Origin of the sequence: Bacillus sp. RHFS10 (assembly GCF_016757475.1) — a bacterium.
GTDB classification, from domain to species: domain Bacteria; phylum Bacillota; class Bacilli; order Bacillales; family Bacillaceae; genus Bacillus; species Bacillus subtilis_G.
Genome location: NZ_JAESPO010000009.1, coordinates 1 through 55,347 on the forward strand (window position 1 = coordinate 1; position 55,347 = coordinate 55,347).

General features: G+C 42.6%; 71 protein-coding genes, 1 rRNA gene and 2 other annotated features (1 of these 74 only partly in view). Of the genes, 71 read left to right on the top strand and 1 reads right to left on the bottom strand.

Going from position 1 to position 55,347, the window contains the following annotated elements; translation table 11 throughout:
- Positions 1–43 precede the first annotated feature (43 nt).
- From rrf to rpsI, 70 genes are all read left to right on the top strand, one after another.
- Positions 44–159, top strand: a 5S ribosomal RNA gene (gene rrf, locus JMN17_RS19930).
- Positions 160–404: 245 nt separating this feature from the next.
- On the top strand, positions 405–869 hold the full coding sequence (ctsR, locus tag JMN17_RS19935; RefSeq protein ID WP_087991669.1) for a transcriptional regulator CtsR: 465 nt from the start codon (positions 405–407) through the stop codon (positions 867–869).
- A 13-nt stretch (positions 870–882) separates the two neighbouring features.
- Positions 883–1,440, top strand: coding sequence for a protein-arginine kinase activator protein McsA (gene mcsA / locus JMN17_RS19940; protein ID WP_087991670.1), 558 nt, complete (start codon positions 883–885; stop codon positions 1,438–1,440).
- Complete coding sequence (locus JMN17_RS19945; protein ID WP_087991671.1) at positions 1,440–2,531, top strand: protein arginine kinase; 1,092 nt, start codon at positions 1,440–1,442, stop codon at positions 2,529–2,531. The genes mcsA and JMN17_RS19945 overlap by 1 nt, the downstream gene beginning before the upstream one ends.
- Complete coding sequence (gene clpC / locus JMN17_RS19950; RefSeq protein WP_087991672.1) at positions 2,528–4,960, top strand: ATP-dependent protease ATP-binding subunit ClpC; 2,433 nt, start codon at positions 2,528–2,530, stop codon at positions 4,958–4,960. The genes JMN17_RS19945 and clpC overlap by 4 nt, the downstream gene beginning before the upstream one ends.
- 91 nt (positions 4,961–5,051) lie before the next feature.
- Entirely contained in the window at positions 5,052–6,428 is a 1,377-nt protein-coding gene (gene radA, locus JMN17_RS19955) for a DNA repair protein RadA (protein ID WP_087991673.1), read from the top strand.
- 3 nt (positions 6,429–6,431) lie between these two features.
- The gene (gene disA / locus JMN17_RS19960) at positions 6,432–7,514 is read left to right on the top strand and encodes a DNA integrity scanning diadenylate cyclase DisA (RefSeq protein WP_087991674.1); all 1,083 of its coding nucleotides are present in this window, start codon (positions 6,432–6,434) and stop codon (positions 7,512–7,514) included.
- 116 nt (positions 7,515–7,630) lie between these two features.
- Positions 7,631–8,731, top strand: a complete 1,101-nt coding sequence (locus JMN17_RS19965) for a PIN/TRAM domain-containing protein (protein WP_087991675.1) — start codon at positions 7,631–7,633, stop codon at positions 8,729–8,731.
- Positions 8,732–8,745: 14 nt separating this feature from the next.
- Positions 8,746–9,444 (top strand): 2-C-methyl-D-erythritol 4-phosphate cytidylyltransferase, encoded by a 699-nt coding sequence (gene ispD, locus JMN17_RS19970; protein ID WP_087991676.1) that lies wholly within the window; start codon positions 8,746–8,748, stop codon positions 9,442–9,444.
- Positions 9,437–9,913 (top strand): 2-C-methyl-D-erythritol 2,4-cyclodiphosphate synthase, encoded by a 477-nt coding sequence (ispF, locus tag JMN17_RS19975; RefSeq protein WP_087991677.1) that lies wholly within the window; start codon positions 9,437–9,439, stop codon positions 9,911–9,913. The genes ispD and ispF overlap by 8 nt, the downstream gene beginning before the upstream one ends.
- A gap of 90 nt (positions 9,914–10,003) precedes the next feature.
- Positions 10,004–11,458 carry a glutamate--tRNA ligase gene (gene gltX / locus JMN17_RS19980; RefSeq protein WP_087991678.1) on the top strand — a complete coding sequence of 485 codons (1,455 nt, stop codon included), beginning with the start codon at positions 10,004–10,006 and terminating at the stop codon, positions 11,456–11,458.
- Positions 11,457–11,687: a binding site (T-box leader), on the top strand. Its footprint overlaps the gene before it by 2 nt.
- A 70-nt stretch (positions 11,688–11,757) precedes the next feature.
- The gene (gene cysE, locus JMN17_RS19985; protein ID WP_087991715.1) at positions 11,758–12,411 is read left to right on the top strand and encodes a serine O-acetyltransferase; all 654 of its coding nucleotides are present in this window, start codon (positions 11,758–11,760) and stop codon (positions 12,409–12,411) included.
- Positions 12,408–13,808: a cysteine--tRNA ligase gene (cysS, locus tag JMN17_RS19990; RefSeq protein WP_202329112.1), complete on the top strand. Its 1,401-nt coding sequence runs from the start codon at positions 12,408–12,410 to the stop codon at positions 13,806–13,808. Before cysE ends, cysS begins: the two co-directional genes overlap by 4 nt.
- Positions 13,809–13,811: 3 nt before the next feature.
- Positions 13,812–14,243 (top strand): mini-ribonuclease 3, encoded by a 432-nt coding sequence (locus tag JMN17_RS19995; protein WP_087991680.1) that lies wholly within the window; start codon positions 13,812–13,814, stop codon positions 14,241–14,243.
- Complete coding sequence (gene rlmB, locus JMN17_RS20000; protein WP_064814479.1) at positions 14,227–14,976, top strand: 23S rRNA (guanosine(2251)-2'-O)-methyltransferase RlmB; 750 nt, start codon at positions 14,227–14,229, stop codon at positions 14,974–14,976. Before JMN17_RS19995 ends, rlmB begins: the two co-directional genes overlap by 17 nt.
- Before the next feature lie 6 nt (positions 14,977–14,982).
- Positions 14,983–15,495: a ribosome-dependent mRNA decay endonuclease Rae1/YacP gene (gene rae1 / locus JMN17_RS20005; RefSeq protein WP_003225756.1), complete on the top strand. Its 513-nt coding sequence runs from the start codon at positions 14,983–14,985 to the stop codon at positions 15,493–15,495.
- Between the two features lie 62 nt (positions 15,496–15,557).
- Positions 15,558–16,214, top strand: coding sequence for an RNA polymerase sporulation sigma factor SigH (gene sigH, locus JMN17_RS20010; RefSeq protein ID WP_087991681.1), 657 nt, complete (start codon positions 15,558–15,560; stop codon positions 16,212–16,214).
- Positions 16,215–16,306: 92 nt separating this feature from the next.
- Positions 16,307–16,456, top strand: coding sequence for a 50S ribosomal protein L33 (rpmG, locus tag JMN17_RS20015; protein ID WP_003156421.1), 150 nt, complete (start codon positions 16,307–16,309; stop codon positions 16,454–16,456).
- A 33-nt stretch (positions 16,457–16,489) separates the two neighbouring features.
- On the top strand, positions 16,490–16,669 hold the full coding sequence (gene secE, locus JMN17_RS20020; RefSeq protein WP_010327716.1) for a preprotein translocase subunit SecE: 180 nt from the start codon (positions 16,490–16,492) through the stop codon (positions 16,667–16,669).
- A 177-nt stretch (positions 16,670–16,846) separates the two neighbouring features.
- Positions 16,847–17,380, top strand: coding sequence for a transcription termination/antitermination protein NusG (nusG, locus tag JMN17_RS20025; protein ID WP_010332761.1), 534 nt, complete (start codon positions 16,847–16,849; stop codon positions 17,378–17,380).
- A 167-nt stretch (positions 17,381–17,547) separates the two neighbouring features.
- Positions 17,548–17,973 (top strand): 50S ribosomal protein L11, encoded by a 426-nt coding sequence (rplK, locus tag JMN17_RS20030; RefSeq protein WP_003156430.1) that lies wholly within the window; start codon positions 17,548–17,550, stop codon positions 17,971–17,973.
- A gap of 94 nt (positions 17,974–18,067) precedes the next feature.
- The gene (rplA, locus tag JMN17_RS20035) at positions 18,068–18,766 is read left to right on the top strand and encodes a 50S ribosomal protein L1 (protein ID WP_010327718.1); all 699 of its coding nucleotides are present in this window, start codon (positions 18,068–18,070) and stop codon (positions 18,764–18,766) included.
- Positions 18,767–18,811: 45 nt separating this feature from the next.
- Positions 18,812–18,952 (top strand) — a sequence feature (ribosomal protein L10 leader region).
- Between the two features lie 65 nt (positions 18,953–19,017).
- Complete coding sequence (rplJ, locus tag JMN17_RS20040) at positions 19,018–19,518, top strand: 50S ribosomal protein L10 (RefSeq protein ID WP_087991682.1); 501 nt, start codon at positions 19,018–19,020, stop codon at positions 19,516–19,518.
- A 45-nt stretch (positions 19,519–19,563) separates the two neighbouring features.
- Positions 19,564–19,935, top strand: a complete 372-nt coding sequence (rplL, locus tag JMN17_RS20045) for a 50S ribosomal protein L7/L12 (protein WP_003156436.1) — start codon at positions 19,564–19,566, stop codon at positions 19,933–19,935.
- Between the two features lie 89 nt (positions 19,936–20,024).
- The gene (locus JMN17_RS20050; RefSeq protein WP_202329114.1) at positions 20,025–20,630 is read left to right on the top strand and encodes a class I SAM-dependent methyltransferase; all 606 of its coding nucleotides are present in this window, start codon (positions 20,025–20,027) and stop codon (positions 20,628–20,630) included.
- 245 nt (positions 20,631–20,875) lie between these two features.
- On the top strand, positions 20,876–24,457 hold the full coding sequence (gene rpoB / locus JMN17_RS20055) for a DNA-directed RNA polymerase subunit beta (RefSeq protein ID WP_087991684.1): 3,582 nt from the start codon (positions 20,876–20,878) through the stop codon (positions 24,455–24,457).
- A gap of 61 nt (positions 24,458–24,518) precedes the next feature.
- Entirely contained in the window at positions 24,519–28,118 is a 3,600-nt protein-coding gene (rpoC, locus tag JMN17_RS20060; RefSeq protein ID WP_087991685.1) for a DNA-directed RNA polymerase subunit beta', read from the top strand.
- A 177-nt stretch (positions 28,119–28,295) separates the two neighbouring features.
- The gene (locus JMN17_RS20065; RefSeq protein WP_087991686.1) at positions 28,296–28,544 is read left to right on the top strand and encodes a 50S ribosomal protein L7ae-like protein; all 249 of its coding nucleotides are present in this window, start codon (positions 28,296–28,298) and stop codon (positions 28,542–28,544) included.
- 115 nt (positions 28,545–28,659) lie between these two features.
- Entirely contained in the window at positions 28,660–29,076 is a 417-nt protein-coding gene (gene rpsL / locus JMN17_RS20070; protein WP_003156445.1) for a 30S ribosomal protein S12, read from the top strand.
- A 41-nt stretch (positions 29,077–29,117) separates the two neighbouring features.
- Positions 29,118–29,588 (top strand): 30S ribosomal protein S7, encoded by a 471-nt coding sequence (gene rpsG / locus JMN17_RS20075; RefSeq protein WP_003156447.1) that lies wholly within the window; start codon positions 29,118–29,120, stop codon positions 29,586–29,588.
- 55 nt (positions 29,589–29,643) lie between these two features.
- Complete coding sequence (gene fusA, locus JMN17_RS20080) at positions 29,644–31,722, top strand: elongation factor G (protein ID WP_087991687.1); 2,079 nt, start codon at positions 29,644–29,646, stop codon at positions 31,720–31,722.
- Between the two features lie 119 nt (positions 31,723–31,841).
- A complete protein-coding gene (tuf, locus tag JMN17_RS20085) occupies positions 31,842–33,032 on the top strand; it encodes an elongation factor Tu (RefSeq protein WP_087991688.1) in 1,191 nt (396 codons plus the stop codon).
- Positions 33,033–33,131: 99 nt separating this feature from the next.
- The gene (locus JMN17_RS20090; protein WP_202329116.1) at positions 33,132–34,088 is read left to right on the top strand and encodes an alpha/beta fold hydrolase; all 957 of its coding nucleotides are present in this window, start codon (positions 33,132–33,134) and stop codon (positions 34,086–34,088) included.
- Positions 34,089–34,325: 237 nt separating this feature from the next.
- On the top strand, positions 34,326–34,634 hold the full coding sequence (rpsJ, locus tag JMN17_RS20095; RefSeq protein WP_003156464.1) for a 30S ribosomal protein S10: 309 nt from the start codon (positions 34,326–34,328) through the stop codon (positions 34,632–34,634).
- Positions 34,635–34,673: 39 nt separating this feature from the next.
- Positions 34,674–35,303: a 50S ribosomal protein L3 gene (rplC, locus tag JMN17_RS20100; protein WP_039076392.1), complete on the top strand. Its 630-nt coding sequence runs from the start codon at positions 34,674–34,676 to the stop codon at positions 35,301–35,303.
- Between the two features lie 27 nt (positions 35,304–35,330).
- The gene (gene rplD / locus JMN17_RS20105) at positions 35,331–35,954 is read left to right on the top strand and encodes a 50S ribosomal protein L4 (protein ID WP_087991690.1); all 624 of its coding nucleotides are present in this window, start codon (positions 35,331–35,333) and stop codon (positions 35,952–35,954) included.
- On the top strand, positions 35,954–36,241 hold the full coding sequence (gene rplW, locus JMN17_RS20110; RefSeq protein WP_087991691.1) for a 50S ribosomal protein L23: 288 nt from the start codon (positions 35,954–35,956) through the stop codon (positions 36,239–36,241). Before rplD ends, rplW begins: the two co-directional genes overlap by 1 nt.
- Positions 36,242–36,272: 31 nt before the next feature.
- Positions 36,273–37,106, top strand: a complete 834-nt coding sequence (gene rplB, locus JMN17_RS20115) for a 50S ribosomal protein L2 (RefSeq protein WP_024714051.1) — start codon at positions 36,273–36,275, stop codon at positions 37,104–37,106.
- A 57-nt stretch (positions 37,107–37,163) separates the two neighbouring features.
- Positions 37,164–37,442 carry a 30S ribosomal protein S19 gene (gene rpsS, locus JMN17_RS20120; RefSeq protein WP_039076395.1) on the top strand — a complete coding sequence of 93 codons (279 nt, stop codon included), beginning with the start codon at positions 37,164–37,166 and terminating at the stop codon, positions 37,440–37,442.
- A 16-nt stretch (positions 37,443–37,458) separates the two neighbouring features.
- A complete protein-coding gene (gene rplV, locus JMN17_RS20125; protein WP_014662532.1) occupies positions 37,459–37,800 on the top strand; it encodes a 50S ribosomal protein L22 in 342 nt (113 codons plus the stop codon).
- Between the two features lie 3 nt (positions 37,801–37,803).
- Positions 37,804–38,460 carry a 30S ribosomal protein S3 gene (gene rpsC / locus JMN17_RS20130; protein WP_003242001.1) on the top strand — a complete coding sequence of 219 codons (657 nt, stop codon included), beginning with the start codon at positions 37,804–37,806 and terminating at the stop codon, positions 38,458–38,460.
- Position 38,461: 1 nt separating this feature from the next.
- The gene (gene rplP, locus JMN17_RS20135; RefSeq protein WP_003225801.1) at positions 38,462–38,896 is read left to right on the top strand and encodes a 50S ribosomal protein L16; all 435 of its coding nucleotides are present in this window, start codon (positions 38,462–38,464) and stop codon (positions 38,894–38,896) included.
- Entirely contained in the window at positions 38,886–39,086 is a 201-nt protein-coding gene (rpmC, locus tag JMN17_RS20140; RefSeq protein ID WP_003156482.1) for a 50S ribosomal protein L29, read from the top strand. Before rplP ends, rpmC begins: the two co-directional genes overlap by 11 nt.
- Before the next feature lie 22 nt (positions 39,087–39,108).
- Entirely contained in the window at positions 39,109–39,372 is a 264-nt protein-coding gene (gene rpsQ, locus JMN17_RS20145) for a 30S ribosomal protein S17 (protein WP_003225804.1), read from the top strand.
- 40 nt (positions 39,373–39,412) lie between these two features.
- Entirely contained in the window at positions 39,413–39,781 is a 369-nt protein-coding gene (gene rplN / locus JMN17_RS20150) for a 50S ribosomal protein L14 (protein WP_003156485.1), read from the top strand.
- Between the two features lie 36 nt (positions 39,782–39,817).
- Positions 39,818–40,129, top strand: coding sequence for a 50S ribosomal protein L24 (gene rplX, locus JMN17_RS20155; protein WP_003156486.1), 312 nt, complete (start codon positions 39,818–39,820; stop codon positions 40,127–40,129).
- 26 nt (positions 40,130–40,155) lie between these two features.
- Positions 40,156–40,695, top strand: coding sequence for a 50S ribosomal protein L5 (rplE, locus tag JMN17_RS20160; RefSeq protein ID WP_202329117.1), 540 nt, complete (start codon positions 40,156–40,158; stop codon positions 40,693–40,695).
- Between the two features lie 22 nt (positions 40,696–40,717).
- Entirely contained in the window at positions 40,718–40,903 is a 186-nt protein-coding gene (gene rpsN, locus JMN17_RS20165) for a 30S ribosomal protein S14 (RefSeq protein ID WP_003156488.1), read from the top strand.
- A gap of 31 nt (positions 40,904–40,934) precedes the next feature.
- Complete coding sequence (rpsH, locus tag JMN17_RS20170; RefSeq protein ID WP_003241998.1) at positions 40,935–41,333, top strand: 30S ribosomal protein S8; 399 nt, start codon at positions 40,935–40,937, stop codon at positions 41,331–41,333.
- A 29-nt stretch (positions 41,334–41,362) separates the two neighbouring features.
- Positions 41,363–41,902: a 50S ribosomal protein L6 gene (gene rplF, locus JMN17_RS20175; protein WP_087991692.1), complete on the top strand. Its 540-nt coding sequence runs from the start codon at positions 41,363–41,365 to the stop codon at positions 41,900–41,902.
- A gap of 32 nt (positions 41,903–41,934) precedes the next feature.
- Positions 41,935–42,297 (top strand): 50S ribosomal protein L18, encoded by a 363-nt coding sequence (gene rplR / locus JMN17_RS20180; protein WP_087991693.1) that lies wholly within the window; start codon positions 41,935–41,937, stop codon positions 42,295–42,297.
- Between the two features lie 24 nt (positions 42,298–42,321).
- Complete coding sequence (gene rpsE, locus JMN17_RS20185; RefSeq protein ID WP_003328273.1) at positions 42,322–42,822, top strand: 30S ribosomal protein S5; 501 nt, start codon at positions 42,322–42,324, stop codon at positions 42,820–42,822.
- Between the two features lie 13 nt (positions 42,823–42,835).
- Positions 42,836–43,015, top strand: a complete 180-nt coding sequence (gene rpmD / locus JMN17_RS20190) for a 50S ribosomal protein L30 (protein ID WP_003156497.1) — start codon at positions 42,836–42,838, stop codon at positions 43,013–43,015.
- Between the two features lie 30 nt (positions 43,016–43,045).
- Complete coding sequence (gene rplO / locus JMN17_RS20195) at positions 43,046–43,486, top strand: 50S ribosomal protein L15 (protein WP_087991694.1); 441 nt, start codon at positions 43,046–43,048, stop codon at positions 43,484–43,486.
- 1 nt (position 43,487) lies between these two features.
- Complete coding sequence (gene secY, locus JMN17_RS20200; protein WP_087991695.1) at positions 43,488–44,783, top strand: preprotein translocase subunit SecY; 1,296 nt, start codon at positions 43,488–43,490, stop codon at positions 44,781–44,783.
- Between the two features lie 54 nt (positions 44,784–44,837).
- Positions 44,838–45,491 (top strand): adenylate kinase, encoded by a 654-nt coding sequence (locus JMN17_RS20205; RefSeq protein WP_087991696.1) that lies wholly within the window; start codon positions 44,838–44,840, stop codon positions 45,489–45,491.
- Positions 45,488–46,234, top strand: a complete 747-nt coding sequence (gene map, locus JMN17_RS20210; protein WP_087991697.1) for a type I methionyl aminopeptidase — start codon at positions 45,488–45,490, stop codon at positions 46,232–46,234. The genes JMN17_RS20205 and map overlap by 4 nt, the downstream gene beginning before the upstream one ends.
- Positions 46,235–46,237: 3 nt before the next feature.
- The gene (locus JMN17_RS20215; RefSeq protein WP_242519929.1) at positions 46,238–46,585 is read left to right on the top strand and encodes an RNA-binding protein; all 348 of its coding nucleotides are present in this window, start codon (positions 46,238–46,240) and stop codon (positions 46,583–46,585) included.
- Entirely contained in the window at positions 46,563–46,781 is a 219-nt protein-coding gene (infA, locus tag JMN17_RS20220) for a translation initiation factor IF-1 (protein ID WP_003156508.1), read from the top strand. The genes JMN17_RS20215 and infA overlap by 23 nt, the downstream gene beginning before the upstream one ends.
- Before the next feature lie 33 nt (positions 46,782–46,814).
- The gene (gene rpmJ / locus JMN17_RS20225) at positions 46,815–46,928 is read left to right on the top strand and encodes a 50S ribosomal protein L36 (protein ID WP_003156543.1); all 114 of its coding nucleotides are present in this window, start codon (positions 46,815–46,817) and stop codon (positions 46,926–46,928) included.
- A 22-nt stretch (positions 46,929–46,950) separates the two neighbouring features.
- Positions 46,951–47,316 (top strand): 30S ribosomal protein S13, encoded by a 366-nt coding sequence (gene rpsM, locus JMN17_RS20230; protein ID WP_003156545.1) that lies wholly within the window; start codon positions 46,951–46,953, stop codon positions 47,314–47,316.
- Between the two features lie 20 nt (positions 47,317–47,336).
- Positions 47,337–47,732: a 30S ribosomal protein S11 gene (gene rpsK, locus JMN17_RS20235; RefSeq protein WP_010332782.1), complete on the top strand. Its 396-nt coding sequence runs from the start codon at positions 47,337–47,339 to the stop codon at positions 47,730–47,732.
- A 176-nt stretch (positions 47,733–47,908) separates the two neighbouring features.
- Positions 47,909–48,853 (top strand): DNA-directed RNA polymerase subunit alpha, encoded by a 945-nt coding sequence (locus JMN17_RS20240; RefSeq protein ID WP_087991698.1) that lies wholly within the window; start codon positions 47,909–47,911, stop codon positions 48,851–48,853.
- A 76-nt stretch (positions 48,854–48,929) separates the two neighbouring features.
- Positions 48,930–49,292, top strand: a complete 363-nt coding sequence (gene rplQ, locus JMN17_RS20245) for a 50S ribosomal protein L17 (protein ID WP_003225836.1) — start codon at positions 48,930–48,932, stop codon at positions 49,290–49,292.
- Between the two features lie 131 nt (positions 49,293–49,423).
- Positions 49,424–50,269 carry an energy-coupling factor ABC transporter ATP-binding protein gene (locus JMN17_RS20250; protein WP_087991699.1) on the top strand — a complete coding sequence of 282 codons (846 nt, stop codon included), beginning with the start codon at positions 49,424–49,426 and terminating at the stop codon, positions 50,267–50,269.
- A complete protein-coding gene (locus tag JMN17_RS20255) occupies positions 50,245–51,114 on the top strand; it encodes an energy-coupling factor ABC transporter ATP-binding protein (protein ID WP_087991700.1) in 870 nt (289 codons plus the stop codon). The genes JMN17_RS20250 and JMN17_RS20255 overlap by 25 nt, the downstream gene beginning before the upstream one ends.
- Positions 51,111–51,908 carry an energy-coupling factor transporter transmembrane component T family protein gene (locus JMN17_RS20260; RefSeq protein ID WP_202329118.1) on the top strand — a complete coding sequence of 266 codons (798 nt, stop codon included), beginning with the start codon at positions 51,111–51,113 and terminating at the stop codon, positions 51,906–51,908. The genes JMN17_RS20255 and JMN17_RS20260 overlap by 4 nt, the downstream gene beginning before the upstream one ends.
- Before the next feature lie 10 nt (positions 51,909–51,918).
- Entirely contained in the window at positions 51,919–52,662 is a 744-nt protein-coding gene (gene truA, locus JMN17_RS20265) for a tRNA pseudouridine(38-40) synthase TruA (RefSeq protein ID WP_202329119.1), read from the top strand.
- A 162-nt stretch (positions 52,663–52,824) separates the two neighbouring features.
- Complete coding sequence (rplM, locus tag JMN17_RS20270) at positions 52,825–53,262, top strand: 50S ribosomal protein L13 (RefSeq protein ID WP_003225844.1); 438 nt, start codon at positions 52,825–52,827, stop codon at positions 53,260–53,262.
- Positions 53,263–53,282: 20 nt separating this feature from the next.
- Entirely contained in the window at positions 53,283–53,675 is a 393-nt protein-coding gene (gene rpsI, locus JMN17_RS20275) for a 30S ribosomal protein S9 (RefSeq protein WP_003225846.1), read from the top strand.
- A 94-nt stretch (positions 53,676–53,769) separates the two neighbouring features.
- Here rpsI and JMN17_RS20280 read toward each other — a convergent pair whose 3' ends face one another.
- The gene (locus JMN17_RS20280; RefSeq protein WP_087991703.1) at positions 53,770–54,510 is read right to left on the bottom strand and encodes a gamma-glutamyl-gamma-aminobutyrate hydrolase family protein; all 741 of its coding nucleotides are present in this window, start codon (positions 54,508–54,510) and stop codon (positions 53,770–53,772) included.
- A 150-nt stretch (positions 54,511–54,660) separates the two neighbouring features.
- Here JMN17_RS20280 and JMN17_RS20285 point away from each other — a divergent pair, with 150 nt between their 5' ends.
- Positions 54,661–55,347, top strand: the beginning of a protein-coding gene (locus JMN17_RS20285) for a glutathione ABC transporter substrate-binding protein (protein WP_202329120.1). 891 nt of this gene lie beyond the right edge of the window; only the first 687 of its 1,578 coding nucleotides appear in the window; its start codon is at positions 54,661–54,663; its stop codon lies off the right edge, out of view.

Sequence of the window (55,347 nt, forward strand, 5' to 3'; positions counted from 1 at the left end):
ATCCTGTGAGAAACGCCCAGTACCTTCATCCTGAAGGCATTTGTTTGGTGGCGATAGCGAAGAGGTCACACCCGTTCCCATGCCGAACACGGAAGTTAAGCTCTTCAGCGCCGATGGTAGTCGGGGGTTTCCCCCTGTGAGAGTAGGACGCCGCCAAGCAATCGAAAAAAGAGCAGCTCATATGAGCTGCTCTTTTTTGTATTCTGGTTTGTTGGTATCATAAAATTTCATTTAATTGTATAATATAATAACTTTACACTGAATTTTAAATCGGTGATCAGGTTTTATGGGCCGAGAAAGTGGAAATAATAAAGGATAGAGCGAGAAAGTTGAAAATTCTCGAGAAACGCCTTATAGTAAGATTAAAGTCAAATATAGTCAAAGTCAGTAAAGGAGGGGGTTGAGTGGGACATAATATTTCTGACATCATTGAACAATATTTAAAACGAGTGTTAGATCAAAATGGCAAGGAAATTTTAGAGATTAAACGAAGCGAAATTGCAGATAAATTTCAATGCGTTCCTTCCCAAATAAATTATGTCATCAACACCAGATTTACAAGTGAGAGAGGTTATATTGTTGAGAGCAAACGCGGGGGCGGCGGTTACATCAGAATTATTAAAATTAAAATGAACAGTGAAGTTGTCCTGATCAATAATATTATTTCTCAAATTAATACCCATTTGTCTCAAGCAGCCTCTGATGACATTATTATAAGGCTATTAGAAGACAAGGTGATTTCAGAAAGAGAAGCAAAAATGATGGTCAGCGTGATGGACCGCTCGGTTTTATACATTGACTTGCCTGAACGTGATGAATTAAGAGCAAGAATGATGAAGGCTATGCTGACTTCTTTAAAATTAAAATAAGCGGGTGAAAAGATTGATTTGTCAAGAGTGCCACGAGAGACCAGCCACTTTTCACTTTACAAAGGTTGATAACGGAGAGAAAAAAGAAGTTCATATTTGTGAACAATGTGCCAAAGAAAATAGTGATTCATATGGTATAAGTGCAAATCACGGTTTCTCTATTCATAATTTACTTTCGGGTTTGCTGAACATGGATTCTTCATTTCAAAAAGCAGGAACTCAAATGTTCAGTCAATCGGAGCAAATATCTGCTTGTCCGAAATGTGGAATGACCTTTCAGCAATTTAGAAAAATTGGCCGTTTTGGATGTTCTGAATGTTATAAAACATTTCGTAGCAACATTACACCTATCTTACGTAAAGTGCACAGCGGAAACACTGTGCATGCTGGAAAAATACCGAAACGTATAGGTGGCAATCTCCATGTCAGACGGCAGATTGACATGCTTAAAAAAGAATTAGAATCCTTAATTCATCAAGAAGAATTTGAAAACGCAGCTCATGTGAGAGATCAAATTCGTTCATTAGAGCAATCACTCAAAAGTACAGATAGTGAGGAGGAACAGGGGTAATGTCGCTAAAGCATTTTATTCAGGACGCACTAAGCAGTTGGATGAAGCAGAAAGGACCTGAAAGTGACATTGTACTCAGCAGCCGCATACGTTTAGCAAGGAACTTTGAACATATACGGTTCCCTACGCGGTATTCCAATGAAGAAGCCTCATCCATCATACAGCAGTTTGAAGATCAGTTTTCAGGACAAGAAATTCCCGAAATCGGCAAATTCGTTTTGATCAGAATGCATGATGCACAGTCTTTAGAAAAGCGTGTATTAGTGGAAAAACATCTCATCAGTCCGAATCTGACAGAATCCCCTTTTGGAGGTTGTTTGCTTTCTGAAAATGAGGAAGTAAGCGTCATGATAAATGAAGAGGATCATATTAGAATACAGTGTCTTTTTCCTGGATTTCAGCTTTTAGAAGCAATGAAAGCCGCAAACCAGGTCGACGACTGGATTGAAGAAAAAGTTGATTATGCATTCAATGAGCAAAGAGGATACTTAACCAGCTGTCCTACAAATGTAGGTACGGGTTTAAGGGCTTCAGTCATGATGCATCTGCCGGCATTGGTTTTAACTAGGCAAATAAATCGAATTATACCGGCAATTAATCAATTAGGCTTAGTTGTTAGAGGAATTTATGGGGAAGGCAGCGAAGCAGTAGGGAATATCTTTCAAATTTCAAATCAGATTACGCTTGGTAAGCCAGAGCAGGATATTGTGGATGACCTTAACAGTGTTGCTGCCCAGCTGATTGAACAAGAACGATCTGCCCGAGAAGCGCTTTATCAAACCTCTAAGATAGAACTTGAGGATCGGGTGTATCGATCTTACGGGGTCTTGTCCAATTGTCGGATGATAGAGTCGAAAGAGACTGCGAAGTGCCTTTCGGATGTCCGGTTAGGCATAGATCTAGGCATTATTAAAGGACTTTCAAGCAACATACTTAATGAACTAATGATTTTGACACAGCCAGGATTTTTACAGCAGTACTCGGGAGGCGCTTTGCGTCCGAACGAAAGGGACATTCGAAGAGCGGCTCTCATCAGAGAACGGCTTCACTTGGAAATGAATGGGAAAAGACAGGAGGATGAATCGATATGATGTTTGGAAGATTTACAGAACGAGCTCAAAAAGTACTGGCGCTTGCACAGGAAGAAGCACTTCGTTTAGGTCATAATAACATTGGCACTGAGCATATTTTATTAGGACTGGTACGAGAAGGAGAAGGGATTGCCGCTAAAGCTCTACAAGCGCTTGGACTTGGTTCAGATAAAATTCAAAAAGAAGTTGAAAGTTTGATCGGTCGCGGGCAGGAAATGTCTCAAACGATTCATTACACTCCAAGAGCTAAAAAGGTCATTGAGCTTTCAATGGATGAGGCAAGAAAACTAGGTCATTCTTATGTTGGAACAGAACATATTCTTCTTGGTCTGATTCGCGAAGGTGAAGGTGTTGCTGCAAGAGTTCTGAATAACCTCGGCGTCAGCTTAAATAAAGCTAGACAGCAAGTGCTCCAGCTTCTCGGAAGCAATGAAACAGGATCATCAGCGACAGGAACAAACAGCAATGCGAATACGCCTACGCTTGATAGCTTGGCAAGAGACTTAACTGCTATTGCGAAGGAAGACAGCCTAGACCCTGTAATCGGCAGAAGCAAGGAAATTCAGCGTGTAATCGAAGTGTTAAGCCGAAGAACGAAAAACAACCCTGTTCTCATTGGTGAGCCAGGTGTAGGTAAAACTGCAATCGCAGAAGGTTTGGCACAGCAAATTATTAATAACGAAGTTCCCGAGATCTTACGCGATAAACGCGTGATGACATTAGACATGGGAACAGTTGTTGCCGGCACTAAATACCGCGGTGAATTTGAGGATCGCCTGAAAAAAGTCATGGATGAAATTCGCCAGGCAGGAAACATCATTCTATTCATCGATGAGCTCCATACCTTAATCGGAGCGGGCGGAGCAGAAGGTGCCATTGATGCATCTAATATTTTAAAACCTTCACTTGCTCGCGGCGAACTTCAATGTATTGGAGCGACGACTCTTGATGAGTACCGTAAATATATTGAAAAAGATGCAGCATTGGAACGCCGTTTTCAGCCAATCCAGGTTGATCAGCCATCTGCAGATGAAAGCATTCAAATTTTACAAGGCTTGCGTGACAGATACGAAGCCCACCACCGTGTTTCTATCACTGATGATGCCATTGAAGCTGCGGTTAAGCTTTCTGACAGATATATTTCTGACCGTTTCCTTCCGGATAAAGCAATTGACTTGATTGATGAAGCGGGTTCAAAGGTTAGACTGCGCTCTTTTACCACGCCTCCTAACTTAAAAGAGCTTGAACAGAAGCTTGATGAGGTTCGTAAAGAGAAGGATGCGGCGGTGCAGAGCCAAGAGTTTGAAAAAGCGGCCTCCTTGCGCGACACTGAGCAGCGCTTGCGCGAGCAAGTAGAGGATACAAAAAAATCATGGAAAGAGAAGCAAGGGCAGGAAAACTCAGAGGTTACTGTTGATGATATTGCGATGGTTGTATCTAGCTGGACTGGTGTGCCAGTATCTAAAATCGCTCAAACCGAAACAGATAAGCTTCTCAATATGGAGAGCATTCTTCACTCCCGTGTCATCGGCCAGGATGAAGCGGTTGTCGCTGTTGCAAAAGCAGTCAGACGCGCAAGAGCAGGGTTAAAAGATCCTAAACGCCCAATCGGCTCATTCATTTTCTTAGGCCCTACAGGTGTGGGTAAAACAGAGCTGGCGCGAGCACTTGCTGAATCCATTTTCGGCGATGAAGAAGCCATGATCAGAATTGATATGTCTGAATACATGGAAAAACACTCGACTTCAAGACTTGTCGGTTCACCTCCGGGATATGTGGGATACGATGAAGGCGGTCAATTAACAGAGAAAGTAAGAAGAAAACCGTACTCTGTGGTGCTTCTTGATGAGATTGAGAAAGCACACCCAGATGTCTTCAATATTTTATTGCAAGTTCTTGAAGACGGGCGTTTGACTGACTCTAAAGGACGTACAGTCGATTTCCGCAATACGATTCTGATTATGACATCAAACGTCGGAGCAAGTGAACTGAAACGCAATAAATATGTCGGCTTTAACGTTCAGGATGAGACGCAAAATCATAAAGACATGAAAGATAAAGTGATGGGTGAACTGAAACGCGCGTTCAGACCGGAGTTTATCAACCGGATTGATGAAATCATTGTCTTCCATTCACTTGAGAAAAAACACCTTACTGAAATCGTGTCATTAATGTCTGACCAATTAACGAAACGTCTGAAAGAACAGGATCTTTCTATCGAATTGACAGATGCTGCAAAAGCGAAAGTCGCGGAAGAGGGTGTTGATCTGGAATACGGTGCCCGTCCGTTAAGAAGAGCTATCCAAAAACATGTAGAAGACCGTTTATCTGAAGAACTCCTCAGAGGAAATATTCATAAAGGACAGCATATCGTTCTCGATGTAGAAGACGGCGAAATTGTCGTAAAAACGACTGCTAAAACGAATTAATATAGAAGACGAAAATGAGGCATACAGCATGTAAGTGTATGCCTCACTTTCATATCAAGAAATAGAACAAGGGAGAGGTCTTACACTATATATGGCTAAAACAAAATCGAAATTCATCTGCCAATCCTGCGGTTATGAGTCTCCAAAATGGATGGGGAAATGTCCGGGCTGCGGTGCTTGGAATACAATGGTGGAAGAAATGATTAAAAAGGCACCGGCCAATCGGAGAGCGGCTTTTTCTCATTCTGTTCAAACTGTACAGAAACCTTCACCTATTACATCAATCGAAACATCAGATGAACCCCGCGTCAAAACCAAGCTTGGCGAATTTAACAGGGTACTCGGCGGAGGTGTCGTTAAAGGCTCACTTGTTTTAATCGGCGGAGATCCCGGTATCGGAAAGTCAACGTTATTACTGCAAGTTTCTGCTCAATTATCAGACTCATCGAACAGTGTGCTGTACATTTCGGGAGAAGAATCGGTCAAACAAACGAAACTTAGAGCAGACCGTCTCGGCATTAATAGTCCGTCGCTGCATGTTTTATCTGAAACCGATATGGAGTATATTTCGTCTGCTATACAAGAGATGAATCCAGCGTTTGTCGTTGTTGACTCTATTCAAACGGTTTACCAAAGCGATATCACATCGGCTCCCGGCAGCGTGTCACAGGTCAGAGAATGTACGGCTGAGCTGATGAAAATCGCCAAAACAAAAGGCATTCCGATTTTTATCGTAGGACACGTGACAAAAGAAGGGTCTATTGCAGGGCCGAGATTGTTGGAGCATATGGTTGACACTGTTTTATATTTTGAAGGAGAACGTCACCATACCTTCCGTATTTTGCGGGCTGTAAAAAACCGTTTTGGTTCTACAAACGAAATGGGTATTTTTGAAATGCGCGAAGAGGGGCTCACCGAGGTTTTGAATCCTTCAGAAATTTTCTTGGAAGAACGCTCAGCGGGATCTGCAGGCTCGAGTATAACTGCCTCTATGGAAGGCACAAGGCCGATTCTCGTTGAAATCCAGGCGCTTATCTCGCCGACAAGCTTTGGCAATCCGCGGCGTATGGCAACGGGAATAGACCATAACAGGGTTTCGCTGTTAATGGCCGTGTTAGAAAAAAGAGTTGGGCTGCTGCTGCAAAATCAGGATGCTTATTTGAAAGTGGCCGGCGGCGTAAAGCTTGATGAACCGGCAATTGACCTTGCCATTGCGATCAGTATCGCGTCAAGCTTTAGAGATACACCTCCAAATCCTGCCGATTGTTTTATAGGTGAAGTGGGATTAACCGGAGAAGTCCGGCGGGTTTCAAGAATTGAACAGCGTGTGAAGGAAGCTGCTAAGCTTGGTTTTAAACGCATGATCATACCCGCGGCAAATCTGGATGGATGGACAAAACCAAAAGGGATTGAGGTTATCGGAGTAGCAAATGTTGCAGAGGCGCTTCGTACTTCATTAGGAGGATAATAGATGGAAAAAGAGAAAAAAGGGGCGAAACACGAGTTAGACCTGTCATCTATATTGCAGTTTGTTGCTCCGGGTACTCCGCTCAGAGCTGGAATCGAAAATGTACTGAGAGCAAATACAGGCGGTCTGATTGTTGTTGGATATAACGATAAAGTAAAAGAAGTTGTGGATGGCGGTTTCCATATTAACACTGCTTTTTCTCCGGCACACTTATATGAGCTGGCTAAAATGGATGGGGCGATTATTTTAAGTGATTCTGGTCAAAAGATCCTATACGCCAATACACAGCTGATGCCTGAAGCCACAATTTCTTCATCAGAAACAGGAATGCGGCACAGAACCGCCGAAAGAGTAGCTAAGCAAACTGGCTGTCTCGTGATCGCTATTTCTGAAAGAAGAAATGTCATAACGTTATATCAGGAAAACATGAAGTATACACTAAAAGACATAGGATTTATTTTAACCAAAGCGAACCAAGCCATTCAAACACTTGAAAAATATAAGACAATCCTCGACAAAACGATTAATGCACTGAATGCATTAGAGTTTGAGGAGCTTGTTACCTTCAGTGATGTCTTGTCCGTCATGCATCGTTATGAAATGGTGCTGCGAATCAAAAACGAAATCAACATGTATATCAAAGAGCTTGGAACAGAAGGCCATTTGATTAAACTGCAAGTCATTGAATTGATTACGGATATGGAAGAAGAGGCGGCTTTATTTATCAAGGATTATGTGAAAGAAAAAATTAAAGACCCGTTTGTTCTCTTGAAAGAGCTGCAGGATATGTCCAGCTATGATCTGCTGGATGATTCCATTGTTTATAAACTGCTCGGTTACCCGGCTTCTACAAATCTTGATGATTATGTACTGGCAAGAGGATACAGGCTGTTAAATAAGATCCCGCGTCTTCCTATGCCGATAGTGGAAAATGTTGTAGAAGCATTTGGAGTTCTCCCAAGGATTATTGAAGCGAGTGCAGAAGATTTAGATGAAGTAGAGGGAATCGGCGAAGTACGAGCCCAAAAGATTAAAAAAGGATTAAAACGGCTGCAAGAGAAGCATTATTTAGACAGACAGCTGTGATTTCGGTTAAAACCTTATGAAAACGGGTATATTAATGTTGGTTTTTGTTTATTCTGATATTCGTAGGATGCATAAAATCTTGTGAAAATAAAATGTTTAAAAAAGGAGGTGGGGGTATGTTAAAACGAATAGTTCAGGCGTTCTTCATTATTTTCGGCGGCGTTGTTGGTATATTTTTAATACCTGAATTGTTTGTACTGTTAAGTATACAGGACATACCTTTAATAACAAACGCATATACGTCTGCGGCAATAGGAGCAATTATCTTTTTTCTCATCAGTATATGGGGTACAGATTACGTTGTGAACTGGATGAAGTGGATAGAGGATTCATTGTTAAAAGCGCCGGTTCCAGATTTGTTGTTTGGAAGTCTTGGCTTGGTTTTTGGACTTATAATTGCTTATCTTATCGTAAATGTTATTCCTTTAGACAATATACCTTACCGCATATTCAGCACAATCATCCCTGTGTTTTTAGCTTTCTTCCTCGGTTATCTAGGCTTCCAGGTGGGCTTTAAGAAAAAGGATGAATTGATCAGTCTGTTTTCCATTTCTGCCAGAATGCAAAAGAAAAAAGGACCAGCCGATGAAGAACATGAGGTTGAGGACAAGAAGCTGAAAATTTTGGACACAAGTGTTATTATTGATGGGAGAATTGCAGATATTTGTCAGACTGGTTTTTTAGAAGGGATTATCGTGATTCCGCAGTTTGTCCTTGAGGAATTACAGCATATTGCTGACTCTTCAGATGTTCTAAAACGGAACAGAGGACGGCGCGGTCTTGATATCCTGAATCGCATTCAGAAAGAATTAGACATTGAAGTTGAAATTTATGAAGGCGACTTTGAAGATATTCAGGAGGTTGACAGCAAGCTCGTCAAACTCGCTAAGCTGACATCAGGGGTCGTCGTGACGAATGATTTTAATTTAAATAAAGTATGCGAGCTTCAGAAGGTAGCGGTATTAAACATTAATGACCTTGCCAATGCGGTCAAGCCTGTCGTGCTTCCTGGCGAGGAAATGAATGTTCAGGTCATTAAGGACGGGAAAGAGCATAATCAGGGAGTTGCCTACTTGGATGACGGTACGATGATTGTCGTTGAAGAAGGACGCAATTATATCGGAAAGCATATAGATGTACTCGTTACAAGTGTGCTGCAGACAGCAGCGGGACGAATGATTTTTGCTAAGCCTAAGCTGTTGGAGAAGGCGCTGTAAAGGGAGAAAAAACAATGAGTTATGATGTGGTGATTCTTGCAGCCGGACAGGGAAAACGGATGAAGGCAGGGAGAAATAAACTGTTCATTGAGCTGAAAGGAGACCCGGTGATCATACACACGTTAAAAGTGTTTGACAGCCACCGGCCGTGCGAAAAAATCATTTTGGTGATTAATGAGCGAGAGCGGGAGGATTTTCAGCAATTGCTGATCAATTATCGTTTTCAAACCGCTATTGAGCTTGTTGCAGGCGGAGATGAGCGTCAGCACAGTGTTTATAAGGGGCTGAAGGCCGTGAAACAAGAAAAGATAGTCCTTGTTCACGACGGCGCCCGGCCTTTTATAAAACATGAACAAATTGACGAATTGATCGCTGAAGCGGAACAGGCAGGAGCGGCCATCCTCGCTGTCCCGGTAAAAGATACGATTAAACGCGTTCAAGATTTACAAGTCAGTGAGACGATTGAACGTTCAAGCTTGTGGGCTGTCCAAACACCACAGGCTTTTCGTCTTTCTTTATTGATGAAGGCTCACGCTGAGGCCGAGCACAAGGGATTTTTAGGGACGGATGACGCCAGCCTCGTTGAAGAGATGGAAGGCGTTTCGGTCCGTGTTGTAGAAGGCAGGTATACAAATATTAAGTTGACGACGCCAGACGACTTGACGTCAGCTGAAGCGATCATGGACTCAGAAAGTGGGAATAAACATGTTTAGAATTGGACAAGGATTTGATGTGCATCAATTAGTTGAGGGCCGTCCTTTGATTATTGGCGGAATTGAGATCCCTTATGAAAAAGGGCTGCTCGGCCATTCTGATGCAGACGTATTGCTGCATACCGTCGCTGACGCCTGTCTGGGAGCTGTGGGAGAAGGTGACATCGGCAAGCATTTTCCTGATACTGCTCCTGAATTCAAGGACGCAGATTCTTTCAAATTACTTCAGCATGTCTGGGGGATCGTGAAACAGAAGGGCTATGTTCTTGGAAACATTGACTGCACCATCATTGCACAGAAGCCGAAGATGCTGCCGTACATAGAAGATATGAGAAAAAGAATCGCCGAAGGGCTTGATGCAGACGTTTCTCAAGTGAATGTAAAAGCAACAACGACAGAAAAGCTTGGATTTACAGGCCGGGCGGAAGGAATAGCGGCTCAAGCGACAGTACTGATACAAAAAGGCTAACTTGTTTTGATGCCGGGTCTATTTGGTGGTAGAATAGATTCATACATTTTAGCCTGAGGCCATACATGACATGAAAGGAAGTATTAGAAAATGGGAAACGAAGTACGCGTCCGTTATGCACCGAGTCCAACCGGACATTTGCATATTGGAAATGCCAGAACGGCGCTTTTTAATTATTTATTTGCCCGCAACCAAGGTGGTAAGTTTATTATTCGTGTTGAGGACACTGATAAAAAGCGCAATATTGAGGGCGGAGAACAAAGCCAGCTGAATTATCTGAAATGGCTCGGTATTGACTGGGATGAGAGTGTCGATGTCGGCGGTGAATACGGTCCATATCGTCAGTCAGAGCGTAACGATATCTATAAAGTGTACTATGAAGAGCTGCTTGAAAAAGGGCTTGCTTATAAATGTTACTGTACGGAAGAAGAGCTTGAAAAAGAGCGTGAAGAACAGATTGCCCGCGGAGAAATGCCGCGCTATTCCGGAAAACACAGAAATCTGACTCAGGAAGAACAGGAGAAATTTATTGCTGAAGGCAGAAAACCGAGTATTCGTTTCCGCGTGCCGGAAGGAAAAGTCATCGCCTTCAATGATATCGTAAAAGGCGAAATTACTTTCGAGTCAGATGGCATTGGCGACTTTGTTATTGTGAAAAAAGACGGAACGCCGACTTACAACTTCGCGGTAGCTATTGACGACTACTTAATGAAAATGACACATGTGCTGCGCGGTGAGGATCATATTTCTAACACACCGAAACAGATTATGATCTACCAAGCATTCGGATGGGATGTTCCTCAGTTCGGACACATGACGCTGATCGTCAATGAAAGCCGTAAAAAGCTCAGCAAACGCGATGAGTCCATTATTCAATTCATCGAGCAGTATAAAGAGCTTGGCTACTTGCCAGAAGCGCTGTTCAACTTTATCGGCCTGCTTGGCTGGTCACCGGTTGGAGAAGAAGAGCTATTCACAAGAGAACAGTTTATTGACATTTTTGATGTAAACCGTTTATCTAAATCACCAGCTTTGTTTGATATGCATAAGCTAAAATGGGTTAACAACCAATATGTGAAGAAGCTGGATCTTGATCAGGTTGTTGAACTGACCCTTCCGCATTTGCAAAAGGCCGGAAAAGTCGGTACTGAGCTTTCTGCTGAAGAACAAGAATGGGTTCGTAAACTGATTTCCCTTTACCATGAGCAATTAAGCTACGGTGCGGAGATTGTTGAGCTGACTGATTTGTTCTTTACGGATAAGATCGAGTATAATCAAGAAGCAAAAGCTGTTCTGGAAGAGGAACAGGTTCCTGAAGTGCTCAGCACATTCGCTGCGAAGCTTGAAGAACTTGAGGAGTTCACTCCGGATAACATCAAAGCATCGATCAAAGCAGTGCAGAAAGAAACTGGCCATAAAGGGAAAAAACTGTTTATGCCGATCCGTGTTGCTGTAACAGGTCAGACTCACGGTCCGGAACTGCCGCAATCAATTGAATTGATCGGTAAAGAGATTGCGATTCAGCGTTTAAAAACATCTAAATAGATGATTGTTGACAGGGAAGAGTATAAAGCTTTAGGCCATTACAGAAAGGATCTTCATTGGCTGAGAGAGATCCATGAGCCGGGTTTTAGAAGTGCGCCCTTAAGACCTTTGAAGAACATTTTTCGAAATCAGTATTCAAAGGCGGCCGCCGCCGTTACAGGCTGAAGTTGGGAGAGCAGAAGTCTGCTTTTCAAACAGAGTGGAACCGCGCGGTTAAAGCGTCTCTGTCATGTTTGCATGCAGAGGCGCTTTTTTTATTGGGTAGAGGAAATCAGATGGAGAGAAATGGGGGGAAGCATGTGTTTTTTAGAATGCTCAAAGAAGACATTGATACAGTGTTCGATCAAGATCCAGCAGCAAGAAGCTATTTTGAAGTGATTTTAACTTATTCCGGTTTACATGCTATATGGGCGCATCGGATTGCACATGCTTTATATAAACGAAAATTTTATTTCCTTGCACGCCTTATATCTCAAGTAAGCCGATTTTTTACCGGGATCGAAATCCACCCCGGCGCTACAATCGGGAGAAGATTCTTCATAGACCATGGTATGGGGGTTGTCATTGGGGAGACATGTGAAATCGGTAATAACGTCACCGTTTTTCAGGGGGTTACCCTCGGGGGAACGGGGAAAGAAAAGGGAAAAAGGCACCCAACGATTAAAAATGACGCATTGATAGCCACAGGTGCTAAAGTGCTCGGTTCGATTACTGTCGGTGAAGGCTCAAAGATTGGTGCCGGTTCAGTAGTGTTGCACGACGTTCCTGATTTTTCAACAGTTGTCGGCATCCCTGGACGGGTCGTTGTACAAAATGGCAAGAAAGTAAGACGCGATTTAAACCATCAGGATTTGCCCGATCCGGTTGCTGATCGCTTTAAGTCTTTGGAACAGCAGATTTTAGAGCTGAAGGCAGAAATTGAAGACAGAAAAGAAAGGATCAATCAAAAATGACAATCACACTTTATAATACATTGACTAGACAGAAGGAAACATTCGTTCCTCTTGAAGAGGGAAAAGTGAAAATGTACGTGTGCGGACCGACGGTTTACAATTACATTCACATCGGGAACGCGCGTCCCGCTATCGTTTATGATACGGTTCGAAATTATCTGGAGTATAAAGGCTATGATGTGCAGTATGTCTCTAACTTTACAGACGTAGACGATAAATTAATAAAAGCGGCAAATGAACTTGGTGAGGATGTGCCTGCCATTTCAGAGCGTTTTATTAAAGCATACTTTGAAGATGTAGGTGCGCTCGGCTGCCGAAAAGCCGACCTTCATCCGCGAGTGATGGAAAACATGGATGTGATTATCGAGTTCGTAGATCAGCTCGTGAAAAAGGGCTACGCTTATGAATCAGAAGGTGACGTTTATTTCAAAACCAGAGCATTTGAAGGGTATGGAAAGCTTTCTCAGCAATCAATTGATGAACTGAGATCAGGTGCACGCATCCGGGTCGGTGAGAAAAAAGAAGATGCTCTTGATTTCGCGCTGTGGAAAGCGGCGAAAGACGGAGAAATCTCTTGGGATAGCCCTTGGGGTAAAGGACGTCCGGGCTGGCACATTGAATGCTCAGCGATGGTGAAAAAGTATTTGGGTGACCAGATTGATATCCATGCGGGCGGACAGGATTTAACCTTCCCTCACCATGAAAATGAAATTGCGCAATCTGAGGGGCTGACAGGCAAAACGTTTGCGAAGTACTGGCTCCATAATGGCTATATCAATATTGATAATGAAAAGATGTCAAAATCACTGGGCAACTTTGTGCTTGTGCATGACATCATTAAACAGCATGATCCGCAGCTTTTAAGATTCTTTATGCTATCTGTTCATTATCGTCATCCCATTAACTATTCAGAAGAACTTTTGGAGAATACCAAAAGTGCGTTTAACCGTTTGAAAACAGCGTACAGCAACCTCCAGCACCGTCTGAACAGCAGTACGAGTTTAACGGAAGATGACGATCAATGGCTGGAGAAAGTGGAAGAGCACCGCAAAGCATTCGAAGAAGCGATGGACGATGATTTTAATACGGCGAATGCCATTTCTGTCTTATTCGACTTAGCGAAGCATGCTAATTATTATCTTCAGAAAGATCATACGGCTGATCATGTGATTACGGCGTTTATTGAGATGTTTAACCGCATTGTTTCTGTCCTCGGTTTTTCATTGGGAGAGCAGGAACTGCTTGATCAAGAGATTGAAGACTTAATCGAAAAAAGAAATGAAGCGCGCCGGAATCGCGATTTTGCATTGTCAGATCAGATCCGCGACCAGCTGAAAAGCATGAATATCATTCTTGAAGATACGGCTCAAGGCACTCGCTGGAAACGGGGAGAATAACGGATGCTTGATTTTGAGACGATAAAAGATTCAAAGCAGCTTAACGGTCTTGCGCTTGCTTATATAGGTGATGCCATTTTTGAAGTGTATGTCAGGCATCACCTGCTTAAGCAGGGCTTTACCAAACCAAATGATCTTCATAAGAAATCAAGCCGGATTGTTTCGGCAAAGTCACAGGCTGAGATCCTATTCTTTCTGCAGGATCAATCATTTTTTACGGAAGAAGAGGAAGCGGTGCTGAAAAGAGGCAGAAATGCCAAGTCGGGAACGACACCTAAAAATACAGATGTTCAGACGTACCGCTACAGTACGGCATTTGAAGCGCTGCTTGGCTACCTTTTTCTAGAGAAAAAAGAGGATAGACTTAGTCAGCTCGTTGCCGAAGCTATACAATTCGGGACGTCAGGGAGGAAAACAAATGAGTCAGCAACATGATTACGTCATAGGAAAAAATGCAGTGATCGAAACGTTAAAATCAGATCGGAAGCTGTATAAGCTGTGGATGGCGGAAAACACCGTAAAGGGACAAGCACAGCAGGTGATTGAACTTGCGAAAAAGCAGGGAATCACGATTCAATATGTCCCGAGAAAAAAACTCGATCAAATGGTGACAGGGCAGCATCAAGGCGTAGTGGCACAGGTTGCCGCTTATGAATATGCGGAACTGGATGATTTATATAAAGCAGCCGAAGAAAGAAATGAACAGCCTTTCTTCCTTATTTTGGACGAACTTGAAGACCCTCATAATCTTGGTTCCATTATGAGAACAGCTGATGCGGTAGGCGCCCATGGCATCGTGATTCCAAAACGGAGAGCTGTCGGGCTGACAACAACAGTGGCAAAAGCATCAACAGGCGCGATCGAGCATATCCCTGTGGTGAAAGTAACCAATCTGGCACGAACGTTAGAAGAGATGAAAGAGCGGGGTATCTGGGTTGTCGGAACGGATGCGTCTGCGCGTGAGGATTACCGCAATATGGACGGCAATATGCCTTTGGCTTTAGTTATCGGAAGTGAAGGAAAAGGAATGGGCCGCCTCGTTAAAGAAAAGTGTGATTTTCTCATTAAACTCCCGATGGCCGGGAAGGTAACTTCACTGAATGCATCTGTAGCGGCTGGTCTTTTGATGTATGAAGTCTATCGGAAACGAAACCCTCTGGGAGAATAAAGACTTATGGATATCCTGTTAGTAGACGGATACAACATGATTGGAGCCTGGCCGCAGCTGAAGGATTTAAAAGCGAACAGTTTTGAAGAGGCGAGAGACGTACTGATTCAGAAAATGGCGGAATATCAATCGTATACAGGAAACAGGGTTATTGTTGTTTTTGACGCGCATCTCGTAAAAGGGCTTGAGAAAAAACAGACCAACCACAGAGTTGAAGTGATTTTTACAAAAGAAAATGAAACGGCTGATGAGCGGATAGAAAAGCTTGCTCAGGCGTTGAATAATATCGCGACTCAAATTCATGTCGCGACCTCTGATTATACTGAACAGTGGGCGATTTTCGGACAGGGGGCATTGCGGAAATCGGCCCGGGAGCTTTTGAGAGAGGTAGAAGCGATTGAAAGGCGAATAGAGAGACGGGTCAGAAAAATCACTTCCGAAAAGCCGGCGGGTAAAATTGCTTTATCAGAAGAGGTTTTGAAAACGTTTGAAAAGTGGAGGCGGGGGGACTTAGATTAAGTTGACGCTTTTTTGCCCAATACTGTATAATATTTCTATCTACGTGCGCCGGGGGGATCGGAGTGAATCTACAGAACAACAAGGGAAAATTCAACAAAGAACAGTTTTGTCAGTTGGAGGACGAGCAGGTCATTGAAAAGGTTCATGTTGGGGACAGTGATGCGTTAGATTACTTGATTACGAAGTACCGAAACTTTGTTCGGGCAAAAGCAAGATCCTATTTTTTAATAGGAGCGGACAGAGAGGATATTGTTCAGGAAGGTATGATAGGCCTTTATAAGTCTATTCGCGACTTTAAAGAGGACAAGCTTACCTCATTCAAAGCTTTCGCAGAATTATGTATTACCCGCCAAATTATTACCGCAATAAAGACAGCTACTCGCCAGAAACACATTCCTTTGAATTCCTACGTCTCATTAGATAAACCGATTTTTGATGAAGAATCAGACCGAACGCTGCTTGATGTTATTTCAGGAGCGAAAACCTTAAATCCTGAGGAAATGATCATCAACCAGGAAGAATTTGATGATATTGAAATGAAAATGGGAGAAATATTAAGTGATTTAGAGAGAAAAGTACTCGTCTTATATCTTGACGGGAGAAGTTACCAAGAGATTTCTGATGAACTGAACCGGCATGTGAAATCGATCGATAATGCCCTTCAGCGTGTGAAACGCAAGCTGGAGAAGTACTTGGAAATTCGCGAAATCAGTTTTTGATAGGGATTTAAGTGATATTGACAGTATTTTTCTTACTGTGATATGTTACTAAAGATAAGAACTAATGTCTATTTAGAAAAAGGTGTAATGACATGAGAAAAAAGATTACCTTGGCATGCAAGACTTGCGGAAACCGTAATTATACGACAATGAAGAGCTCTGCATCAGCGGCTGAGCGATTAGAAGTAAAGAAATACTGCAGTACTTGCAATTCACATACAGCTCATCTTGAAACAAAATAGTTTTTGCGCTTTTAAATTGTGGAGGTCTTTTACATGCGTATTATGAGATTCTTTAAAGATGTTGGGAAAGAAATGAAAAAGGTAAGCTGGCCTAAAGGAAAAGAGTTAACGCGTTATACCATTACGGTGATTTCAACAGTTATCTTTTTTATTATCTTTTTTGCCCTCCTTGATACAGGAATTTCTCAATTAATTCGTTTAATAGTTGAATAATGATCAGCAATACGTGCTATAATAGATCATAATATCACTTGCCAAAACCCGTTCAGCGGGTTTTTTATTGTGGCTTAAAATGAAAGTTATCATAGGCTTGACGCCTATTTTTTGAGCGTTATGGTAATTCACTAAAACCAAATGCGGGGAGGGAAGGACTGGACAGTCCTGAAGAGAATGGAAAAGAATTGGTATGTTGTTCACACGTACTCTGGTTATGAGAATAAAGTAAAAGCCAACTTGGAAAAACGTGTTGAATCAATGGGGATGCAAGATAAAATTTTCCGTGTAGTCGTACCTGAAGAAGAAGAAACGGATATCAAAAACGGCAAGAAAAAAGTGGTGAAAAAGAAAGTATTCCCTGGTTATGTGCTTGTTGAAATTGTAATGACAGACGACTCTTGGTATGTTGTCCGCAACACGCCGGGTGTTACTGGTTTCGTAGGATCTGCCGGCTCTGGTTCAAAACCTACGGCGCTTCTTCCGGGCGAAGCAGAAACCATTCTGAAGAGAATGGGCATGGACGAACGCAAAACGGACATTGACTTTGAACTGAAAGAGACAGTGAAAGTAATAGACGGACCTTTTGCTAACTTTACTGGGTCAATTGAAGAGATTGATTATGATAAAAGCAAGGTCAAAGTTTTCGTTAATATGTTTGGCCGGGAAACGCCGGTTGAGCTGGAATTTACCCAAATCGATAAATTGTAATGTGAAAAAACTTGAAATTGCTATATATAAATGATAATATAGCAAAGGTACGTCTTGGACTTATCCAAGGCAACTAGCTTGATATTTCGTCATTCATATAAAGAATGAAACCTTGAGTGGGAGGGTTTACCCTATTACCACATCACGGACTTAAGGAGGTGTGTCTCGTGGCTAAAAAAGTAGTAAAAGTTGTAAAATTGCAAATTCCTGCTGGAAAAGCTAACCCAGCACCACCAGTTGGACCTGCACTTGGTCAAGCCGGTGTTAACATCATGGGATTCTGTAAGGAGTTCAACGCTCGTACAGCTGACCAAGCTGGTTTAATTATTCCTGTTGAAATTTCGGTTTACGAAGACCGTTCATTTACATTTATTACAAAAACTCCACCTGCTGCTGTATTGCTTAAAAAAGCGGCTGGAATTGAGTCTGGTTCTGGTGAACCAAACCGTAATAAAGTGGCAACCGTTAAGCGCGATAAAGTACGCGAAATCGCTGAAACGAAAATGCCTGACTTAAACGCAGCAGACGTTGAAGCGGCAATGCGCATGGTTGAAGGTACTGCCCGTAGTATGGGTATTGTAATCGAGGATTAATTTGTTTCTTGTCGGGTTGCGAGTTTTAACAAGTTCGCAACCCTTATTCGTGGGAGGTTATTCCGCTATAACCACATAAGGAGGAAATTTTAAAATGGCTAAAAAAGGTAAAAAGTACGCTGAAGCTGCTAAGCTTGTAGATCGTTCAAAAGCTTACGACGTTTCTGAAGCAGTAGCTCTCGTTAAAAAAACAAACACAGCTAAATTCGACGCTACAGTTGAAGTGGCTTTCCGTCTAGGGGTTGACCCTCGTAAAAACGACCAGCAAATCCGTGGAGCAGTTGTGCTTCCAAACGGAACTGGTAAAACTCAGCGCGTTCTCGTTTTCGCAAAAGGCGAAAAAGCGAAAGAAGCTGAAGCTGCTGGTGCAGATTTCGTTGGCGATACTGACTACATCAACAAAATTCAACAAGGCTGGTTCGATTTCGATGTAATCGTAGCAACACCTGACATGATGGGTGAAGTTGGTAAAATCGGCCGTGTACTTGGACCAAAAGGTTTAATGCCAAACCCTAAAACTGGTACAGTTACTTTCGAAGTTGAAAAAGCAATCGGCGAAATCAAAGCTGGTAAAGTTGAATACCGTGTTGATAAAGCTGGAAACATTCATGTTCCTATCGGTAAAGTTTCTTTCGAGGATGAAAAACTTGTTGAGAACTTCACAACAATGTACGATACAATCCTGAAAGCTAAACCTGCTGCAGCAAAAGGCGTTTACGTGAAAAACGTTGCGGTAACTTCTACTATGGGACCTGGTGTCAAAGTAGACTCTTCAACTTTCAACGTAAAATAATATTGACACGACATCAACATTCTGATATTATTCAAAATGTTGTAAAATAGAATATCATTTATACCGTAGACAGTAGGGGCCTAACCGCTTAATCTTCCTACCGAGGTGTATATTATCACAGCTATTACGTTACGTATGCTTGTATATACAGCCTCCATGTCTCATGGAGGCTTTTTATATGGAATCCGTCGTCTCGGTCGTGATCACCTAACGGTATAAGTGTTACACAAGAATCTACAGGAGGTGTAACCATGAGCAGCGCAATTGAAACAAAAAAAGTTGTTGTTGAAGAAATTGCTTCTAAACTGAAAGAAAGTAAATCAACGATCATCGTTGACTACCGCGGACTTACCGTTTCTGAAGTAACAGAACTTCGTAAACAGCTTCGCGAAGCTAACGTTGAGTTCAAAGTTTACAAAAATACGATGACTCGCCGTGCGGTTGAACAAGCTGAGCTTAATGGTTTGAATGATTTCTTAACTGGACCGAACGCGATCGCATTCAGTACTGAAGATGTTGTCGCTCCGGCTAAAGTTCTTAATGACTTCGCTAAAAATCACGAAGCTCTTGAAATTAAAGCTGGCGTTATCGAAGGCAAAGTTTCTAGTGTTGAAGAAGTGAAAGCTCTTGCTGAACTTCCATCACGCGATGGCTTGCTTTCTATGTTGCTTAGCGTACTTCAAGCTCCAGTTCGCAACTTTGCTCTTGCTGCAAAAGCTGTGGCAGAACAAAAAGAAGAACAAGGCGCTTAATCTAATTATCTTTTCATAAATTAAAACAAAATGGAGGAATTACAAATGGCTTTAAATATCGAAGAAATCATTGCTTCCGTTAAAGAAGCAACTGTACTTGAATTGAACGACCTAGTAAAAGCAATCGAAGAAGAGTTTGGCGTAACTGCTGCTGCTCCTGTAGCTGTAGCTGGCGGAGCTGCTGCAGGCGGAGCTGCTGAAGAGCAAAGCGAATTCGACCTTATCCTTGCTGGTGCAGGTTCTCAAAAAATCAAAGTTATCAAAGTTGTACGTGAAATCACTGGTCTTGGCTTGAAAGAAGCTAAAGAACTTGTTGACAACACTCCAAAACCACTTAAAGAAGGTATTGCTAAAGAAGAAGCTGAAGAGCTTAAAGCTAAACTTGAAGAAGTTGGCGCTTCTGTAGAAGTTAAGTAATCTTCACTTACCTGTAGGGGGAGCTCGCTTTTATGAGGCGGGCTTTTTCTTTGCCATTCTTTATGCCATTACAAAAGGAGGTTCTAATAATGAGTGAGCATTATTATTCAGATAAACCTTCAGTTAAAAGCAACAAGCAAACCTGGTCTTTTAGGCTTCGTAAAAAAGATTTCACGTTTACCAGCGACAGCGGGGTTTTTTCTAAAAAGGAAGTTGATTTCGGCTCCCGCCTGCTGATTGATTCTTTTGAAGAGCCTGAAGTTGAGGGCGGCATTCTGGATGTTGGCTGCGGGTACGGCCCGATTGGTTTATCGCTCGCCAGCGACTTTAAAGAACGGACCATCCACATGATTGACGTTAATGAGAGAGCCGTAGAGCTATCAAATGAAAATGCGGAACAAAATGGAATAACAAACGTTAAGATTTATCAGAGTGATTTGTTTTCGAACGTTGATTCTGCTCAAACATTTGCTTCTATTCTTACAAATCCCCCAATCCGAGCCGGAAAAAAAGTTGTCCATGCTATCTTTGAGAAAAGCGCTGAACACTTAAAAACTTCAGGTGAGTTGTGGATCGTCATACAGAAAAAACAAGGCGCGCCTTCTGCCATTGAAAAGCTCGAGGAATTGTTCGATGAAGTTTCTGTCGTTCAAAAAAAGAAAGGCTATTATATCATAAAAGCAAAAAAAGTTTGACTCGGTATTTTAGCTATGTTAATATTATAAAATGCCAATGTATATATTTTGCTTGATATGATGAATTGTCAATATCTATGTATAAATTATACAAGTATGGAAATGCTAATAAAATCGGTATTTGTTTTTGGATGTGGTTTTCTTAATTAGAAACCCTTTTTTCTTTTGTCTTGTAAAAGTATTTTCTTTCTTTGGAAGAAATGCTTATTACACATATAATACGCATGATTTGAGGGGTGAATCAGTTGACAGGTCAACTAGTTCAGTATGGACGACACCGCCAGCGCAGAAGCTATGCTCGCATTAGCGAAGTGTTAGAATTACCAAATCTCATTGAAATTCAAACCTCTTCTTATCAGTGGTTTCTTGATGAGGGTCTTAGAGAGATGTTTCAAGACATATCACCAATTGAGGATTTCACTGGTAACCTCTCTCTTGAGTTCATTGATTATAGTTTAGGTGAGCCTAAATATCCTGTAGAGGAATCAAAAGAACGTGATGTGACTTACTCAGCTCCGCTAAGAGTGAAGGTTCGTTTAATTAACAAAGAAACTGGAGAGGTAAAAGACCAAGATGTCTTCATGGGGGATTTCCCGATTATGACAGATACAGGTACTTTTATCATTAATGGTGCGGAACGTGTAATCGTTTCCCAGCTTGTTCGGTCTCCAAGTGTATATTTCAGTGGTAAAGTAGACAAAAACGGTAAAAAAGGTTTTACCGCAACTGTCATTCCAAACCGTGGCGCATGGTTAGAATACGAAACTGATGCGAAAGATGTTGTTTATGTCCGCATTGATCGCACACGTAAGTTGCCGGTTACGGTTCTTTTGCGTGCTCTCGGCTTCGGTTCCGATCAAGAGATTCTTGATCTCGTAGGAGAAAATGAATACCTGCGAAATACGCTTGATAAAGATAACACAGAAAATAGCGACAAAGCTTTGCTTGAAATTTACGAACGTCTCCGTCCTGGAGAGCCACCTACAGTTGAAAATGCGAAAAGCTTGCTTGATTCGCGTTTCTTTGATCCGAAACGTTACGATCTTGCCAATGTAGGACGCTATAAAATTAATAAAAAACTTCATATTAAGAATCGCCTCTTTAATCAGAGACTTGCTGAAACGCTTGTTGACCCTGAAACAGGAGAAATCCTTGCTGAAAAAGGTCAGATTCTTGATAGAAGAACACTTGATAAAGTACTGCCATACTTAGAAAGCGGAATCGGTTTCAGAAAGCTGTATCCAAATGGCGGTGTTGTTGAAGATGAAGTAACTCTTCAATCGATTAAAATCTATGCTCCGACTGACCAAGAAGGAGAACAGGTTATCAATGTAATCGGCAATGCTTACATTGAAGAAGAGATTAAAAACATTACGCCTGCTGATATTATTTCCTCTATCAGCTACTTCTTCAACCTGCTGCACGGAGTAGGCGATACAGATGATATCGATCATCTTGGAAACCGCCGTTTACGTTCTGTAGGTGAACTTCTCCAGAACCAATTCCGTATCGGGTTAAGCCGTATGGAGCGTGTGGTTCGTGAGAGAATGTCAATTCAAGATACGAATACAATTACGCCTCAGCAGTTGATCAATATTCGTCCTGTTATTGCGTCCATTAAAGAGTTCTTTGGAAGCTCTCAGCTTTCCCAGTTCATGGACCAGACGAACCCGCTTGCTGAATTAACGCATAAGCGTCGTCTGTCAGCATTAGGACCAGGCGGATTGACACGTGAACGTGCCGGAATGGAAGTGCGTGACGTTCACTACTCCCACTATGGCCGTATGTGTCCGATTGAAACACCTGAGGGTCCAAACATCGGTTTGATCAACTCGCTTTCATCTTATGCAAAAGTAAACCGTTTTGGTTTCATCGAAACGCCTTATCGCCGTGTTGACCCTGAAACAGGGAAGGTAACGGGCAGAATCGATTACTTAACTGCTGATGAAGAGGATAACTATGTTGTCGCTCAGGCGAACGCTCGTCTTGATGACGATGGCTCATTTATTGATGACAGCATCATCGCCCGTTTCCGCGGGGAGAACACCGTTGTTTCCAGAAACCGTGTGGATTACATGGATGTATCACCTAAGCAGGTTGTTTCTGCTGCGACAGCATGTATCCCGTTCCTAGAAAACGATGACTCCAACCGTGCCCTCATGGGAGCGAACATGCAACGTCAGGCTGTGCCTTTGATGCAGCCGGAAGCGCCGTTCGTTGGAACTGGTATGGAATATGTATCAGGTAAAGACTCTGGTGCCGCTGTTATTTGTAAACACCCTGGTATCGTTGAACGCGTAGAAGCGAAGAACGTTTGGGTTCGCCGTTATGAAGAAGTAGATGGTCAAAAAGTAAAAGGGAACCTGGATAAATACAGCATGCTGAAATTTGTCCGCTCCAACCAAGGTACTTGCTACAATCAACGTCCGATCGTAAGTGTCGGCGATGAAGTGGTAAAAGGAGAAATCCTTGCTGACGGTCCTTCTATGGAGCTTGGTGAACTTGCACTTGGCCGTAACGTAATGGTTGGCTTCATGACTTGGGATGGCTACAACTATGAGGATGCCATCATCATGAGTGAACGCCTTGTGAAGGATGATGTTTATACATCTATCCACATTGAAGAATATGAATCAGAAGCACGCGATACGAAACTTGGACCTGAAGAAATCACTCGCGATATTCCAAACGTCGGTGAAGATGCGCTTCGCAATCTTGATGACCGCGGAATCATCCGTATTGGGGCAGAAGTGAAAGACGGAGATCTTCTTGTTGGTAAAGTAACGCCTAAAGGTGTAACTGAACTGACTGCTGAAGAACGCCTGCTTCACGCCATCTTTGGTGAAAAGGCCCGCGAGGTTCGTGATACTTCTCTTCGTGTGCCTCACGGCGGCGGCGGAATTATCCACGACGTTAAAGTCTTCAATCGTGAAGACGGAGATGAACTTCCTCCAGGCGTTAACCAGTTGGTACGTGTGTATATCGTTCAGAAACGTAAGATTTCTGAAGGGGATAAAATGGCCGGTCGTCACGGTAACAAAGGTGTTATCTCTAAGATTCTTCCTGAAGAGGATATGCCTTATCTTCCTGACGGCACACCAATTGATATCATGCTTAACCCGCTGGGCGTACCATCACGTATGAACATCGGGCAGGTATTGGAGCTCCATATGGGTATGGCCGCTCGTTATCTCGGCATCCACATTGCGTCACCGGTATTTGACGGAGCGCGTGAAGAGGATGTTTGGGAAACACTTGAAGAAGCCGGAATGTCTCGTGACGCCAAAACGGTTCTTTACGACGGGCGTAGCGGAGAGCCGTTTGATAACCGTGTATCTGTTGGTATTATGTACATGATTAAACTGGCTCACATGGTTGACGATAAACTTCATGCGCGCTCTACAGGCCCTTACTCACTTGTTACGCAGCAGCCTCTTGGCGGTAAAGCGCAATTTGGCGGACAGCGTTTTGGTGAGATGGAGGTTTGGGCACTTGAAGCTTACGGTGCGGCTTACACTCTTCAAGAAATTCTGACTGTTAAATCTGATGACGTGGTTGGACGTGTGAAAACATACGAAGCCATCGTTAAAGGCGACAACGTTCCTGAACCAGGTGTTCCGGAATCATTCAAAGTATTAATCAAGGAACTTCAAAGCTTAGGTATGGATGTCAAAATCCTTTCTGGTGATGAAGAAGAAATAGAAATGAGAGATTTAGAAGACGAAGAAGATGCAAAACAAGCTGACGGCCTGGCGTTATCAGGTGATGAAGAGCCGGAGGAAACAGCATCTGCAGACGTTGAACGAGATGTAGTAACAAAAGAATAATCTCTAGTTATAAAGGCAAGTGACATCGGTTAATCCGAAGATAAAAAGGGAGGTAGGCCCCTTGCTAGATGTGAACAATTTTGAGTATATGAACATCGGTCTTGCTTCACCGGATAAAATCCGTTCATGGTCTTTTGGTGAAGTGAAAAAGCCTGAAACGATAAACTATCGTACGTTAAAACCTGAAAAGGACGGTCTATTCTGCGAACGCATTTTCGGACCGACTAAAGACTGGGAATGTCATTGCGGGAAGTACAAGCGAGTTCGTTATAAAGGCGTAGTTTGTGACCGCTGCGGAGTCGAAGTAACACGGGCTAAAGTCCGTCGTGAGAGAATGGGGCACATTGAACTGGCTGCCCCAGTTTCCCACATTTGGTATTTCAAAGGTATTCCAAGCCGTATGGGTCTTGTGCTGGATATGTCACCTCGTGCTTTAGAAGAAGTCATTTACTTTGCTTCTTACGTTGTAACTGATCCGGCAAACACACCGCTTGAAAAGAAACAGCTTCTGTCTGAGAAAGAATACCGTGCTTATCTCGATAAATACGGTAATAAATTCCAAGCATCCATGGGTGCAGAAGCGATTCATAAGCTTCTTCAAGATATTGATCTTGTAAAAGAAGTTGATATGTTAAAAGAAGAGCTGAAAACATCACAAGGACAGCGCCGTACTCGTGCGATCAAACGCCTTGAAGTTTTAGAAGCCTTCCGTAACTCAGGAAACAAGCCTTCTTGGATGATCCTTGATGTGCTCCCTGTTATTCCTCCTGAGCTTAGACCGATGGTTCAGCTTGATGGCGGACGTTTTGCGACTTCTGATTTGAACGACCTTTATCGTCGTGTCATCAACCGTAATAATCGTTTGAAACGTCTTTTGGATCTTGGTGCACCTAGCATCATTGTTCAAAACGAAAAGCGTATGCTTCAAGAGGCTGTCGATGCCTTAATTGACAACGGCCGCCGCGGACGCCCTGTAACAGGTCCTGGTAACAGACCGTTAAAATCTCTTTCTCACATGTTGAAAGGGAAGCAAGGCCGTTTCCGTCAAAACCTTCTTGGTAAACGTGTCGATTACTCCGGACGTTCTGTAATCGTTGTTGGTCCTCATTTGAAAATGTACCAATGCGGATTGCCGAAGGAAATGGCGCTTGAACTTTTCAAACCTTTCGTTATGAAAGAGCTTGTTGAAAAAGGTCTTGCTCACAACATTAAGAGTGCGAAACGTAAAATTGAGCGCGTACAGCCTGAGGTATGGGATGTACTAGAATCAGTTATCAAGGAGCACCCGGTACTTCTGAACCGTGCCCCTACACTTCACAGACTAGGTATCCAAGCGTTTGAACCAACGCTTGTTGAAGGACGCGCAATCCGCCTTCACCCGCTCGTATGTACAGCTTATAACGCTGACTTTGATGGTGACCAAATGGCGGTTCACGTACCATTATCTGCAGAAGCTCAAGCTGAAGCACGCATCTTGATGCTTGCCGCTCAGAACATCTTGAACCCTAAAGATGGTAAACCGGTTGTAACACCGTCTCAGGATATGGTACTGGGTAACTATTATCTGACACTTGAGCGTGCCGGTGCTGTCGGTGAAGGTATGGTTTTCAAGAATACAGACGAAGCGCTTCTTGCTTATCAAAACGGATATGTCCACCTTCATACGAGAGTAGCTGTTCCAGCTAGCTCCCTTAAGAATGTGACATTTACCGAAGAGCAGCGCTCAAAATTGTTAATTACAACTGTCGGTAAGCTTGTCTTCAATGAAATTCTGCCGGAATCATTCCCTTACATGAATGAACCAACGAAGAGCAACATTGAAGAGAAAACACCTGACCGTTTCTTCTTAGAAAAAGGTGCCGATGTTAAAGCTGCCATTGCACAGCAGCCAATCAATGCACCGTTTAAAAAAGGCATTCTGGGTAAAATCATCGCGGAAATCTTTAAACGATTCCATATCACGGAAACGTCTAAAATGCTTGACCGTATGAAAAACCTAGGTTTCAGATACTCTACAAAAGCTGGTATTACAGTTGGTGTTTCTGATATCGTCGTTCTCGATGATAAGCAAGAAATTCTTGAAGAAGCACAAGGTAAAGTTGATAACGTTATGAAGCAATTCCGACGTGGTTTAATCACTGAAGAAGAACGCTATGAGAGAGTTATCTCTATCTGGAGTGCTGCGAAAGACGTTATCCAAGGCAAACTAATGCAATCACTTGATGAGCTCAACCCAATCTACATGATGAGTGACTCTGGTGCCCGTGGTAACGCGTCTAACTTTACACAGCTTGCCGGAATGCGCGGTCTGATGGCCAACCCGGCTGGACGTATCATTGAATTGCCGATCAAATCAAGTTTCCGTGAAGGTCTGACAGTATTGGAGTACTTTATCTCTACTCACGGTGCGCGTAAAGGTCTTGCCGATACCGCCCTTAAAACAGCTGACTCAGGGTACCTTACACGTCGTCTCGTTGACGTTGCGCAGGATGTTATCATCCGTGAAACTGATTGCGGAACTGACCGAGGCATTCTTGCTAAGCCTCTTAAAGAAGGAACGGAAACCATTGAGCGCTTAGAAGAACGCTTAATTGGCCGGTTTGCACGAAAACAAGTGAAGCACCCTGAAACAGGTGAAGTACTTGTCAATGAAAACGAACTGATCGATGAAGATAAAGCACTAGAGATTGTTGAAGCCGGCATTGAAGAAGTCTGGATTCGTTCTGCCTTCACATGTAATACGCCTCATGGTGTATGTAAACGATGCTATGGCCGAAATCTTGCAACTGGCTCCGATGTTGAAGTCGGTGAGGCTGTCGGTATCATTGCTGCCCAATCAATCGGTGAGCCTGGTACACAGTTAACAATGCGTACATTCCATACAGGCGGGGTTGCCGGAGACGATATCACACAGGGTCTTCCGCGTATCCAAGAGCTTTTCGAAGCGCGTAATCCGAAAGGTCAGGCAACAATTACAGAAATCGACGGTACAGTCGTTGAGATCAATGAAGTTCGTGATAAGCAACAGGAAATTGTGGTTCAAGGCGCAGTGGAAACACGTTCTTATACGGCACCTTATAACTCCCGTTTGAAAGTAGCGGAAGGAGATAAAATTACTCGAGGCCAAGTACTGACAGAAGGTTCGATCGATCCGAAAGAGCTTCTGAAAGTGACTGACATGACTGCTGTTCAAGAGTATCTTCTCCATGAGGTTCAAAAGGTTTATCGTATGCAAGGTGTTGAAATCGGTGATAAACACGTAGAAGTAATGGTTCGCCAGATGCTTCGCAAAGTCCGCGTGATTGATGCCGGTGACACTGATGTGCTTCCAGGTACATTGCTTGATATTCACCAATTTACTGAAGCGAACAAAAAGGTATTGCTTGAAGGTAATCGTCCTGCTACAGGTCGTCCTGTTTTACTCGGTATTACAAAAGCATCTCTTGAAACTGATTCATTCTTATCTGCTGCTTCCTTCCAGGAAACAACACGTGTCCTTACAGACGCAGCGATCAAAGGTAAGCGTGATGAGCTTCTCGGCTTGAAAGAGAATGTTATCATCGGTAAGCTTGTTCCGGCTGGTACAGGTATGATGAAATACCGAAAAGTAAAAACAGTTTCAAATGTTCAGCCGACTGATGACATGGTTCCGGTTGAATAATTGATTTAAATCTGCTGAAAGACTGCAAAACAGTCTTTCAGCAGATAATTTTAATAAAAAATCACTCTATGAGAAGAACGAAACTAAAAAATGTCATACTATGTTGACATACGTCTCCTAGAATGATAATATAACCAAGGTGCTCGAAATAAACCTGTTACTTTGGAGGATGTATTTATGTCTTATGATAAAGTATCACAGGCCAAATCAATTATTATTGGTACGAAGCAAACAGTGAAAGCTCTAAAACGAGGTTCGGTAAAGGAAGTAGTCGTTGCAGAAGACGCAGATCCTATCCTTACGAAAAGTGTTATTACACTTGCGAAAGATCAGGGGATCGCAGTCTCAATGGTCGAATCCATGAAAAAGCTCGGCAAAGCCTGCGGAATTGAAGTAGGAGCAGCAGCTGTTGCCATTATGTTATAACGTACTTTTTTGTTTTTGCGTGAGATTTTTTCTCGTGTGAAGACATTGTTTTTTGCCTTTTGATGAACCACCTGGGTATGTGGGTTATAAAACGTAATGAAGGGAGGAAAAAATAATGCCTACAATCAATCAGCTAATTCGTAAAGGACGCGTGAGTAAAGTAGAAAACTCAAAGTCTCCTGCACTTAACAAAGGATACAACAGCTTTAAAAAAGAGCACACTAATGTATCTTCTCCACAAAAACGCGGGGTATGTACTCGTGTTGGTACAATGACACCGAAAAAACCGAACTCAGCACTTCGTAAATATGCTCGTGTTCGTTTGACTAACGGAATCGAGGTTACGGCTTACATTCCTGGTATCGGTCACAACCTGCAAGAGCACAGCGTTGTACTAATCCGCGGCGGACGTGTAAAAGACTTACCAGGGGTACGTTACCACATCGTTCGTGGTGCGCTTGACACTGCTGGAGTAGAAAACCGTGCGCAAGGCCGTTCTAAATACGGAACTAAACGTCCTAAAGCAAAATAATAAACACAAAAACGTAAAAATAATGAAGGGAGGATATTCAGATGCCACGTAAAGGTCCTGTAGCAAAAAGAGATGTTTTACCTGATCCGCTTTATAATTCTAAGCTTGTATCTCGTCTAATCAACAAAATGATGATCGATGGTAAAAAAGGTAAGTCTCAAACAATCCTATACAAGTCATTCGATATCATTAAAGAACGTACTGGCAATGATGCAATGGAGGTTTTCGAACAAGCATTGAAAAACATCATGCCTGTACTTGAAGTTAAAGCACGCCGTGTAGGTGGTGCGAACTACCAAGTTCCTGTAGAAGTTCGTCCTGAACGTCGTACTACTCTCGGACTTCGCTGGTTAGTAAACTATGCTCGTCTTCGCGGAGAAAAAACGATGGAAGAGCGTTTAGCTAACGAAATCCTTGACGCAGCTAACAATACTGGTGCTGCTGTTAAGAAACGCGAAGATACTCATAAGATGGCTGAAGCAAACAAAGCATTTGCTCACTATCGCTGGTAGGTTTCACATATATTTAAAAAACACAATTTCCTAATAAGGAAGGAGAAATTACCCAATGGCAAGAGAGTTCTCCTTAGATAAAACTCGTAATATCGGGATCATGGCTCACATTGATGCTGGTAAAACGACTACTACAGAACGTATCTTGTTCTACACAGGCCGTATCCACAAAATTGGTGAAACTCATGAAGGAGCTTCACAAATGGACTGGATGGAGCAGGAACAAGAACGCGGTATCACAATCACATCCGCTGCGACAACTGCGCAGTGGAAAGGTTACCGCGTAAACATCATCGATACTCCAGGACACGTAGACTTCACAGTTGAAGTTGAACGTTCTCTTCGTGTACTTGATGGTGCGGTTGCCGTACTTGATGCACAATCAGGCGTTGAGCCTCAAACAGAAACAGTATGGCGCCAAGCAACAACTTACGGAGTTCCGCGTGTCGTATTTGTCAACAAAATGGACAAAATCGGCGCAGACTTCCTTTACTCTGTAGGTACTTTAAGAGACCGTCTTCAAGCTAACGCCCATGCAATCCAATTGCCAATCGGTGCTGAAGACAACTTCGAAGGTATCATCGACCTTGTAGAAAACGTTGCGTATTTCTACGAAGATGATCTTGGAACTCGTTCTGATGCGAAAGAAATCCCTGAAGAGTACAAAGAACAAGCTGAAGAGCTTCGTAACAGCTTAATTGAAGCTGTCGCAGAGCTTGATGAAGAGCTTATGGAAAAGTACCTCGAAGGTGAAGAAATCACAATCGACGAGTTGAAAGCTGCAATCCGTAAAGGTACTTTGAATGTTGAATTCTATCCAGTACTAGTCGGTTCTGCTTTCAAAAACAAAGGTGTTCAGCTTGTACTTGATGCAGTTCTTGACTACCTTCCTGCACCAACTGATGTTGCTGCAATCAAAGGTGTACGCCCGGATACTGATGAAGAGATTGTTCGTCATTCTTCTGATGAAGAGCCATTCTCTGCACTTGCATTTAAAGTAATGACTGACCCTTATGTTGGTAAACTGACGTTCTTCCGTGTGTACTCTGGAACTCTTGATTCCGGTTCATACGTGAAAAACTCAACAAAAGGCAAACGTGAGCGTGTCGGACGTATCCTGCAAATGCATGCCAACAGCCGTGAAGAGATCGCTACTGTTTATGCAGGAGACATCGCAGCTGCTGTAGGTCTAAAAGATACATCTACTGGAGATACTCTATGTGACGAAAAGGATCTTGTAATCCTTGAATCAATGGAATTCCCAGAGCCGGTTATCGATGTAGCGATTGAGCCTAAATCAAAAGCTGACCAAGATAAAATGGGTATCGCTTTAGCGAAACTTGCTGAAGAAGATCCTACATTCCGTACTCAAACAAATCCGGAAACTGGTCAGACGATCATCTCTGGTATGGGTGAACTTCACCTTGATATCATTGTTGACCGTATGAAGCGTGAATTCAAAGTAGAAGCTAACGTAGGTGCTCCTCAAGTTGCGTACCGTGAAACATTCCGTTCAGGTGCAAAAGTTGAAGGTAAATTCGTACGTCAATCTGGTGGACGCGGTCAGTTCGGACACGTTTGGATTGAATTCGAACCTAATGAAGAAGGCGCTGGATTTGAATTCGAAAACGCAATCGTCGGTGGTGTTGTTCCTCGTGAATACATCCCAGCCGTACAAGCAGGTCTTGAAGACTCTCTTGAAAATGGTGTCTTAGCAGGATTCCCGCTAATTGACATCAAGGCAAAACTTTTTGATGGATCTTACCATGATGTTGACTCAAATGAAATGGCGTTTAAAGTCGCTGCTTCAATGGCATTGAAAAATGCAGTCAGCAAATGTAACCCTGTTCTTCTTGAACCAATTATGAAAGTTGAAGTTGTTATTCCTGAAGAATACATGGGAGACATCATGGGTGATGTTACTTCTCGTCGCGGACGCGTAGAAGGTATGGAAGCTCGCGGTAACGCACAGGTTGTTCGCGCGATGGTTCCTCTTGCTGAAATGTTCGGTTACGCTACTGCACTTCGTTCTAATACGCAAGGTCGCGGTACGTTCACTATGTTCATGGATCACTACGAAGAAGTACCGAAGAGCATTTCTGAAGAAATTATCAAAAAAAATAAAGGCGAATAATTGATTTTGCCTCTTAACTCAAGTATAACTACTATTGTAAGATGAGGAAGTGAAAGCTTTCTTTCACTTCCTATCACACTATACATTACTAATTAAAAGCTCTTAAGGAGGATTTTAGAATGGCTAAAGAAAAATTCGACCGTTCCAAATCACATGCCAATATTGGTACAATTGGACACGTTGACCATGGTAAAACAACATTAACTGCTGCTATCACAACAGTACTTCATAAGAAATCTGGTAAAGGTACAGCTATGGCGTACGATCAAATTGATGGTGCACCAGAAGAGCGCGAGCGCGGAATCACAATCTCTACTGCACACGTTGAGTATGAAACTGAAACTCGTCACTATGCACACGTTGACTGCCCAGGACACGCTGACTATGTTAAAAACATGATCACTGGTGCTGCGCAAATGGACGGAGCTATCCTTGTAGTATCTGCTGCTGATGGCCCAATGCCACAAACTCGTGAGCACATCCTTCTTTCTAAAAACGTTGGTGTACCATACATCGTTGTATTCTTAAACAAATGCGACATGGTAGACGACGAAGAGCTTCTTGAACTAGTTGAAATGGAAGTTCGCGATCTTCTTAGCGAATATGACTTCCCTGGTGATGATGTACCAGTAATCAAAGGTTCTGCTCTTAAAGCACTTGAAGGTGATGCTGATTACGAAGCAAAAATCTTCGAACTTATGGATGCGGTTGATGAGTACATCCCAACTCCAGAGCGTGACACTGAAAAACCATTCATGATGCCAGTTGAGGACGTATTCTCAATCACTGGTCGTGGTACAGTTGCTACTGGACGTGTTGAACGCGGACAAGTTAAAGTCGGTGACGAAGTAGAAATCATCGGTCTTCAAGAAGAAAACAAGAAAACAACTGTTACAGGTGTTGAAATGTTCCGTAAGCTTCTTGATTACGCTGAAGCTGGAGACAACATTGGAGCCCTTCTTCGCGGTGTAGCTCGTGAAGATATCCAACGTGGTCAAGTACTTGCTAAACCAGGTACAATCACTCCGCACAGCAAATTCAAAGCTGAAGTTTACGTTCTTTCTAAAGAAGAGGGTGGACGTCATACTCCATTCTTCTCTAACTACCGTCCTCAGTTCTACTTCCGTACAACTGACGTAACTGGTATCATCCAACTTCCAGAAGGCGTAGAAATGGTTATGCCTGGAGACAACACTGAAATGATCGTTGAACTTATCTCTACAATCGCTATCGAAGAAGGAACTCGTTTCTCTATTCGTGAAGGCGGACGTACTGTTGGTTCAGGCGTTGTTTCTACAATCACTGAGTAATAGTATGATCATAAACGAGACCCCCTGCGGGTCTCGTTTTTTATTTTATAATCTATTTCTTGTATAATAGGATCTATCATATTCTAGGGGCTAATTTTTATGATTCCTGAAAAGAGATCAATCGCTATCATGAAAGAACTGACCATTGACAAAACGAAGCAAACGCTGATGATTAATGGGGCTGATGTGAAAAATCCTTTGCTGCTTTTTTTACATGGCGGGCCGGGGACGCCCCAAATCGGGTATGTTAGGCATTATCAAAAAGAGCTGGAACAGCATTTTACAGTAGTACATTGGGATCAAAGAGGATCAGGGCTTTCTTATTCAAAACGAATTCCTCATCACTCCATGACAATCAGTCATTTCATTAGTGATGCAATTCAAGTCACTCAATGGGTCCTAGACCATTTTTCAAAAACAAAACTATATCTTGCCGGCCATTCATGGGGCTCGGTGCTAGCACTTCATGTACTGCAGCAACGTCCGGAGTTGTATTACGCGTATTATGGAATCAGCCAGGTTGTTAACCCTCACTATGAAGAATCAGCTGCTTATCACTCTATTCGTGAAATGTGTGATGCGAAGCGAGCCAGTATAGTATCCAAGGCCATACGTTTTATTGGCGCTCCGCCTTGGGAGAAGGACATCTATCATCATATCTATCGGTTTTGTGTCGAGTTGAGTAGGGGAGGATTTACTCACCATCATCGTCAAGCTCTATCTATTTTTTTTCAAATGCTTACCGGTAATGAGTATGGAATAAAAAACATGCACAAATTTCTCAATGGACATCGATTCAGCAAAAAACATTTAACTGATGAGTTGTACCTGTTTAATGGATTTGAATCAATTCCTTTTATTAGAGTGCCGTGCTTTTTCATTTCGGGGAGACATGATCTAATTGTTCCTGCTGAAATATCAAAACAGTTTTATCAAGAGCTTGAGGCGCCTGAAAAGCACTGGCTTCAATTTGAGAATTCCGCTCACACCCCGCATATCGAGGAGCCATCATTATTCGCAAGTACATTGAGTCGCCACGCACTGCACCACTTATGATAGGTCCTTGATAAATATGAAAAACACCTGTATAATAAAAAAAGTGTGCAAATCATGCATATCTTAAATAAGTCTTGCAACATACGTCTATTTTCTGTATAATGGTGTATGTTGGTCTTTTGACTGCGATGAAGCGAGAGGTTGCTGACACACCCGGCCGCTTTGCCATGGCAAGGTGTTCAGGTTTTTCTCGCGGAGAACTGTCTAACGTGATGTAGGCGAAAAGGAGGGAAAATAATGGCAAAACAAAAAATTCGTATTCGTTTGAAAGCATATGATCATAGAATCCTTGATCAATCTGCTGAGAAGATTGTTGAAACGGCAAAACGTTCTGGTGCCAGCGTATCTGGTCCGATCCCGTTGCCAACTGAAAAATCAGTTTACACAATCCTTCGTGCGGTGCACAAATACAAAGATTCTCGTGAGCAATTTGAAATGCGTACACATAAACGTTTAATCGACATTGTGAACCCAACACCACAAACTGTTGATGCTCTCATGCGATTAGATTTACCATCTGGTGTCGATATCGAAATTAAACTTTAATTCTAAAATATAGAATGATCTTAATAGGAGGTGTGACGAATGACCAAAGGAATCTTAGGAAGAAAAATTGGTATGACGCAAGTATTCGCAGAAAACGGTGATCTTATTCCGGTAACTGTTATTGAAGCTGCTCCAAACGTTGTTCTTCAAAAGAAATCAGCTGAAAACGATGGCTACGAGGCTATCCAGCTTGGTTTTGACGACAAGCGAGAAAAGCTTTCTAACAAACCTGAAAAAGGACACGTTGCAAAAGCGGAAACTGCTCCTAAGCGCTTCGTTAAAGAATTACGCGGAGTGGAAATGGATGCGTATGAAGTTGGTCAGGAAGTCAAGGTTGAAATTTTCTCTGCTGGAGAAATCGTAGATGTAACAGGAGTATCTAAAGGTAAAGGTTTCCAAGGTGCGATCAAGCGCCACGGACAATCTCGCGGACCTATGTCTCACGGTTCACGCTACCACCGTCGTCCTGGTTCAATGGGACCTGTAGATCCTAACCGTGTATTCAAAGGCAAACTATTACCTGGACGTATGGGCGGAGATCAAATCACTGTTCAAAACCTTGAAATTGTTAAAGTTGATGCGGAACGCAATCTTCTTTTGATCAAAGGTAACGTACCTGGTCCGAAGAAAACTTTAATCACTGTTAAAAGTGCTGTTAAATCTAAATAACTCTCTTAGGAAAGGAGGAAATTGATCATGCCAAAAGTAGCATTATACAACCAAAACGGTTCTACTGCTGGTGACATCGAATTAAATACTTCTGTATTTGGTATCGAGCCAAATGAGAGTGTTGTATTCGACGCTATTCTTATGCAAAGAGCTTCCTTACGTCAAGGATCTCACAAAGTAAAAAATCGTTCTGAAGTACGCGGCGGAGGTCGTAAACCATGGCGTCAAAAAGGTACTGGACGTGCCCGTCAAGGTTCTATCCGTTCACCGCAATGGCGCGGAGGTGGTGTCGTATTCGGCCCAACACCACGCAGCTATTCTTATAAATTACCTAAAAAAGTTCGCCGCTTGGCAATCAAATCAGTATTGTCTTCTAAAGTGATCGACAACAACATCATCGTACTTGAAGATCTTACTCTTGATACAGCTAAAACAAAAGAAATGGCAGCTATCCTTAAAGGATTATCTGTTGAGAAAAAAGCTTTAATTGTAACTGCGGATGCTAACGAAGCAGTCGCTTTATCTGCTCGCAACATTCCTGGAGTTACTGTAGTTGAAGCTAACGGAATCAACGTTTTAGACGTTGTCAACCACGAGAAGCTTCTGATTACAAAAGCAGCGGTTGAAAAAGTAGAGGAGGTGCTTGCATAATGAAAGATCCTCGTGATGTTCTAAAGCGCCCCGTCATTACTGAACGTTCTGCTGATTTAATGGCTGAAAAGAAATACACTTTTGAAGTTGATGTAAGAGCTAATAAAACAGAAGTGAAAGACGCGATTGAAAGCATCTTTGGAGTGAAAGTTGACAAAGTCAACATCATGAACTACAAAGGTAAATCAAAACGTGTCGGACGCTACACTGGTATGACTAGCCGTCGCAGAAAAGCGATCGTAAAACTTACTGCAGACAGCAAAGAAATCGAAATTTTTGAAGCTTAATTATCTGTAAAAAGAAGGAGGGAAATTCAAAATGGCGATTAAAAAGTATAAACCGACCTCTAATGGACGTCGTGGCATGACAACTTCAGATTTTGCTGAAATCACGACTGACAAGCCGGAAAAATCCTTGCTTGCTCCCCTTCACAAAAAAGGCGGACGTAACAACCAAGGTAAATTGACTGTACGTCACCAAGGTGGCGGACATAAACGCCAATACCGTGTTATCGACTTCAAACGCGATAAAGATGGTATACCTGGACGCGTTGCTACAGTTGAATACGATCCAAACCGTTCAGCTAACATCGCTCTAATCAACTATGCAGACGGAGAAAAACGTTACATTCTTGCTCCTAAAGGAATTCAAGTGGGTACTGAAATCATGTCAGGTCCTGAAGCTGACATTAAAGTAGGTAATGCACTTCCACTTATCAACATCCCTGTTGGTACAGTTGTGCATAACATTGAATTAAAACCTGGCAAAGGCGGACAGCTTGTACGTTCAGCTGGTACATCTGCTCAGGTTCTTGGTAAAGAAGGTAAATACGTTCTTGTGCGTCTTAACTCTGGAGAAGTTCGCATGATTCTTTCTGCTTGCCGTGCTTCTATCGGTCAAGTAGGTAATGAACAGCATGAACTTATCAACATTGGTAAAGCTGGACGTTCTCGCTGGAAAGGCATCCGTCCTACAGTTCGTGGTTCTGTAATGAACCCTAACGATCACCCACACGGTGGTGGTGAAGGACGTGCGCCAATCGGACGTAAATCACCTATGTCTCCATGGGGTAAACCAACTCTTGGATTCAAGACACGTAAGAAAAAGAGCAAATCTGATAAATTTATCGTACGTCGTCGTAAAAATAAATAACGGGGTTGTCTACGGTTCATTTCGGACCGTAGTGCAATCACGAAGGGAGGTTCCAAAATGGCTCGCAGCTTGAAAAAAGGACCATTTGTCGATGGACACTTGATGACAAAAATCGAGAAATTAAACGAATCAGACAAGAAACAAGTGGTAAAAACTTGGTCTCGTCGTTCCACTATTTTCCCACAGTTTATTGGTCACACAATCGCTGTCTATGACGGACGTAAACACGTGCCTGTATTCATCTCTGAAGATATGGTAGGGCACAAGTTGGGTGAATTCGCTCCAACTCGTACGTACAAAGGTCATGCTAGTGATGACAAAAAAACAAGACGCTAAGAGAGGAGGCTTTTAAATGCAAGCTAAAGCTGTTGCAAGAACAGTCCGTATTGCTCCTCGTAAAGCACGTCTAGTAATGGACCTGATTCGAGGCAAGCAAGTAGGTGAGGCAGTATCAATCTTGAACCTTACACCAAGAGCTGCTTCTCCAATTATCGAGAAAGTATTAAAATCCGCTATTGCAAATGCTGAGCATAACTATGAAATGGACGTTAACAACTTGGTTATTTCTCAAGCATTCGTTGACGAAGGCCCTACGTTAAAAAGATTCCGCCCACGTGCTATGGGACGTGCGAGCCAAATCAACAAACGTACGAGCCACATTACAATCGTTGTATCAGAAAAGAAGGAGGGATAAGTAGTGGGTCAAAAGGTAAATCCAGTCGGTCTTCGTATCGGAGTCATTCGTGATTGGGAATCTAAGTGGTACGCTGGTAAAGATTACGCTGACTTCCTGCACGAAGATTTAAAAATTCGTGAATACATTAGCAAACGCCTTTCTGACGCTTCTGTTTCTAAAGTAGAAATCGAGCGTGCAGCAAACCGCGTTAACATTACGATCCACACAGCTAAGCCTGGTATGGTTATCGGTAAAGGCGGTTCTGAAGTTGAAGCACTTCGCAAAGCCCTTAACAGCCTTACTGGCAAGCGTGTACACATTAACATTCTTGAAATCAAAAGAGCAGATCTTGATGCACAGCTAGTTGCTGACAACATCGCTCGTCAATTAGAAAACCGTGTTTCTTTCCGCCGTGCGCAGAAACAACAAATCCAACGCACAATGCGCGCTGGAGCACAAGGTGTGAAAACAATGGTTTCTGGTCGTCTTGGCGGTGCAGATATCGCTCGTTCTGAATACTACAGTGAAGGAACTGTTCCATTGCACACATTACGTGCGGACATTGACTATGCAACATCTGAAGCTGACACTACTTACGGTAAGCTTGGTGTAAAAGTCTGGATCTATCGTGGAGAGGTTCTTCCTACTAAGAAGAAAACTGAGGAAGGAGGAAAATAATATGTTATTACCAAAACGCGTTAAATATCGCAGAGAGCATCGCGGAAAAATGCGTGGTCGTGCGAAAGGCGGTACTGAAGTACATTTTGGTGAGTTCGGTATCCAAGCTCTTGAAGCTTCATGGATTACTAACCGTCAAATCGAAGCTGCACGTATTGCGATGACTCGTTACATGAAACGTGGCGGTAAAGTTTGGATTAAAATTTTCCCTTCTAAACCTTACACTGCTAAACCACTTGAGGTACGTATGGGATCCGGTAAAGGGGCTCCAGAAGGTTGGGTAGCTGTTGTAAAACCGGGCAAAGTTTTATTTGAGATTTCTGGTGTGTCTGAAGAGGTTGCCCGTGAAGCGCTTCGTCTTGCATCTCACAAATTGCCAATTAAAACGAAGTTCGTAAAACGTGAAGAAATTGGTGGTGAATCAAATGAAAGCTAATGAAATTCGTGACCTTACCACTGCTGAAATTGAACAAAAAGTAAAGTCTCTTAAAGAAGAACTTTTCAATCTTCGCTTTCAATTAGCGACAGGACAACTTGAAAATACTGCTCGCATTCGTGAAGTGCGCAAAGCTATCGCGCGCATGAAAACTGTGATTCGTGAAAGAGAAATTGCTGCAAATAAATAATCACTGAGGGGAGGTCGTGAGCATGAGCGAACGTAACCAGCGCAAAGTTTACCAAGGCCGTGTAGTTTCTGACAAAATGGATAAAACCATTACTGTTGTTGTTGAAACATACAAAAAACATACACTTTACGGTAAACGCGTAAAATACTCAAAAAAATTCAAAGCACATGATGAAAATAATCAAGCTAAAATCGGTGACATCGTAAAGATCATGGAAACTCGTCCATTGTCTGCAACTAAGCGTTTCCGTCTAGTTGAAGTTGTCGAAGAAGCTGTTATTATCTAATAAAGTTCGGAATTCTTTTTCCGAAGGGAGGTAACAAATAATGATTCAACAAGAGACTCGTTTAAAAGTAGCTGATAACTCTGGCGCTCGTGAAGTGCTTACTATTAAAGTTCTTGGCGGTTCTGGACGCAAAACAGCTAACATTGGTGATGTCATTGTTTGCACGGTTAAACAAGCAACACCAGGAGGCGTTGTCAAAAAAGGTGAAGTCGTAAGAGCTGTTATCGTTCGCACGAAAAGCGGAGCACGCAGAAGCGACGGTTCATACATCAGCTTCGATGAGAATGCATGTGTTATCATCCGTGACGACAAGAGCCCGCGTGGAACTCGTATCTTCGGACCAGTTGCTCGTGAGTTGCGTGAAAACAACTTTATGAAAATTGTTTCTCTAGCTCCAGAAGTTATCTAATGAAATAAATGCCTTAGTCAAGGAGGTGCGATCAGGATGCATGTTAAAAAAGGCGATAAAGTAATGGTTATCTCTGGTAAAGATAAAGGCAAACAAGGAACAATCCTTGCTGCTTTCCCTAAAAAGGACCGCGTTTTAGTTGAAGGTGTGAACATGGTGAAGAAACACTCTAAACCAACTCAAGCTAACCCTCAAGGCGGTATTTCTAATCAAGAGGCGCCAATTCATGTATCAAACGTTATGCCGCTCGATCCTAAAACAGGTGAAGTGACTCGCGTAGGATACAAAGTGGAAGATGGCAAAAAAGTTCGTGTAGCAAAAAAATCTGGGCAAGTTCTAGATAAATAGTATTAAAAGGAAGGGAGGTCTATCTCATGAACCGCCTTAAAGAAAAGTACAATAAAGAAATTGCACCTGCTTTAATGACAAAGTTCAACTATGATTCTGTCATGCAAGTGCCTAAAATCGAAAAAATCGTAATCAACATGGGTGTTGGTGACGCTGTTCAAAACGCGAAAGCAATCGACAGTGCTGTTGAAGAATTAACGTTTATCGCAGGTCAAAAACCTGTCGTTACTCGTGCGAAGAAATCAATTGCTGGATTCCGTCTTCGTGAAGGAATGCCTATCGGTGCGAAAGTAACTCTTCGCGGAGAGCGCATGTATGATTTCCTTGATAAACTTATTTCTGTATCTTTACCGCGTGTACGTGACTTCCGCGGGATTTCTAAAAAATCTTTTGACGGTCGCGGTAACTACACACTTGGTATCAAAGAACAGTTAATCTTCCCTGAAATTGACTACGATAAAGTAACAAAGGTTCGCGGAATGGACATCGTTATCGTAACAACTGCTAATACTGACGAAGAAGCTCGTGAGCTATTAACTCAAGTAGGTATGCCGTTCCAGAAATAATCAATGAAAGGGAGGCGAAATCGTGGCTAAAAAGTCTATGATTGCGAAACAACAACGTACACCAAAGTTTAAAGTACAAGAGTACACACGCTGTGAACGCTGCGGACGTCCGCATTCAGTCATTCGTAAATTTAAACTTTGCCGTATTTGTTTCCGTGAGCTTGCATATAAAGGACAAATTCCTGGCGTGAAAAAAGCCAGCTGGTAATCCCCAAGAAAGGGAAGGAGGTAATTATATAATGGTTATGACAGATCCAATTGCAGATATGCTAACTCGTATTCGCAATGCAAACATGGTACGTCATGAGAAGCTTGAAATTCCTGCTTCTAAATTGAAAAGAGAAATTGCTGAAATTTTAAAGCGTGAAGGTTTCATTCGTGACGTTGAGTTCGTAGAAGACAGCAAACAAGGTATCATCCGCGTTTTCTTGAAATACGGACAAAACAACGAGCGCGTTATCACTGGTCTTAAAAGAATCAGCAAGCCTGGTTTGCGTGTATATGCTAAATCTAATGAAGTACCTCGCGTACTTAACGGTCTTGGAATTGCGATTATTTCTACATCACAAGGTGTTTTAACGGACAAAGAAGCCCGTGCAAAACAAGCTGGTGGAGAAGTTCTAGCATACGTTTGGTAAGAAGTTTAACATGAATGGAGGTGTTTGGTATGTCTCGTGTAGGTAAGAAGTTACTTGAGATTCCTTCTGATGTTACAGTTACGTTAAACGATAACAATACTGTAGCTGTGAAAGGACCAAAAGGAGAATTAACTCGTACGTTTCACCCTGATATGGAGATTAAAGTAGAGGACAATGTGCTTACAGTCGCTCGTCCTTCTGATCATAAAGAGCACCGTGCGCTGCATGGTACTACTCGCAGTCTGCTTGGCAACATGGTTGAAGGTGTATCTAAAGGATTTGAAAGAGGTTTGGAATTAGTCGGTGTCGGTTACCGTGCGTCTAAATCCGGAAATAAACTTGTTTTAAACGTTGGATACTCTCACCCTGTTGAGATCGTTCCTGAGGAAGGCATCGAAATTGAAGTTCCTTCTCAAACTAAAGTAGTTGTAAAAGGAACAGACAAAGAACGTGTAGGAGCTATTGCTGCTAACATTCGCGCTGTCCGTTCTCCAGAGCCTTACAAAGGTAAAGGTATCCGCTACGAAGGTGAAGTTGTTCGCCGCAAAGAAGGTAAATCTGCTAAGTAAGATCGCTTAAAGTGAAGAAAGGAGTGACCTAGATGATTACGAAAACTAGCAAAAATGCTGCTCGTCTTAAAAGACACGCTCGTGTTCGCGCTAAACTTTCCGGTACTGCTGAAAGACCGCGTCTGAACGTTTTCCGTTCTAACAAGCACATTTACGCTCAAATCATCGATGATGTAAATGGTGTAACACTTGCTAGTGCATCTACTCTCGATAAAGACTTGAACGTTGAAAGCACAGGAGATGCTTCTGCTGCTACTAAAGTTGGAGAATTAGTTGCAAAACGCGCTGCTGAAAAAGGCATTTCTGACGTAGTATTTGACCGTGGCGGATACTTATACCATGGACGTGTAAAAGCTTTAGCTGATGCTGCTCGTGAAGCTGGACTTAAATTTTAATAAAAGAAGGAGGGACACATGATTATGCGTCGTATTGACCCAAGCAAATTAGAGTTAGAAGAACGCTTAGTTACGGTTAACCGCGTAGCGAAAGTTGTTAAAGGTGGTCGTCGTTTCCGCTTCGCAGCTCTAGTCGTTGTCGGTGACAAAAACGGACACGTAGGATTCGGTACTGGTAAAGCACAAGAAGTACCAGAAGCGATCCGCAAAGCTGTTGAAGATGCGAAAAAGAATTTAATTGAAGTACCAATGGTTGGAACTACAATTCCACACGAAATCATCGGACGTTTCGGTGCAGGTAACATCTTGTTAAAACCTGCTTCTGAAGGTACTGGAGTTATCGCTGGAGGCCCTGTACGTGCGGTACTTGAGCTTGCAGGTGTAGCTGATATCCTTTCTAAGTCTTTAGGTTCTAACACACCGATCAACATGATTCGTGCAACTCTTCAAGGTTTAAGTGAACTTAAACGTGCTGAAGACGTTGCGAAGCTTCGTGGAAAATCTGTAGAAGAACTGTTAGGATAAGGAGGGAACATTAATGGCTAAATTAGAAATTACCCTCAAACGAAGTGTAATCGGTCGTCCGGAAGATCAACGCGTTACTGTGAGAACACTTGGTTTAAAGAAAACAAACCAAACTGTTGTTCATGAAGACAACGCTGCGATTCGCGGTATGATTAATAAAGTATCTCATTTAGTTTCTGTTAAAGAACAATAAAAATAATTGATCGGATAAGGAGGTGTCCTAATGAAACTTCATGAATTAAAACCTTCAGAAGGTTCACGCAAAACGCGTAATCGCGTAGGTCGTGGTATTGGTTCTGGTAACGGTAAAACAGCTGGTAAAGGTCACAAAGGTCAAAACGCTCGTTCTGGCGGCGGTGTGCGTCCAGGATTCGAGGGGGGACAAATGCCTTTATTCCAACGTCTTCCTAAACGCGGTTTCACTAACATCAACCGCAAGGATTACACTGTAGTCAACCTAGACAAATTGAACGGTTTTGCAGAAGGAACGGAAGTCACTCCTGAACTTCTTCTTGAGACTGGTGTTATTAGCAAACTTAATGCAGGAGTAAAGATTCTTGGCAACGGTAAATTAGAGAAAAAATTAACTGTAAAAGCCAATAAATTCTCTGCTTCTGCGAAAGAAGCTGTTGAAGCTGCTGGCGGTACAGCTGAGGTGATCTAACTTGTTTAAAACAATCTCCAACTTTATGCGTGTGAGTGATATCAGGAATAAAATCATATTCACTTTACTCATGCTTATCGTCTTTCGCATAGGTGCGTTTATTCCTGTGCCTTATGTTAACGCTGAAGCGTTACAGGCACAGTCTCAAATGGGTGTTTTTGATCTCCTTAATACATTTGGCGGCGGTGCGCTTTACCAATTCTCCATTTTTGCAATGGGAATTACTCCTTATATCACGGCTTCGATCATCATTCAGCTGCTTCAGATGGATGTTGTGCCGAAGTTTACCGAGTGGTCTAAGCAAGGTGAAGTTGGCCGCCGTAAATTAGCTCAGTTCACAAGGTACTTTACGATTGTGCTTGGGTTCATCCAAGCGTTAGGTATGTCATACGGATTCAACAATCTGGCAAACGGTATGCTGATCGAAAATTCGGGTGTTTCGACATATCTCATCATTGCTTTAGTGCTCACTGGCGGAACTGCCTTTTTAATGTGGCTCGGAGAACAAATTACGTCTCATGGGGTAGGCAACGGAATATCGATCATTATCTTCGCGGGGATTGTGGCTAGTATTCCAAAAACGGTTGGACAAATATATGAGACTCAATTTGTCGGCAGCGACGATCAGTTGTTTATTCATATTGTAAAAATCGCACTTCTTGTGATTGCGATTTTAGCAGTTATTGTTGGAGTTATTTTCATTCAGCAAGCCGTACGGAAAATTGCGATTCAATATGCTAAAGGCACAGGTCGTTCACCTGCAGGCGGGGGACAGTCTACTCACCTACCATTGAAAGTAAACCCTGCGGGGGTTATTCCGGTCATCTTTGCGGTTGCGTTTCTGATAACGCCGCGGACGATCGCGTCATTCTTTGGAACAAACGATGTGACAAAGTGGATTCAAAACTACTTTGATAATACGCATCCGGTGGGTATGGCGATATATGTTGCGTTGATTATTGCCTTTACGTACTTTTATGCTTTTGTACAGGTCAATCCTGAACAAATGGCTGATAACCTTAAAAAACAGGGTGGCTATATCCCGGGGGTTCGTCCAGGGAAAATGACTCAAGATAGAATTACGAGCATTTTGTATCGACTTACGTTTGTGGGTTCTATATTCTTAGCCGTGATTTCCATTCTTCCTATCTTTTTCATTCAATTCGCTGGATTGCCTCAAAGTGCACAAATTGGCGGAACATCTTTGTTAATTGTTGTCGGGGTAGCCTTAGAGACAATGAAGCAACTAGAAAGCCAGTTGGTGAAACGAAACTACCGTGGATTTATGAAAAACTAGAGGAAATGGATTTATCCATTCCCTCTTAATAAAGAGAGGACGGGGGAAATCCGAATGAACTTAGTCTTAATGGGGCTTCCTGGTGCCGGTAAAGGTACACAGGGCGAACGAATTGTTGAGGATTATGGGATTCCTCATATCTCAACAGGAGATATGTTCCGTGCTGCTATGAAAGAAGAAACACCACTCGGACTCGAAGCAAAATCTTATATTGATAAGGGAGAGCTCGTACCTGACGAAGTCACAATCGGAATTGTAAAAGAAAGGCTTGGCAAAGACGATTGTGAAAGAGGTTTTCTTCTGGACGGATTTCCGCGAACAGTCGCTCAAGCCGAGGCTCTTGAAGGAATTCTTGAGGAGTACGGCAAGCCGATTGATTATGTCATTAACATTGAAGTCGACAAGGATGTTCTGATGGAACGTCTGACTGGACGCAGAATTTGCAGTGTTTGCGGCACAACCTATCATTTAGTCTTTAATCCGCCGAAAACGCCGGGTGTTTGTGATAAAGACGGAGGCGAACTCTATCAACGGGCAGATGATAATGAGGAAACAGTCTCTAAACGGCTTGAGGTAAACATGAAGCAAACTCAGCCTTTACTCGATTTTTATTCTGAGAAAGGTTATCTTGCAAACGTGAATGGCCAACAGGACATTCAAGACGTATATGCAGATGTGAAGGATCTTCTTGGAGGATTAAAAAAATGATTATCTGTAAAACCCCACGTGAACTTGGTATCATGCGGGAAGCAGGGCGAATCGTGGCTTTAACTCATGAAGAGTTAAAAAAGCATATTAAACCAGGAATCTCGACAAAAGAATTGGATCAAATTGCCGAACGTTTTATTAATAAGCAGGGTGCAATCCCATCTTTTAAGGGGTATAATGGGTTTCGCGGGAGCATTTGCGTATCAGTTAATGAAGAACTCGTTCACGGTATTCCTGGCAGCAGGGTGCTGAAGGACGGAGACATCATCAGTATTGATATCGGTGCTAAATTAAATGGTTATCATGGTGACTCTGCATGGACATATCCGGTAGGAAACATCAGCAATGATGACAAAAAACTTCTGGAAGTGACAGAGGAGTCTTTATATAAAGGCTTGCAGGAAGCAAAACCAGGTGAACGTTTGTCGAATATTTCCCACGCAATACAAACGTATGTCGAAAATGAGCAGTTTTCAGTTGTTAGGGAGTATGTCGGACATGGTGTTGGTCAAGACTTGCATGAGGACCCGCAAATTCCTCATTATGGTCCGCCCAACAAAGGACCACGGCTCAAACCTGGCATGGTTCTCGCTATTGAACCTATGGTGAACGCTGGCAGCCGCTACGTGAAAACATTGGCTGATAACTGGACGGTTGTAACGGTAGATGGGAAAAAGTGTGCTCATTTTGAACATACAATTGCGATTACGGAAACGGGTTTTGATATACTGACGAGAGTCTAGGTGATGAAAATAATTCCGAAGACAGGTGTTTTATCCGGCTTGATAGGGCAGAAAGTTTGGATGAACATTGGCAGGACTGAATTCATCTTGCTGTTGTCATTGGAATTGTTAACGATCATCATTGTACTAACAGCAGACGGAGAAAAGCGTACATTTCATTCTCCTAAGAAAAAGAATATCAATCATTTAACCCTTTATGATTGCGTATCTCCGGAAGTTCAGAACAGTATAAACGAAACAGGGCGTGTGACAAACGGAAAACTGAGATTTTCTCTTTTGAAATTTGTCAGAAAGCAAGTTACTGATTTGAAGAAGGGAGAACACTTGAATGGCGAAAGACGATGTAATTGAAGTGGAAGGTACTATAGTCGAAACATTGCCAAACGCGATGTTCAAAGTCGAACTCGAAAACGGCCATACTGTTTTGGCTCATGTATCTGGTAAAATCCGCATGCACTTCATTCGCATTTTACCTGGAGACAAAGTTACGGTAGAATTATCTCCATATGACTTAACTCGTGGCAGGATTACGTACCGTTACAAATAAAGCACTCCGGAAACTGAAGGAGGTTGGAAACACATGAAAGTGAGACCATCAGTTAAACCAATCTGCGAAAAATGTAAAGTTATTCGCAGAAAAGGAAAAGTAATGGTGATCTGTGAAAATCCAAAGCATAAACAAAAACAAGGATAATTTATAAGGAGGTGCCCAGAGAATGGCTCGTATTGCTGGTGTAGATATCCCACGTGACAAACGTGTTGTTATTTCTTTAACGTATGTCTTCGGAATTGGCCGCACAACGGCTCAACAAGTCTTGAAAGAGGCTGGTGTTTCAGAAGATACTCGTGTGCGTGATCTTACTGAAGAAGAACTTGGTAAAATCCGTGATGTTATTGATAAACTGAAAGTAGAAGGTGACCTTCGCCGTGAAGTTTCTCTTAACATTAAGCGTCTGATCGAAATCGGAAGCTACCGCGGAATCCGCCATCGCAGAGGTTTGCCTGTTCGCGGACAAAACTCTAAAAACAATGCGCGTACTCGTAAAGGTCCGCGTCGTACTGTAGCTAACAAGAAAAAATAAGTAAGGGAGGTACCTAAACAATGGCTGCTGCTCGTAAATCTAACACGCGTAAACGTCGCGTGAAAAAGAATATTGAGTCTGGAATTGCTCATATTCGCTCAACTTTCAATAACACGATCGTTACGATCACTGACACTCATGGTAATGCTCTTTCTTGGTCTAGTGCCGGAGCTCTAGGATTCAGAGGTTCTCGTAAATCTACTCCTTTTGCTGCGCAAATGGCTGCAGAAACAGCTGCTAAAGGTTCAATCGAACATGGTCTTAAAACTCTTGAGGTTACTGTTAAAGGCCCTGGTTCAGGCCGTGAAGCTGCAATTCGTGCACTTCAAGCTGCTGGACTAGAAGTCACTGCTATCAGAGACGTAACTCCTGTTCCTCATAACGGATGCCGTCCACCAAAACGTCGCCGCGTGTAATTTGTTTGTATAGATTTTGTGTCCCTGTCAATAATGGGTTATGATACAGTTATTTATGAAACGAATGCACCGACTCGTTGCCTGAGCACATACGGGACTAAACAATGGGGAATTTCGGATGGAATCTCATATGATTCTATTCGAGGTTTCGACGTTTTGAAGGAGGGTTTTAAGTAATGATCGAGATTGAAAAACCAAAAATCGAAACGGTTGAAATCAGCGACGATGCCAAATTTGGTAAGTTTGTCGTAGAGCCACTTGAGCGTGGATATGGTACAACTCTGGGTAACTCCTTACGTCGTATCCTCTTATCCTCACTCCCTGGTGCCGCTGTAACATCAATCCAGATAGATGGTGTACTGCACGAATTCTCGACAATTGAAGGCGTTGTGGAAGATGTTACAACGATTATCTTACACATTAAAAAGCTTGCATTGAAAATCTACTCTGATGAAGAGAAGACGTTAGAAATTGATGTACAGGGCGAAGGAACTGTAACGGCAGCAGATATTACACACGATAGTGATGTAGAGATTTTAAATCCAGATCTTCATATCGCGACTCTTGGTGAGAATGCGAGTTTCCGAGTTCGCCTTACTGCTCAAAGAGGACGTGGGTATACGCCTGCTGACGCAAACAAGAGAGACGATCAGCCAATCGGCGTGATTCCGATCGATTCTATCTTTACACCAGTTTCTCGTGTATCTTATCAGGTAGAGAACACTCGTGTAGGCCAAGTTGCAAACTATGATAAACTTACACTTGATGTTTGGACTGATGGAAGCACTGGACCGAAAGAAGCCATTGCGCTTGGTTCAAAGATTTTAACTGAACACCTTAATATATTCGTTGGTTTAACTGACGAAGCTCAACATGCTGAAATCATGGTTGAAAAAGAAGAAGATCAAAAAGAGAAAGTTCTTGAAATGACAATTGAAGAATTAGATCTTTCTGTTCGTTCTTACAACTGCTTAAAGCGTGCGGGTATTAACACGGTTCAAGAGCTTGCGAACAAGACGGAAGAAGATATGATGAAAGTTCGTAATTTAGGACGCAAATCACTTGAAGAAGTGAAAGCGAAACTAGAAGAACTTGGACTCGGACTTCGCAAAGACGATTGACTAGTTTCCTATGCGAACTAGGATTTTCGTGTGTTTATTATCAGAAACAGCATTCCAATAAAGGAGGGGACATCACATGTCATACAGAAAACTAGGACGTACGAGTGCACAGCGTAAAGCTATGCTTCGTGATCTTACAACTGATTTGATCATCAACGAAAGAATCGAAACAACTGAAACACGTGCGAAAGAACTTCGCTCTGTAGTTGAAAAAATGATCACGCTTGGCAAACGCGGTGATCTTCACGCTCGCCGTCAAGCTGCTGCATACATCCGCAACGAGGTTGCTAACGAAGAAAATAACCAAGATGCACTTCAAAAATTATTCTCTGACATTGCAACTCGTTACGAGGAGCGCCAAGGCGGATACACACGTATTATGAAGCTTGGTCCTCGCCGTGGTGACGGAGCACCAATGGCAATTATCGAATTGGTTTAATATCACATATTTTTGTGTATCTAAAGAAGGGCGGGACAGTTTCTAACTGGATCTATGCCCTTTTTTTAGATACTGCAACTTTTTATATAGAGAGAATAGCAGAGCGTTAGCTGAGAGGAGGCCGGTTTTCCATGAATCAAAATCAGTTGATATCGGTAGAGGATATCGTATTTCGATATCGGAAAGACGCAGAAAGGCGGGCACTAGACGGCGTCTCCCTGCAGGTGTATGAGGGTGAATGGCTTGCTATTGTAGGTCATAACGGTTCAGGAAAATCAACACTGGCCCGGACTTTGAATGGTTTAATCCTTCCTGAATCAGGTGATATCAAGGTTGCCGGGATTCAATTGACAGAGGAATCGGTTTGGGAAGTGCGTAAGAAGATCGGTATGGTCTTTCAAAATCCGGATAACCAATTTGTCGGAACGACGGTTCGCGATGATGTGGCTTTTGGTTTAGAAAACAATGGTGTACCGCGGGAAGAAATGATTGAGAGAGTAGACTGGGCAGTAAAACAGGTGAATATGCAAGATTTTCTCGATCAAGAGCCGCACCATCTCTCCGGAGGCCAAAAGCAGAGAGTTGCGATTGCGGGAGTTATTGCCGCACGTCCTGATATTATTATCTTAGATGAAGCAACATCTATGCTTGACCCGATTGGGCGAGAAGAAGTGCTTGAAACGGTAAGATACTTAAAGGAACAGGGTATGGCAACTGTCATTTCCATCACACATGATTTGAATGAGGCAGCAAAAGCAGATCGAATCATTGTCATGAATGGCGGTAAGAAACATGCCGAAGGGACGCCTGAAGAGATTTTTAAATTGAATAAGGAACTTGTTCGAATCGGGCTTGATTTACCCTTCTCATTCCAGCTTAGCCAGCTATTACGTGAAAATGGACTGGCACTGGAAGAAAATCATTTGACTCAGGAAGGGCTGGTGAAAGAGCTATGGACATTACAATCAAAGATGTAGAGCATCGCTATCAGATGAAGACGCCGTTTGAGCGCCTTGCACTGTATGACATCAATGCATCGATTAACGAAGGAAGCTACGTAGCCGTTATCGGGCATACAGGCTCTGGCAAGTCCACTCTTCTTCAGCACCTGAATGGTCTTCTGAAGCCGACGAAGGGACGGATATCACTAGACAGCACTGTCATTCAGGCAGGGAAAAAGAATAAAGAGCTGAAAGCCCTTCGCAAAAAAGTCGGAATCGTTTTCCAATTTCCTGAACATCAATTATTCGAAGAAACAGTTCTCAAAGATATTTCGTTCGGACCAATGAATTTTGGTGTGAAAAAAGAGGCTGCTGAACAAAGAGCGAGAGAGATGCTGAAGCTTGTAGGTTTATCAGAAGAGCTTCTGGACAGATCGCCTTTTGAATTAAGCGGGGGACAAATGCGCAGAGTTGCAATTGCCGGCGTACTTGCCATGGATCCTGAAGTGCTTGTTTTGGATGAACCGACTGCTGGATTGGATCCAAGAGGTCGAAAAGAGATAATGGACATGTTTTATGAGCTTCATCAACGGGGAAACCTGACGACGATCCTTGTGACTCACAGCATGGAGGATGCAGCTGCATACGCTGATGAAATGATTGTCATGCATAAAGGAACGATACAAGCTTCAGGCAGTCCGCGTGATTTGTTTTTAAAAGGTGAAGAGATGGCTGGCTGGGGGCTGGATCTTCCGGAAACGATCAAATTCCAAAGACAGCTGGAAGCTGCACTAGGCGTCAAATTTAAAGAGCCTATGCTCACGATTGAAGATGCCGCTGCTGAAATCCGTACTCTCTTTCATGGGGAGAAAACCTTATGATGGACAGCATGATTATCGGCAAGTATGTACCGGGCTCTTCACTTGTGCACCGGCTTGACCCCAGAACAAAACTCATCACGATCTTTTTATTTGTTTGTATCGTATTCTTAGCCAATAATGTACAGACATATGCACTGCTTGGATTATTTACAGTGGGCGTCGTTTCTTTAACAAGAGTTCCTTTCTCTTTTTTACTGAAAGGGTTAAAGCCTATTATCTGGATTGTCCTTTTCACGTTCCTTCTTCACATTTTAATGACACACGAAGGACCGATTATCTTTCAATTAGGCGTTTTCAAAGTCTATGAGGGCGGTTTGGTTCAAGGGATATTCATTTCTCTAAGATTCGTCTATCTGATTTTAATCACAACCTTATTAACACTAACGACTACTCCGATTGAGATTACCGATGGAATGGAACAGCTGCTGAATCCATTAAAAAAAGTAAAGCTTCCTGTGCACGAGCTGGCTCTTATGATGTCAATTTCTTTGCGGTTTATCCCGACCTTGATGGAGGAGACAGATAAGATCATGAAGGCTCAGATGGCGCGAGGCGTTGATTTTACAAGCGGCCCTGTCAAAGACAGAGTAAAGGCTATTGTCCCGCTTCTTGTCCCTCTCTTCGTCAGTGCATTCAAACGTGCCGAGGAGCTTGCGGTGGCAATGGAAGCAAGAGGCTATCAAAGCGGAGAGGGACGGACGAAATATAGAAAGCTTGTATGGACAGGAAAAGATACTTCTGTCATTGTCAGCTTGATGGTATTGGCTGCTTTGTTATTTTTCTTAAGAGCTTAGAGGTGCGGGTATGAGACTGAAATGCACGATTTCTTATGACGGACACTTGTTTAACGGTTATCAGGTTCAGCCGGGCAAACGAACGGTTCAGAGTGAACTGGAGAAGGCTTTAGCTGTCCTGCATAAGTCGAAAGAAAGAATCCCGGTCGTATCTTCAGGAAGAACAGACAGCGGGGTTCACGCAGCCGGACAGGTGATTCATTTTGATACACCGCTGTCTATCCCGGCAGAGAGATGGCCGTATGCCTTAAATGCACTGCTTCCGGACGATATCGCAGTCAAACAGGCAGAAATTGCGGATGATGGGTTCCATGCACGATTTAGCGCAGTGAAAAAAGAATATCGCTACTTTGTATACACGGATAAACACCCGGACGTATTTAAACGGCATTACGCTTACCATTTTTCATATCACCTTAATGTGCAGAACATGAGAGAAGCGGCAAAGCATCTTTTAGGGACGCATGATTTTACGAGCTTTTGCGCGGTTAAAACAGAAGTGCAGGACAAGGTAAGAACGATTTACGAACTTGATTGGACTAAGACAGATGACGGCCTGCAAATGCGGATCACAGGCAGCGGTTTCTTATATAATATGGTCAGAATTATTGCGGGTACTTTGCTTGATGCAGGTATTGGTAAAATTTCTCCCGATGATGTGAAATCTATGCTGGAAGCGAAGGATCGCGAAGCGGCAGGGCGCACAGCGCCGGGGCACGGGCTATATTTATGGAACGTTTGCTATGACAACTAAACCAGGTGTGTAATATTTTCTTGACAGAGTCTGCATAAAGTTATAAGATATCATATGGTATGTATTTCAACCCCACGATAAGCCCCGGAAACTTATTGTGTTGTGAAATAGAACGTAATCGAAGTTTATTGAAAATGACAGATCATTTAGGAGGGAAATTCAATGCGTACAACACCTATGGCTAACGCAAGTACTATTGAACGCAAGTGGTTAGTTGTTGATGCTGCTGGCAAGACTCTAGGACGTCTTTCTACAGAAGTTGCATCTATCCTTCGCGGAAAACACAAACCGACTTACACACCGCACGTTGATACTGGAGATCATGTGATCATCATCAACGCGGAAAAAATCGAGTTAACTGGTAAAAAGTTAACTGACAAAATCTACTACCGTCACACTCAACATCCAGGCGGATTAAAATCAAGAACTGCTCTTGAAATGCGTACAAACTACCCTGAGAAAATGCTTGAGCTTGCTATCAAAGGCATGCTTCCAAAAGGTTCTCTAGGTCGTCAAATGTTCAAAAAATTGAACGTATACCGTGGTTCTGAGCATCCACATGAAGCACAAAAACCTGAAGTTTACGAACTTCGCGGTTAATTAAAAAGGAGGTTACCAATTTGGCACAGGTTCAATATTACGGTACTGGCCGTCGTAAAAGCTCTGTAGCGCGTGTGCGCTTAGTTCCAGGAGAAGGTCGTATCGTCGTTAATAATCGTGAAATCAGCGAGCACATCCCATCTCCAGCTCTAATTGAAGATATCAAACAACCATTAACTTTGACTGAAACAGCTGGTACTTATGATGTTTTAGTAAACGTACATGGAGGCGGCTTATCTGGTCAAGCTGGAGCAATCCGTCATGGTATCGCTCGTGCTTTGCTTGAAGCAGATCCAGAATACCGTGCAACACTTAAACGCGCTGGTCTTCTGACTCGTGACGCTCGTATGAAAGAACGTAAAAAATACGGTCTTAAAGGCGCTCGTCGTGCACCTCAGTTCTCAAAACGTTAATTTTACGTTTTCGAAGCTCTCAACCTTGGGTTGGGAGCTTTTTTATATCCTTATAAAAAAGCAGAAGCCTATATGAGTGCTTCTGCTTTTTGCTTTATAAAACGGCCGCTTTTTGCTGATTGGCTTTCTCCACTAAAGTTTCGAATAGCATCAGCATGAGCGGATATCCTTTTGTCAACATTTCCGGATGCCACTGAACCCCAAGCACAAATGTGCTGCTCTCCATTTCGATTGCTTCAATGACTTCATCCCGTGCCCGTGCAGATATAAGGAACCCGGGAGCCACATCTTTAATCGCTTGGTGATGGAACGAATTGACCAGCGCTGTATCTCCAAATATAGAATGAAGGTGCGTACCCGTTTCAATGTCAATGGTATGAGTGGGAACCTTGGTATTATTGTACTGATCATGTTTAATAGATGCATTCTTAATATAAGATAGATCTTGGTAAATAGAGCCGCCAAACGCGACATTCAAAATTTGCAATCCTCTGCAAATGGCAAATACGGGTTTGCCGGCAGCAATGGCTTTTTTTATTAGTAATTGATCAAATTCATCTCGCTCGGGAAAAACTGAACCTTGCTTAGCAAGAGGCTCCTCACCGTAAAGGAGTGGGTTAACGTCATGCCCTCCTGACATCACAAGCCCATCTATTTGCTGTATCATCTGATCGATTGTTTCTTCATCATTTATAATAGGCACGATAAAAGGGACGCCTCCCGCATCTAAAACAGATTGAACGTATGTATCATTCACATAGGCGCGCTTATAACCTGGGAAACGCCCGCCTTGATCAATGATGATACTCCCTGATATGCCGATAACAGGTTTCATCTATACTCATTCCTTCCAACTGACTATACTGCAGACTGCCATAAAGCTTATTAAACTTATCAGTATTATTGACAATATGAAGCTTCTCTTGTAGTATACACTATTGTTCAATTAGTTTAAATTTTAACAATTTTATATGGGGGGTTTAGAGTGAAAAAGCGGTTTATATTCAGCTTGTCATTTGTGCTTATTACCAGTGTTTTCTTAGCGGCGTGCGGTAACAACGATAAAAATGATAAAGCTTCAGAGAGTAAGGGTTCATCAAGTGATACATTCACGGTTGCTTTAGAAAGTGATGTGACAACGCTTGATCCTCATGATACAAACGATAATGCATCCTATACAGCTGAATCAGCTATTATGGAGGGACTTTTAGGCTTTGATAAGGATAACAAAGTCGTTCCTGTCCTAGCCAAAAGCTATGAGGTAAACAAAGATTCGACTGAGTTTACGTTCAAGCTCAAGAAAGGAATCAAGTTCCAAGACGGAACGGACTTTAATGCCGAAGCGGTGAAAACGAATATTGACCGTCTTGCCGATCCTGAATCTAAGTTAAAACGACATAGTTTATTTGAGTTAGTAAAAGAAACGAAAGTCATAGATGATGATACAGTGCGTGTCACTTTAAGCAAGCCATTTGCGGCGATGATCAACAACTTTGCTCATCCGGCAGCTATGATGATTAGTCCTGATGCGATAAAAAAATATGGTGACAAAGTATCACAGCGCCCGGTCGGAACAGGACCGTTTACATTTGAAAAATGGCAGCACGGCGAATATCTTAAATTAACTGTCAATAAAAATTACTGGAACAAGGACCTTCCAAAGGTACATAAC

What these genes read in the sequence shown, in the direction of transcription:
- JMN17_RS19945 (WP_087991671.1), top strand. Translation starts at nt 1,440, where the DNA reads ATGTCGCTAAAGCATTTTATTCAGGACGCACTAAGCAGTTGGATGAAG.
- clpC (WP_087991672.1), top strand. Translation starts at nt 2,528, where the DNA reads ATGATGTTTGGAAGATTTACAGAACGAGCTCAAAAAGTACTGGCGCTT.
- radA (WP_087991673.1), top strand. Translation starts at nt 5,052, where the DNA reads ATGGCTAAAACAAAATCGAAATTCATCTGCCAATCCTGCGGTTATGAG.
- disA (WP_087991674.1), top strand. Translation starts at nt 6,432, where the DNA reads ATGGAAAAAGAGAAAAAAGGGGCGAAACACGAGTTAGACCTGTCATCT.
- JMN17_RS19965 (WP_087991675.1), top strand. Translation starts at nt 7,631, where the DNA reads ATGTTAAAACGAATAGTTCAGGCGTTCTTCATTATTTTCGGCGGCGTT.
- ispD (WP_087991676.1), top strand. Translation starts at nt 8,746, where the DNA reads ATGAGTTATGATGTGGTGATTCTTGCAGCCGGACAGGGAAAACGGATG.
- ispF (WP_087991677.1), top strand. Translation starts at nt 9,437, where the DNA reads ATGTTTAGAATTGGACAAGGATTTGATGTGCATCAATTAGTTGAGGGC.
- gltX (WP_087991678.1), top strand. Translation starts at nt 10,004, where the DNA reads ATGGGAAACGAAGTACGCGTCCGTTATGCACCGAGTCCAACCGGACAT.
- cysS (WP_202329112.1), top strand. Translation starts at nt 12,408, where the DNA reads ATGACAATCACACTTTATAATACATTGACTAGACAGAAGGAAACATTC.
- JMN17_RS19995 (WP_087991680.1), top strand. Translation starts at nt 13,812, where the DNA reads ATGCTTGATTTTGAGACGATAAAAGATTCAAAGCAGCTTAACGGTCTT.
- rlmB (WP_064814479.1), top strand. Translation starts at nt 14,227, where the DNA reads ATGAGTCAGCAACATGATTACGTCATAGGAAAAAATGCAGTGATCGAA.
- rae1 (WP_003225756.1), top strand. Translation starts at nt 14,983, where the DNA reads ATGGATATCCTGTTAGTAGACGGATACAACATGATTGGAGCCTGGCCG.
- rpmG (WP_003156421.1), top strand. Translation starts at nt 16,307, where the DNA reads ATGAGAAAAAAGATTACCTTGGCATGCAAGACTTGCGGAAACCGTAAT.
- secE (WP_010327716.1), top strand. Translation starts at nt 16,490, where the DNA reads ATGCGTATTATGAGATTCTTTAAAGATGTTGGGAAAGAAATGAAAAAG.
- nusG (WP_010332761.1), top strand. Translation starts at nt 16,847, where the DNA reads ATGGAAAAGAATTGGTATGTTGTTCACACGTACTCTGGTTATGAGAAT.
- rplA (WP_010327718.1), top strand. Translation starts at nt 18,068, where the DNA reads ATGGCTAAAAAAGGTAAAAAGTACGCTGAAGCTGCTAAGCTTGTAGAT.
- rplJ (WP_087991682.1), top strand. Translation starts at nt 19,018, where the DNA reads ATGAGCAGCGCAATTGAAACAAAAAAAGTTGTTGTTGAAGAAATTGCT.
- rplL (WP_003156436.1), top strand. Translation starts at nt 19,564, where the DNA reads ATGGCTTTAAATATCGAAGAAATCATTGCTTCCGTTAAAGAAGCAACT.
- JMN17_RS20050 (WP_202329114.1), top strand. Translation starts at nt 20,025, where the DNA reads ATGAGTGAGCATTATTATTCAGATAAACCTTCAGTTAAAAGCAACAAG.
- JMN17_RS20065 (WP_087991686.1), top strand. Translation starts at nt 28,296, where the DNA reads ATGTCTTATGATAAAGTATCACAGGCCAAATCAATTATTATTGGTACG.
- rpsL (WP_003156445.1), top strand. Translation starts at nt 28,660, where the DNA reads ATGCCTACAATCAATCAGCTAATTCGTAAAGGACGCGTGAGTAAAGTA.
- rpsG (WP_003156447.1), top strand. Translation starts at nt 29,118, where the DNA reads ATGCCACGTAAAGGTCCTGTAGCAAAAAGAGATGTTTTACCTGATCCG.
- fusA (WP_087991687.1), top strand. Translation starts at nt 29,644, where the DNA reads ATGGCAAGAGAGTTCTCCTTAGATAAAACTCGTAATATCGGGATCATG.
- tuf (WP_087991688.1), top strand. Translation starts at nt 31,842, where the DNA reads ATGGCTAAAGAAAAATTCGACCGTTCCAAATCACATGCCAATATTGGT.
- JMN17_RS20090 (WP_202329116.1), top strand. Translation starts at nt 33,132, where the DNA reads ATGATTCCTGAAAAGAGATCAATCGCTATCATGAAAGAACTGACCATT.
- rpsJ (WP_003156464.1), top strand. Translation starts at nt 34,326, where the DNA reads ATGGCAAAACAAAAAATTCGTATTCGTTTGAAAGCATATGATCATAGA.
- rplC (WP_039076392.1), top strand. Translation starts at nt 34,674, where the DNA reads ATGACCAAAGGAATCTTAGGAAGAAAAATTGGTATGACGCAAGTATTC.
- rplD (WP_087991690.1), top strand. Translation starts at nt 35,331, where the DNA reads ATGCCAAAAGTAGCATTATACAACCAAAACGGTTCTACTGCTGGTGAC.
- rplW (WP_087991691.1), top strand. Translation starts at nt 35,954, where the DNA reads ATGAAAGATCCTCGTGATGTTCTAAAGCGCCCCGTCATTACTGAACGT.
- rplB (WP_024714051.1), top strand. Translation starts at nt 36,273, where the DNA reads ATGGCGATTAAAAAGTATAAACCGACCTCTAATGGACGTCGTGGCATG.
- rpsS (WP_039076395.1), top strand. Translation starts at nt 37,164, where the DNA reads ATGGCTCGCAGCTTGAAAAAAGGACCATTTGTCGATGGACACTTGATG.
- rplV (WP_014662532.1), top strand. Translation starts at nt 37,459, where the DNA reads ATGCAAGCTAAAGCTGTTGCAAGAACAGTCCGTATTGCTCCTCGTAAA.
- rplP (WP_003225801.1), top strand. Translation starts at nt 38,462, where the DNA reads ATGTTATTACCAAAACGCGTTAAATATCGCAGAGAGCATCGCGGAAAA.
- rpmC (WP_003156482.1), top strand. Translation starts at nt 38,886, where the DNA reads ATGAAAGCTAATGAAATTCGTGACCTTACCACTGCTGAAATTGAACAA.
- rpsQ (WP_003225804.1), top strand. Translation starts at nt 39,109, where the DNA reads ATGAGCGAACGTAACCAGCGCAAAGTTTACCAAGGCCGTGTAGTTTCT.
- rplN (WP_003156485.1), top strand. Translation starts at nt 39,413, where the DNA reads ATGATTCAACAAGAGACTCGTTTAAAAGTAGCTGATAACTCTGGCGCT.
- rplX (WP_003156486.1), top strand. Translation starts at nt 39,818, where the DNA reads ATGCATGTTAAAAAAGGCGATAAAGTAATGGTTATCTCTGGTAAAGAT.
- rplE (WP_202329117.1), top strand. Translation starts at nt 40,156, where the DNA reads ATGAACCGCCTTAAAGAAAAGTACAATAAAGAAATTGCACCTGCTTTA.
- rpsH (WP_003241998.1), top strand. Translation starts at nt 40,935, where the DNA reads ATGGTTATGACAGATCCAATTGCAGATATGCTAACTCGTATTCGCAAT.
- rplF (WP_087991692.1), top strand. Translation starts at nt 41,363, where the DNA reads ATGTCTCGTGTAGGTAAGAAGTTACTTGAGATTCCTTCTGATGTTACA.
- rplR (WP_087991693.1), top strand. Translation starts at nt 41,935, where the DNA reads ATGATTACGAAAACTAGCAAAAATGCTGCTCGTCTTAAAAGACACGCT.
- rpsE (WP_003328273.1), top strand. Translation starts at nt 42,322, where the DNA reads ATGCGTCGTATTGACCCAAGCAAATTAGAGTTAGAAGAACGCTTAGTT.
- rpmD (WP_003156497.1), top strand. Translation starts at nt 42,836, where the DNA reads ATGGCTAAATTAGAAATTACCCTCAAACGAAGTGTAATCGGTCGTCCG.
- rplO (WP_087991694.1), top strand. Translation starts at nt 43,046, where the DNA reads ATGAAACTTCATGAATTAAAACCTTCAGAAGGTTCACGCAAAACGCGT.
- JMN17_RS20205 (WP_087991696.1), top strand. Translation starts at nt 44,838, where the DNA reads ATGAACTTAGTCTTAATGGGGCTTCCTGGTGCCGGTAAAGGTACACAG.
- map (WP_087991697.1), top strand. Translation starts at nt 45,488, where the DNA reads ATGATTATCTGTAAAACCCCACGTGAACTTGGTATCATGCGGGAAGCA.
- JMN17_RS20215 (WP_242519929.1), top strand. Translation starts at nt 46,238, where the DNA reads ATGAAAATAATTCCGAAGACAGGTGTTTTATCCGGCTTGATAGGGCAG.
- infA (WP_003156508.1), top strand. Translation starts at nt 46,563, where the DNA reads ATGGCGAAAGACGATGTAATTGAAGTGGAAGGTACTATAGTCGAAACA.
- rpmJ (WP_003156543.1), top strand. Translation starts at nt 46,815, where the DNA reads ATGAAAGTGAGACCATCAGTTAAACCAATCTGCGAAAAATGTAAAGTT.
- rpsM (WP_003156545.1), top strand. Translation starts at nt 46,951, where the DNA reads ATGGCTCGTATTGCTGGTGTAGATATCCCACGTGACAAACGTGTTGTT.
- rpsK (WP_010332782.1), top strand. Translation starts at nt 47,337, where the DNA reads ATGGCTGCTGCTCGTAAATCTAACACGCGTAAACGTCGCGTGAAAAAG.
- JMN17_RS20240 (WP_087991698.1), top strand. Translation starts at nt 47,909, where the DNA reads ATGATCGAGATTGAAAAACCAAAAATCGAAACGGTTGAAATCAGCGAC.
- rplQ (WP_003225836.1), top strand. Translation starts at nt 48,930, where the DNA reads ATGTCATACAGAAAACTAGGACGTACGAGTGCACAGCGTAAAGCTATG.
- JMN17_RS20250 (WP_087991699.1), top strand. Translation starts at nt 49,424, where the DNA reads ATGAATCAAAATCAGTTGATATCGGTAGAGGATATCGTATTTCGATAT.
- JMN17_RS20255 (WP_087991700.1), top strand. Translation starts at nt 50,245, where the DNA reads ATGGACATTACAATCAAAGATGTAGAGCATCGCTATCAGATGAAGACG.
- JMN17_RS20260 (WP_202329118.1), top strand. Translation starts at nt 51,111, where the DNA reads ATGATGGACAGCATGATTATCGGCAAGTATGTACCGGGCTCTTCACTT.
- truA (WP_202329119.1), top strand. Translation starts at nt 51,919, where the DNA reads ATGAGACTGAAATGCACGATTTCTTATGACGGACACTTGTTTAACGGT.
- rplM (WP_003225844.1), top strand. Translation starts at nt 52,825, where the DNA reads ATGCGTACAACACCTATGGCTAACGCAAGTACTATTGAACGCAAGTGG.
- JMN17_RS20280 (WP_087991703.1), bottom strand. Translation starts at nt 54,510, where the DNA reads ATGAAACCTGTTATCGGCATATCAGGGAGTATCATCATTGATCAAGGC.